This is a genomic window from Pontibacter mangrovi (assembly GCF_006385705.1).
Classification (GTDB): domain Bacteria; phylum Bacteroidota; class Bacteroidia; order Cytophagales; family Hymenobacteraceae; genus Pontibacter; species Pontibacter mangrovi.
Genome location: NZ_VFRQ01000003.1, coordinates 115,343 through 173,013, shown reverse-complemented (window position 1 = coordinate 173,013; position 57,671 = coordinate 115,343). Strand labels below are relative to the sequence as shown.

Here is a 57,671-nt window from a genome sequence, read left to right as displayed (position 1 = left end):
TCACCAACACCGACGACAAGGGTTTATACTTTTCTATTGGCGCCCATCCAGGCTTTAACGTGCCTCTCTACCCCAACGAGAAGTATGAGGATTACTTTATAGAATTTGAGAAAGAGGAAACACTGCACCGCTACCTGCTGAGCGAAGGCGGGCTGCAAAACGGCAACACCGAGGCCGTGATGGAGCAGGAACGTGTGCTGCCGCTAAAAAGCAGCTATTTTTACAAGGATGCCCTGGTGTTTAAGGAGGTACAGTCGGAGAGGGTGGTGCTGGGCAGCCATAAGAGTTCGCGCCGCGTAGAGATGGAGTTTGAGGGCTTTCCGTTCCTGGGTATCTGGGGCAAGCCGGAGCAAGCGCGCTATGTGTGCATCGAGCCGTGGTGCGGCATAGCCGGCAGGGTAGGCGAGAGCGGCGACATCACTGAGAAAGAAGGCATTAACCAACTGGCCCCGGAGCAGAGCTTTGCCCGCACCTATACTATCGCAGTGCTGTAAGTATAGTTTTTCGTTGGCGGTTAGTGGGTATTATTGTCACTTATTGATCTTACCTCCTAAACTCTCTAACTCTGCAATCAAAAAGCCCCGGTGTGTTTCTAACACACCGGGGCTTTTTGATTGCAGTTGGCTCAGTGGAGCGAAGGTTCCGGGAACTTCGGCACCTTTATGCTTCGGAAGTCATACTTCGGTTCAAAGTCGTTTACCGGAAGCGAAATGCCCGGCGGCAAGTCCAGGTCCGGCAGGTCGTCCCCAAGTGGCTCTCCTCCGTCATCGTCGTTGTCGGTAGATGGCGGGCGGTTAAACTTGGTGCGTGGGGCAAAGGCATAGTATGCCAGTATGGTTAACAATGCTGCGGTGTATAATATGCTGATCATCATCTCGGTTCTCTTTTATTTTTCAACTTCTGCTGATCTCTCTGCACGGCAACTAGCCTACGCCCGATAGGGTAAAAACTATAGTGCCTTCTTAAGCATTTCAACGTACTTTATGGCTAAGTGGTTATCTGTCAGAGCTAAAATTTAGTGGCTGTTTCTGCACCGGCCTCACACGCTGCCTAATATAATTAATCCTGTTCTTTTGATTAACACATAAAGCCCCTACCTTTGCCTGCACTAGGGGTGCCCAAACATTTCGGGCTGAGATCATACCCATTGAACCTGATCCGGGTAATGCCGGCGAAGGGAGCGGTACGGGAAACAATTGTAGCAGGCAGCCGGCCCCTGGCTTGTCTGTATGTTTCACCTTCTTTCTTTTTACAGTCTAATGAAAAACTTGTTAACGGCACTGGCAGCCATCATACTGCCAATGCAGCTGTTGGCGCAGCACACCCTGAGCGGGCGCGTGCTGAATGCGGCCACCAGCGAGGGCTTAGCCGGCGCCACCGTGGTGCTGGAAGGCGCTAACACAGGCACCGCCACCGGCAACGGTGGCACCTTCTCTTTTCCGGACCTTGCCACCGGCACTTATACTTTAAAAGTGAGCTACATCGGGTTTGCGCCGCAGCAGGTAAGTATAAACCTGCAGCAGGACGAGCAGGTACAGCTTGCGCTGCGCCCCCAGGCGCTGCAGACCGGCGAGGTGGTGGTGCAGGCTACCCGCGCCGACGAGAAAACGGGCACTACGTTCACCAACGTTACCCGCGAGCAGATAGCGGAGCGCAACTTCGGGCAGGACTTGCCATACTTGCTGGAGCAGGTGCCGTCGGTGGTGGTGAGCTCTGACGCCGGCGCCGGTGTGGGCTACACGGGCATCCGCATCCGTGGCTCCGACATCACGCGCATCAACGTCACGGTAAACGGCATTCCGGTAAACGACTCGGAGAGCCACGGGGTGTTTTTCGTGAACATGCCGGACTTTGCCTCCTCGGTGCAGGACATGCAGGTGCAGCGCGGGGTGGGCACCTCTACCAACGGCGCAGGCGCCTTTGGCGCAAGCATCAACATCCAGACCCAGCAGGTGCGCCGCGAGGCCTACGCCGAAACCGACAACAGCTACGGCTCTTTCAACACCTGGAAAAACAACGTGCGCTTCGGCACCGGCCTGATCAACGGCAAATTCGCTTTCGATGGCCGCCTGTCGCGCATCAAGTCGGATGGCTACATCGACCGTGCCTCCTCGGACCTGAAGTCGTTCTACTTCTCGGGCGGCTACTACGCCGACAAAACCTCGCTAAAATTCGTGACCTTCTCCGGAAAAGAGAAGACTTACCAGGCCTGGTACGGTACGCCGGAGGCGCTGGTGTACGGTAACGCGCAGGACCTGCAGGACTACATCGACCGCAACGGGATTGAGGGGAGCGACAAGGAGAATCTGCTTTCTTCTGGCCGCACCTACAACTACTACACCTACGACAACGAGACCGACAACTACCAGCAGGACCACTACCAGCTGCACCTCTCGCACGACTTTTTGCCGGGCCTGAGCTTTTCGGGGGCACTGCACTATACCTATGGCCGTGGCTACTACGAGCAGTTCAGGGCGGAGGATGACTTGGCCGACTACGGTTTGCCGAACGTGGAAATAGGCGGTGAGACCATAGAGACAACTGACCTTATCCGCCGCCGCTGGCTCGACAACGATTTTTACGGCGCCACCTATGCCTTGCAGTATAACCCGAAAAAGCGCCTGAACGCTACGCTGGGCGGAGCCTGGAACAAGTATGAGGGCAAGCACTATGGCGAGGTGATTTGGGCCCGCTACGCCTCCACCTCCAACATCGGCGATCGCTACTACGACAACGACGCTGAGAAGACTGATTTTAACGTGTTTGCCAAGGCCAGCTACAGCCTGACAGACAAGCTGAGCGTGTTCGGGGACCTGCAGCTGCGCCAGGTAAAGTATGATTTCCTGGGCTTCGACAATGACGGAGAGAACATCACCCAAAGCGCTGACTACACCTTTGTGAACCCCAAGGCAGGTATCACATACGAGCTGCAGCCGGAGCAGCAACTGTACGCCTCCTACGCCATTGGCAACCGTGAGCCGGTGCGCGACGATTTTACCGAATCTACCCCAAGCAGCCGCCCCAAGCACGAGACGCTGCGCAACGTAGAGGCCGGCTACCGTGGCTTGTTTAGTGCAGGCGAGCTGTTCGGCCAAAGCCTACAGGCAAACGTGGAGGCCAACGTCTACTACATGGACTACAAAAACCAACTGGTGCTGACCGGCCAGATAAACGATGTGGGCGCCTATACCCGCACCAACATCGATAAAAGCTACCGCCAGGGCGTGGAGCTAGCAGGTGCGCTCGGCCTGGGCACGCGCGCCACGCTAAGCAGCAACATCGCCTACAGCCAAAACGTCATCCGGGGCTTCAGCGAGTACCTGGATGACTACGAGAACGGCGGGCAGGTACGCAACGACTACGGCAAAACCGCCATCACCTTCTCGCCGGACCTGGTGACGAGCAGCCAGCTGGAGGTGGAGGTGCTGAAAGGCCTGCGCGCCGCCTTCGTGTACAAAACCGTGAGCAAGCAATACCTGGACAATACGCAGAACGAGGACCGCGTTATACCTGCCTACCAGGTGGGCGACCTGCGCCTGCGCTACAGCATCGGCTTTAAGGATGTGCTGAAGGAGCTGGAGCTGGGGCTGCTGGTAAACAACGTGTTCGGTGAGAAGTATGCGGCCAACGGCTATACGTACAGCTATCTCTACGGCACGCAGGTAACCGAGAACTTTTACTATCCGCAGGCTACCCGCAACTTCCTGCTGTCGGTGGGGCTGAAGTTTTAAGATTAGAAAGTATACTTTTGCGGAAGAAGCCCTGCCGTTGCGGCGGGGCTTTTTTTCTTTTCGTTAGCATGAGGATAAGCGAGATTACATGAGGATTACTACAGCTATATTTAAAATTCCCATTTTGGGAGGGGTGAGACTGAGTTAATCTCTATGAGGGAAACTTGTTCTAAACTGTACTACAAGTTTATGCTATTCTCAAAGTATATTATGGCAAGAATTTGAAGTTCAGTCCATCCTAAAATCCTGTAAATCCTGATGAAGACAATTCGTTTAAAATTTTAACTTTGCATATTACCCTTACTCTCATCAACCTTAAAACAAAACTATGGCTTACGAACCATCAGGAGCCCCTGACTACTATAACATCGACGACCTGCTGACGGAGGAGCACCTGCTGATCCGCCAGACCATGCGCGACTTCGTGAAGCGCGAGATCTCTCCTAAAATTGAGCAGTGGGCGCAGGACGCGCACTTTCCATCCGAAATCGTGAAGAAGTTCGGCGATGTGGGCGCTTTCGGCCCGACCATCCCGACCGAGTACGGCGGCGGTGGCCTCGACTACATTAGCTACGGCATCATTATGCAGGAGATTGAGCGCGGCGACTCAGGCATGCGTTCCACGGCCTCAGTGCAGGGCTCGCTGGTGATGTACCCGATCTACAAGTATGGCTCGGAGGAGCAGCGCAAAAAGTACCTGCCCAAGCTGGCCAGCGGCGAGTGGCTAGGCTGCTTCGGCCTGACGGAGCCGGACTTCGGCTCTAACCCGGGTGGCATGGTAACCAACATCAAGGACATGGGCGACCATTACCTGCTCAACGGATCTAAGATGTGGATCTCGAACTCGCCGGAGTGCCAGGTGGCCGTAGTGTGGGCCAAGAACGAGGAAGGCCGCATCAAAGGCCTGATCGTGGAGCGCGGCATGGAAGGCTTCTCGACGCCGGAGATACACAACAAGTGGAGCCTGCGCGCCAGCTGCACCGGTGAGCTGGTGTTTGATAACGTGAAGGTGCCGAAAGAGAACCTATTGCCAAACGTGGACGGCCTGCGCGGTCCGCTTGGCTGCCTCGACTCTGCCCGCTATGGCATCTCCTGGGGTGCTATCGGTGCCGCGATCGATTGCTACGAGTCGGCGCTGAAGTATAGCCTGGAGCGCGTCCAGTTCGACAAGCCGATCGGCGGGTTCCAACTGACGCAGAAAAAGCTGGCCGAGATGCTGACCGAGATCACCAAAGCACAGCTGCTGGCCTGGCGCCTGGGCACGCTGATGAACGAAGGCAAAGCCACGACGCAGCAGATCTCCATGGCCAAGCGCAACAACGTGGACATGGCCCTGCACATTGCCCGCGAGGCACGCCAGATCCACGGCGGCATGGGCATTACCGGCGAGTACCCGATCATGCGCCACATGATGAACCTGGAATCTGTGATCACCTACGAAGGAACCCACGATATTCACCTTCTGATCACGGGGGCGGATATTACGGGGATACAGGCGTTTAAGTAAGGCCCTCCCAACCTCTTTTTAGAAGAGGGCTATAAAGTATAGCAAAGGCAGCTGCGGGAGTGGCTGCCTTTTTAAATTCCCCTCCTCGGAGGGGTTAGGGGTGGGTTCTACTTTTGCTGGTTTGCCCTTACCCATGTTTCAATAGTTCGAATTACATTATTGAGACTATACTTTATCTGACCAGCTATAGTTTGGGCCTCCGGCCCAGCCGGATTGCAAATCCGACACCATAGAAAGGTACGGGTTACAAACCCGCACCAGCAAAAGGGGCTGCTACATCTGGCGCAAGCGTCCGCTAGTGCCTTGCGCAGGCAAAACAGTTATTACAGGCAATTTTTCTTGGAAGCTTTTAGTTTGTCTTTGGCACAAGCGGACGCTTCAGCCAGGTAATGAATCCTGTGAATCCTACACCTCCTCCTCCCGAAACGCCTCACGGCTTCTGCCACCCGGGTTATACTTCATCATACGTTCCCACAACCTGTCGAACTCGCGGCTGTAGTCCTGCACAATGCTGTGGTTATCGGTAATAAGTATGTTCTCGTGGTTGTATAGCGCGGCGCTGCGGGTCCAGTTGTAGCTGCCGGTCAGCACGCGCTCCTCATCAAAAATGGTGAACTTGTGGTGCATGTGGCTACGCGTTTTGTCGATCCGCACCTCCAGGCCGCGGGCAGCCAACTCCCTGATGTCCGAGCCGGTGTCGTGGAGTTTATCATTATCCGTGATGATTTTTATACTTAGTCCGCGTTTGTGAGCCCGGATGATGGCCTCTGTAATGCGATTGTCGCTGATCGTGAACACGCAGATTTTCATACTTCGCTCTGCCTCGTCTATACTTTCCACGATGGCGTTGAGGCAATCGTCGCCGGGGCTGAAGAAGGCGTGGCTCGTGTTTTTGTGCTGATGTGGTTGCATGGTGTAAGGTAATACGGCCACCTCAATTTTAATAAACTTTATTTTGGTTTTGCTAATATTATTAGATTTATGGTGAATATCTATAAAATCATTAGCAAAAATGCGTAAATTCGTCAACTGAAATGGAGCGAAAGCATAGCTGAAACTGTTACCTTTAGGAGCAGCGAAAGCTCAATTTTTGTAGAAGATTATACTTATGAGAGAAGATTATCTCACCGGCGATAACGATTACATGACGCCGGCCGAAAAGGACATAGACAAGGCCCTCCGCCCGCTCAGCTTCCGCGACTTTACCGGTCAGGACAAGGTGGTGGAGAACCTGAAGATATTTGTGCAGGCGGCCAAGCGCCGCGGCGAGGCTCTGGACCATGTGCTGCTGCACGGCCCTCCCGGCCTGGGCAAGACCACGCTCTCGCACATCATCGCCTCTGAGCTGGATGCAGGCATCAAGATGACCTCTGGCCCGGTGCTGGACAAGCCAAGCGACCTGGCCGGTTTGCTCACCAACCTGGAGGCGAACGACGTGCTGTTCATTGACGAGATCCACCGCCTCAACCCGATCGTGGAGGAGTACCTGTACTCGGCCATGGAGGATTATAAGATCGACATCATGCTCGACTCCGGCCCGAATGCGCGCTCGGTGCAGATCAGCCTGAACCCGTTTACGCTGATTGGGGCCACCACGCGCTCCGGTTTGCTCACGGCGCCGCTGCGTGCCCGCTTCAGCATTAACTCGCGCCTGGAGTACTATGATGCTGAGTTGCTGCGCTCTATCGTGAAGCGCTCTTCATTTTTGCTGGGTGCGCCTATCCACGAGGATGCTGCCTTCGAGATTGCCCGCCGTAGCCGCGGTACGCCGCGTATTGCTAACAACCTGCTGCGCCGCACCCGCGACTTCGCCCAGGTAAAAGGCGACGGCACGATAACGGTAGACATTGCCAAATTCGCCCTCAACGCGCTGGACGTGGACCACAACGGCCTCGACGACATGGACAACCGCATCCTGCTCACCATCATTGACAAGTTTAAAGGCGGTCCGGTGGGCATCACCACCATTGCTACGGCTTGTGGGGAGGAGTCGGAAACGATTGAGGAAGTATACGAGCCGTTCCTGATCCAGGAGGGTTACATCAAACGCACCGCCCGCGGCCGTGAGGCCACCGAGATGGCTTACCGCCACCTGGGCAAGATTCCGCCGCAGGAAATCGCTTCCGGAGGGCTTTTTAACCAACCGGAAGTATAAATTGCTGTTTGTGATGAAGTATAAAAGCAGATCGAAAGGTCTGCTTTTTTGTTAACTAACTTTAGCGCAAGCGTCCGCTAGTGCTATACATCTAGCGGGTAATACCAATAGCAGAACAAGCGGACGCTTGCGCTATAAAGGTTGATAGGCAAGTTTCAGGCAGCATCTGCATCATCATACAAATCATTAAAATCCCCATTAATCACTGGTTGGATTTATTTTGCCTTACTTTTGTTGTGCAAAGTATGGCCGGCAAGTATAAAGCGGCTACAAGTATAAATTGAGCAAAGAGAAGTATACATACCTGATCAAGCAGAAGGCGCAGGAGCTGGGCTTTATGTACTGCGGCATCTCCAAGGCAGATTTCCTGGAGGAGGAGGCGCCGCGGCTGGAGCGTTGGCTCAACCAGCACATGCACGGGCAGATGCGCTACATGGAGAACCACTTCGACAAGCGCCTGGACCCGCGCCTGCTCGTGGATGGGGCCAAGTCCGTGGTGTCACTGCTGCTTAATTACTATCCTGAAAAAGAGGAACAGCAGGAGGAGGATACGCTCAAAATCTCAAAATACGCTTACGGCACCGACTACCACTTCGTCATAAAGGACAAGCTGAAGACGCTGCTCAACTACATAAACGAGGAGATAGGGGAGGTGGGCGGCCGCTGCTTCGTGGACTCTGCGCCGGTGCTCGATAAGGCATGGGCCAAAAAGAGTGGCCTGGGCTGGGTTGGCAAAAACTCGAATCTCATCACGCCGCAGGTAGGCAGCTTTTACTTCATCGCCGAGCTGATCATAGATCTGGAGTTGGCGTATGATGGGCCGATAAAAGACTACTGCGGCTCCTGCACCAAGTGCCTGGACGCCTGCCCGACCAATGCCATCGTGGAACCTTACGTGGTGGACGGCAGCAAGTGCATTTCTTACTTTACCATAGAGCTGAAGGACCAGCTGCCGCAGGAAATGAACGGGAAGTTCGGGAACTGGGTCTTCGGCTGCGACATCTGCCAGGATGTGTGCCCGTGGAACCGCTTCAGCAAGCCGCACAACGAGCCAGCCTTTGCGCCGCACCCGCACCTGAAAGAGCTGAAGACCAGCGATTGGCAGGAACTGACGCACGAAGTGTTCTCGCAGCTGTTCAAAAAGTCAGCTGTGAAGCGCACCGGCTACAACGGCCTGATGCGCAACATCCGCTTTGTGCAGGGTAACCCGGAAGAAGAATAGTTTTTATACCTGGTGCTTCAGGAAAACACGGTTAAGGATGATCAGGTACATGCCTGAGAACTGGTCGTAGCACCATTGCTTTAGTTGCTCAATTTCCTCCTTCACGAGTACTCTAAAAGCCTTGCGCAGCTCCTTTTCAAACAACATCTTATCGAAGCTCACCTTCATTAAGATTGTTTTAACGTATTCCAGCATTTTGTAAAATAGTAAGCCTAATTGGTAGTCTGGTCATAATTACGAAAGGTTTGAGATTTGGTGGCCTTATCGCGTTATATTTATACTTATCATTTGGTAAAGGCAGTAATTTGTTTAGAAAGTATAACGTTTAAACAGGTAAAGGGCACAGGCTATAGCTGCATCCGCAGGTATAACACCTTGCAACCGCTGCGGCAAAAGCAGCTTTGCAGTGCCAAAAAAATATTACATTTGCTTTTGTACTTATAACGGACCCGACCCACTACCTTATTGTGTGGCCTAACCATGCGTGCTCTAACCTTTATACTGCTGCTTATACTGCTCCTGGCCAAACCCGGCCTGGCGCAGAAGATCGCTGTGGAACTGGGGCAAAGCCCGCTGCCTTTAAACCAGTACTTTACCGTATCAGTGAGGCTGCAAAACCAACAGTTAAAAGACTACACGCCGTTCCCGGACATTGAGGGCTTTAAGAAAAGCAACAAGTACTCCTCCACCAAAACCATTATTACAGGCGGTACCACCACTACCATCCTCACCATCACCCAAAACTATGCGGCCCTGCAGGAGGGCGCCTACACACTAAAGCCCTTCACGATGAAGATAAACGGGCAAACGCTGCAGTCGGAGGGGATGAAGATTGAGGTGACGGAGATGCAGGACGATGTGGCGCAGAACCCGAACCTGCCGCCGGGCCTGATGGTGCCTGAGGAGGAGCAGGTGCAGCCGGAAGCGCAGGAGGTAGAGTTTGTGGACACCGAGGACGATGCTTTCCTGACGCTTTACCTGGACAAGGAAGAAGTGTTTGTAGGCGAGGGCCTGAACGCCGCGCTATACTTTTACCTGCCCGAGAAAAACCAGCGCCTCCTCGACTTTTACGACTTTGCCGATCAGATAAACGGCATTATGCAGGATCTGAAACAGGCACATGCCTGGGAGGAGATGTTTGAGTACACTGAGATCACCCCGGAGAATGTAACGGTACAAGGGGAGCCCTACCTGCGCTTTAAGCTGTATGAGGCCGTGCTGTACCCCATCATGGCAAAGCCGCTCACCTTCCCGCAGTTGCATCTCCGCATGATCAAGTATAAAGTGGCTAAAAACCCCACCCTCCTGGCCGAGGACAGGCAGGAGGGCTACAAAACGTTTTACTCCAGGCCCCGCGAGGTAGCCGTAAAAGAGCTGCCCCCGCACCCGCTGCGCGATGTGGTGCCTGTGGGCGACTACCGCCTGCAGGAGTATTTATCCGAGGAAACGGTGCCGGTGAACAAGAGCTTCAGGTATGTGTTTGAGGTAGAGGGAGAGGGAAACCTGGCGGCCATTATGCAGCCAAAACCAACGGCGCCGGCAGGTCTGGAGCTATACCCGCCCGATGTGCAGCAGGACGTGACGAAGCGGGCAGGCACCGTAAGCGGCTCCAAAAGTTTTACCTTTGATGTGCTGCCCCGCGAGCCGGGCCACTACAGTATGGGCGAGGTGGTGCAGTGGGTGTTTTTTAACCCCGTAACCGCTGCCTACGACACGCTGCGGCCCTCGCTGCAGGTGCAGGTAACCGGCGCCCGCGACAGCGACGCTTTGGTTTTATCCCGGGATTTAGGATCTTTCTACAACATTATCAAAAACGAAGACAATACGCTGGTAAGCCTGCACCTCTTCGACCAGGTGAAGCGCTACACCAACATTGTGCTGCTGGTGCTGTTGGCAGTGGCAGCCTTTGTCTTCATAAAGAAATAACTATGAGCAATTCGTACGGAACGCTTTTTCGGATTACCACTTTCGGAGAGTCGCATGGCGCGGCTGTGGGAGTGATTGTGGATGGCTGCCCTGCCGGCCTGGAGATCAGCATGGAGGAGATACAGCACGCCCTGGACCGCCGCCGCCCCGGCCAGTCCGACATCACCACCCCGCGCAAGGAGGAGGACAAGGTAACGGTACTTTCAGGCATCTTTGAGGGCAAAACCACCGGCACGCCCATCGCCATGGTGGTGAACAACAAAGACCAGCACAGCCACGACTACAGCCACATTCAGCACGCGTTCCGCCCCTCGCACGCCGATTATACTTATACCGCCAAGTATGGCAACCGCGATTACCGCGGCGGCGGCCGCAGCTCCGCCCGCGAAACGGTGGCCCGTGTGGCCGCCGGCGCACTGGCGGCCAAGCTGCTGCAGCACCACGGCATCTCGGTGCAGAGCTACGTGTCGCAGGTGGGCAGCGTGAAGCTGCGCAAGCCATACAATAAGCTGGACCTGAGCCAGATAGACTCAAACAAAGTGCGCTGCCCCGACGGGAAAATAGCCGCCCGCATGATCGGGGTGGTAGAGGAAGCCCGCGACAGCCTGGATACGATCGGGGGAGTGGTGAGCTGTGTGATAAAAGGAGTGCCTGCTGGCCTCGGAGAGCCTGTATTTGATAAGCTGCACGCCGAGCTGGGCAAAGCCATGCTAAGTATAAATGCGGTGAAAGGCTTTGAGTATGGCAGTGGCTTTGAAGGCGTAAAGCTGCGCGGCTCGGAGCATAACGATCAGTTTTATACCGATGAAGAGGGCCACATCCGCACCCGCACCAACAACTCTGGCGGCATACAAGGCGGCATCAGCAACGGGCAGGATATATACTTTAATGTAGCCTTCAAACCGGTTGCTACCATCCTGCAGCCACAGACCACCATAAACGATGCCGGCGAGGAAATCACGCTAAAAGGCAAAGGCCGCCACGACCCCTGCGTGCTGCCCCGTGCCGTACCGATTGTGGATGCCATGGCCGCCCTGGTTATCGCCGACTTCCTGCTGCGCCAAAAAGTGAACAAAGTATAGCGGCTGGTTAATCTGAGCTTTTAGAAGCCTTTCGTGCCTTTTTACGGTCGCGGGAGGCTTTTTTATTTGTTCCGATGGAGATGCCGGTCAGTTTGATGTCGCTGGGCACCATGTAGCGCCGCTGCTGTTGCCGGCCGGTCTGCGCCAGCCCATACCTGGCATTTGTCTCCGCATCCATGGCCCGCATCTTGGTCAGGTCTTTCTGCTCCAGCGGCCCCAGGTTCACCTGCGGTTCCTGCTCCTCTACGATTTTCACTTTAGAAATGGCCTCGCGCAGCTCCCGCTCGGTGGCCCATGGCATTACGTCAACGGTGGGCAGCTCGGAGGGGCTCTCAAGTAGGTGCAGCAGCGTAGAGTAGCTGTCGCCTGTAAAGGTCTCCGGAATGAGGAGGTACTGTTTCTGGTAACCCAATGCTGCCACCACCACACTGTCGCCGGGCAGCACAGGCAGCGAGAAGAACCCGCTCCGGTTGGTTTGGGTGCCTCTGTTTGAGTTTGGGACAAAAATTGCCACGCCCACCATGCCCGCTGCGCTGTCGCCTGCCACCACCAAGCCCGAGAGTTGCACCACCTGCCGCTGCGCACTGGCCCGTTCTGGTATAAGTATGAGCAGGATGAGTAAAGCACAGCAACAGGCTACCGGGTACAGAAGGGTATTTTTCATAGCGGATAAGGTAAGTATAGAAGCATTTGAATATACCTATTATAACGCAACTTGCCTCTAACTATTGCCGGAAGAGTGCTAACCAGTAGCGAAAAAAGGAAAAGCTGAGCGATCGGCAGCAAAATGCCTAAGGGCTATAAAGCAAACCAGCCGCCCTTGCCTTGCAGGGGCGGCTGGTTTTATACTTTTTATACTTCTCTTAGAAAAGTCTGAGGTGCACCACCAGGTACCAGATAATCACCAGGATTGGCAACAGGAACGGGATAGAGTAGCGCAGCACATAGGCAAAGAATGTCGGCATTTTAATGCCGGCGCTCTCCGCGATGGCCTTCACCATAAAGTTAGGGCCATTGCCAATGTAGGTAAAGGCTCCGAAAAGCACGGCTGCGAGCGAGATAGCCTCGAGCTCTATCAAAGTATCCAGGCCTGCGGCCGAGGTACCCGCGGCAAAATGCCTCACGTCTTGCACGCTGTTCTGGGCCAGATCGAACTTAGCCATGGCCAGCGACAGGAAGTTGGCATAGGTCGGTGCGTTATCCAGGAAGCCGGAGAGCGAGCCTGTTGCCCAGTACAGAGAGTTTGGCGTGATCAGGTCTGAGAACGAAGGAGAAGAAGCGATAGCGGCTGAAAGCTGCAGTGCCGGCATCATGGTAAAGAAAATACCGAAGAACAGGAACACCACCTCCAGGATAGGGTGAAAATTGAAATGGTTACCTGCCAGCGCGGTTTTACTGGAGAAGCGGTAGCACATGAAGGCAGCGGTCAGTTGTATCACCTCGCGCAGGAAGGAGATCTTGGTGCCGTCGTAGTAGATGTGCGGCAGGCCGTCAACTACGTTCGGGTCCAGGAAAACGGCTCCGATGATGATGGCAAGCCAGAACAGGTTGCGCTTTCCGATGAAGTGGAACTCTGTTTTCTCTTCGTTTTTGGCCACTACCGCCGGGTCCGGAACAAAATCTGTCTCTTTGTTGCGGCGGTCAACCAGGTAAAACATCAGGCAAAGCAGCGAAATAGACAGTACCCAAGGTGTGAACAGGTGCTGCAGCGTCCAGAAGAACGGCACACCTTTGATGAAGCCGATAAACAGCGGCGGGTCGCCGAGCGGAGTTAACAGGCCACCGGCATTACTCACTATAAAAATAAAGAAAATGATCTGATAGGGCTTGATGCGGTGGATGTTAAGCCTGATGAACGGGCGGATAAGCAGCAGCGAGGCACCGGTGGTACCGATAATACTTGCCAGCACAGCGCCCACAGCCACTAAAACCACGTTCATGGCAGGGGTGGCGTTTGCGTTCACGTTCAGGTAAATCCCCCCCGCAGCTATGTACAGCGAGCTTAGCAGGGCTGCAAAGGTTATATATTCTGCCAGCGTATGAATGGGCATGTGGTAATCGCCGAGCGCGAACAGGTAATACAGAAGCACGGTAAGGCCAAGCACAACCGCAACGGTTTTATAGTTGTGCTCCCAAAAATGACCGAAGAAGATAGGGCCTGCAGCGATCATACCTATCAAAAGCAGGAAAGGTATGATCAGAAAAATGGGCAAGGCATGCTGCGCCTGCGCCAGTAGGATAAAGTTGTTAAGCATGATGTGGGTTAGTGCTGTGTTTGATTTAGGTTGTTGCACAAAGATACACCTTCTGAGGTAAATAGCTAAGATTTCGGGTGCCTGAAGCGAAAAATCGATGTTGGTACATGAAGCTGCAGCTGCACCTGAAGCTGCTCTATTACCGGCCGGATTTGGAGCTTCTTCTGGTGCAGCTTTCGTTAACTCGGGCTTTAGGAGCTAGGTGGCTAATTGTGTTTGGCAGGAGGGTAGGCTGTGTTGCCAAAGGTGTGTTTGAAGTGAAGGGGCAGAGCCGTGCACTTGTCGTAAATAATGCCTAATTTTGGAAACTTTAAGCAATAGCTACAGGTTTTAACCTTAAACAGCGATATACCATGACAGAAAATAAAGAAAAAATGGTGTCTGTGTACGCAGAGGCCAACCCCAACCCTGAGTCGATGAAGTTTGTGATGAACGTGCAGATGCTGCCTGACGGGCAGAGCGTGGATTATCCAAACCTGGAGAGCGCTATGGAGTCGCCGCTGGCGCAGGAACTGTTCAACTTCGACTACGTGACCCGCGTTTTTATTGCGAGCAACTTTGTTACCGTAACCAAGAGCAGCGATCTGGAGTGGGTGAAAATCATACCGGAGCTTCGCACTTTCCTTAAGTCCTATGTAGAGGCTGGCGGACCGATCTTTAACGAGGGCTTCTCGGCTGCCAAAAAGGAGACTGCCGCTCCTGCCGGTGAGACATCTGCTGAAGATGCCGAGATCTCTAAAAAGGTAATTGACCTGCTGGAGAACTATGTGCGCCCTGCAGTAGAGCAGGATGGCGGTAACATTACTTTCAAGTCTTACAACGATGGCGTGGTAACTGTACACTTGCAGGGTTCTTGCAGCGGCTGCCCATCTGCCACCGTTACTCTGAAGGCGGGTATTGAGAACCTCCTCAAGCGCATGGTACCGGAAGTAAAAGAAGTAGTTGCCGACGGCGTAACCATCTAAAGTTTAGCTTAAGTATAAAGCAACAACAGCCAGTCCTATTCAAGGGCTGGCTGTTGTTGCTTTATAGCCACAGGTACTCCTCTGATATTTTCTTTAGCTTGCTGGCGCAAGCGTCCGCCTTATCTTGTCCCATATCTTTTTCAATTTCGGCCCCTTTAGGACGAATAAGGGCAGGGTTTAGCTCTTTGAGGGACTATTAGGTTGTAAAAAAGCGGCAGAGTTAGCATCTACAGCCTTCTGAGCAGGTTTAAACACCCCTGTGGAGCCCGCCAAAAGGCTGATGCTATTCTTGCTGTAGAGCCCTAACCGCTAAAACTCCATTTCCAGAAAAGATATGGGACAAGATAAGGCGTCCGCTTGTGCCTTTATAGCGCCGCTTCCTGCAACTGAAATCAGGCAATCCTCTCTAGCTGCTCTAGCTGCCGCTTATCCTCAGCCTTACAAGCCTACAGTTGCATCTCATCCTTTGGTGCGCTCCAAGCCCGCGAGGGCTCCCCGAAATGCTTCGGAGTAAACTCTTTTGGGCATCGCGCTGTCTACATTTCCTTTGCTCCTGCGTCGCAATGCCTGCGGCACCGGAAATCTAGTAGGCGCTCTTGTCGAGGGGCCCTACCCACCCAAGGACTGGAATCAGTTCGATAGCTTCGGCATATTTGTCAGCTCCACCCTCTGGAGAGATCTCTTTTGAATTCCCCTCCTTAGCCAAGGAGGGGCAAGGGTGGTTGGAGAGGGCTGGGGTGGGTTTATACTTGTTGGGGCAGCAGCAAGAAGGATTAGACTCGTGAAACCGGCAACGATAGCATTCCTCCTTTAACTACAGCAAGAGCATGAAAAAAGCCCGGAGCAGACGCCCCGGGCTTTTCGGTATAGTTTAGCTAATGCTTAGCGCACTTTTTGTACTTGTGGGGCTGGCTTTGCCTTCTCCTTTGTTGTGTCTACTACAATCGGAGTAGCGATGAACAGGGAAGAGTAGGTACCGGCAACCACACCGATGATCATGGCCAGCGAGAAGCTGCGAAGCACCTCTCCGCCAAAGATAAACAGGATCACCACCACCAGGAACAGCGTCAGTGAGGTGATGATGGTACGGCTGAACGTGCTGATCAGCGCCGGGTTTACCACTTCGCGAATGCCCTGGCGTGGGTTGTCGTTCAGGTACTCCCGCACACGGTCAAAGATAACCACGGTGTCGTTGATAGAGAAACCGATGATGGTCAGTACCGCCGCGATGAACACCTGGTCCATCTCATAGGAAATGCCGAACAGGTTCAGGATAGCAAAGATCGCAATGATCATCAGCGCATCGTGCAGGAGGGCCACAACGCCACCCAGCGAGAACTGCCACTTGCTGAAACGCAGCATCACGTACAGGAAGATGCCCACCAGCGAAAGCAGGATGGCGATCATGGCCGTGTTTTGGATGTCGTCGGCCATGGTAGCGCCCACCTTAGAGGAGCTCAGGATCTGCGGGTTCAGGTTGCTGTACTGCTGGAGGCCCTGCTCCAGCGCCGTTTTCACCTGGTCGTCCGCCTCTGTGCTCTCATCGTCTGCCAGCCAGCTGGTAATGATCTTCAGTCGGTTGGAGGCGCCGAAGGTCTTCACCTCCGTACCCGCCTGCTGGAAGTCGTCCAACAGCTCAGAGCGCACATCAGAGGCAGGTATAGCCTGGTCGAACTCCACTACGTAGGAGCGGCCACCGGTAAAGTCAACGCCCAGGTTTGGCCCTTTAACAGCCATGGCCACAAAGCCCAGCACAATAATGGAAAGCGAGATGATATAAGCAGGCTTTCTCATCTTCATTACGTCAAACTTAATGTTGCGGAACATCTTGTCTGCCAGCGACGAGGAGAAGGACAGCTTGCCTGCTCTCTTGAAAGTAGCCTCGATAAACAGCCTGGAGATGTACACAGAGGTGAAGAAGGACGTTACGATACCGATCATCAGGGTGATGGCGAAGCCTTTTACCGGGCCGGAACCGAAGAAGTACAGGATAAAGCCTACCAGGAAAGTCGTTACGTTGGCGTCAAAAATAGAGCTGAACGCTTTGGCATAGCCAGCGTCGATCACGTCGCGCATGCTTCTGCCTTTGGCGGCCTCTTCGCGCATACGCTCAAAGATCAGCACGTTCGCGTCCACGGCCATACCCAGCGTCAGCACGATACCGGCAATACCAGGCAGCGTAAGCGCCGCGCCGAACTGCGCCAGCACGCCGATGATGAAGAACACGTTGAACAGCAGGGCAAGGTCGGCGATGAAGCCGCCACGGGCGTAGTAGGCGATCATGAACACCACCACGATCAGCAAGCCCGCTATTGTAGAAAGCAAGCCTTGGTTGATAGCCTCCTGGCCCAGTGACGGACCCACGATGGCCTCTTCCACGATACGGGTAGGAGCCGGCATCTTACCTGCCTTCAGGATGTTGGCAAGGTCTTGCGCCTCTTCAATGGTAAAGTTACCGGAAATAGAGGAGCTACCGCCCGAGATCTCGCCCTGCACTACTGGGGCAGAGTATACATAGTTGTCAAGCACGATGGCTACCTGGCGGCCGATGTTGTCGCCGGTTAGGCGGGCCCACTTGCGGGCGCCTGTAGAATTCATGGTCATGGAGATCTCCGGACGGCCCTGCTGGTCAAAGTCCTGGCGGGCGTCGTTGATCACTTCCCCGGTCAGCGGGGCCTTGCCGTTGCGGCCTTTCTTAATGGCATACATCTCCACGAACTCCTGGCCCTGGTCGCCCACGATTGGCTTCACGCTCCACAGGAACTTCATGTTAGAAGGCAGGATGGCGTGTACTTCAGGACGGCTAAACAGGTCGTTGATGGTGGCTGTGTCGCGCACGTTGGCGCCGATACCGCCTGGCATCTGGGTGAACAGCGAGGCAAGCACGCCGGTCTGTGGGGTAGTCAGGGAGTCTGCCTGGGCAGCGGCCGTGTCGGCCTGCGCGGCAGAGGCGATGGCTGCGGAGTCGGCGGAAGTGCCTGCGGCCTGGGCCAGTACGTCTTGTTCAGTGTCTTGTGCGGCTGGGGCAGCCTCAGCAGGGGCGGCCGCTTTGCCGATGTTCAGTTTGCCTACGCGCTGCAGCTCATCCAGCTGCTGGCCCACCTGCATAAAGTACGGTGTAAACTCCTGCGGCGTCCATACTTCCCAGAACTCCAGGTTCGCCATGCCCTGCAGCAGGTTGCGCACACGCTCCGGGTTGTCCACGCCAGGCAGCTCGATCTGGATGCGGCCGGTGCCCTTCAGGCGCTGGATGTTTGGCTGTGTCACGCCGAAACGGTCGATACGGGTACGCAGGATGTTGAAAGAGCGGTCGATGGCGTCGTCCACCTCGCCCTGGATCACGTCCACGACCTCCTCGTTGGTAGATTCGTAGCTGATCTTGCCGCGGTTGGCCGTGTTGGAGAAGATGCGGCTCAGGCGGCCGTTAGGCTCCACCTCGCGGTAAGCCTCTGCAAAAAGCGTGGTAAAGCGCTCCTGGCTGTTTTTCTGCAGCTGCTGCGCGCGCTCCAGCGCCTTCAGGAAGGCCGGGTCTTTGCTGTTGCCGGACATGGACTTGATGATCTCCACCGGGGAGACCTCCAGCACCACGTGCATGCCGCCCTTCAGGTCAAGGCCGAGCCCGAGCTCGTTTTCCTTTACCTCCTCATAGGTCATGCCCATGTACACGGTTTCCTTCGACATAGAGTCGAGGTAGGTTTGCTTTTTGGCTAGGTCAACGTTGCCTTGCGCATCCGTGGCGTATGCTTCCGCATCTTTCTGGATGTTGCCGGCAACGAACGAGAACGATAGATAGTACAGGCACAGGGCCGATACGATCAACGTCAGAACGATTATAAACGACTTGTTCCGCATTGTTTAAGTAAATAGTATGTGTAATTGAATATATTGGTTTCTTGTAAGTCTTTCTCTCTGAGTGCCTTTAAGATAACTGTAATGCAGCGGCGTGCGTTCCGTGGAGCAGCAGCAATAGGTGCGGCGGCGCCGGAAAATGCTCAGAAAGTAAAATAAGGAAGCGGGTACAGCCTACGGGGCGTTGGGCTGTATGGAGGAAGGCAATATACGGGTGATAAAGCCTGGTCCGGGGGGGACGGCGGTGTAGGCGGCAGGCAGCAGGTCGCTGGCCGCTTTGGCAAAAGCGGGCTCCTGCGGGAGCGGGGCAATATCCTGCTGCAGGTCCAGCGCCACAAAAGAGGTGGTGCCCTCCAGGGATATTTTCTGCTTTACAACCGCCTTTTTCTCAGAGCCCGAAGTATGGGGTAGCTCTGAATTGGTTTGTTGCGTGCCCGTAGCCGGGGCATAAGCCACTACCTCCTGCCCGTTGAGCATAAGCGCCCACAGCAGGGTTGCCGACATCAGCAGATGCCTGAACAGGAGGGATATGTTGGTGGCTTTTGGCATGTATAACCGCAAATATGAAATCTTTTCTGTTAAAAAAGAAATTTTAGCGGTTAACCTCTATAAATCGTTTTACATCCTGCTTTTTGCCTATAAGCAACAGAATGTCTGACGGGTAAATGATGGTGTCGGCTTTCGGCACGCCGATGATGTGCTCTACCTGCGTTGGCTTGCCGTCCTGGATCTCCTCAAAAAAGCGCTTGATCGTGATCAGGTTCAGGTTATACTTCTCGCGGAGCGATATTTTGGCCACGCTGCGGTTGGCAATGTTGCGCGGTGCATTTATCTCCACAATCTCGTAGTTGTCCGGCAGCGGTAAAAACGTGCGTATACTTGGCTGCAGCAGGCGCTCGGCCACAGTTTTGCCCACCTCGCCCTCCGGCGACAGGATCTCCTGCACACCCATTTTCTCGAGGATGCGGCGCTGCTGCTTGTTAGAGGCCCGCGTAATCACGCGCTTCACGTTCAGTTCCTGCAGGTTGGCGGTGGTGATAAGCAGGGCTTCAAAGTCTTCGCCGATGGCCACGATCACGGCGTCCATGTCCTGGATATTTTGTGCCTCCAGGGCGCGTATGTCGGTCGCATCCAGGGCAACGGCGTAGGCCACCTGGTCTTTCAGGGCCTCTACATGGTCTTCGTCGTTGTCGATGGCGATAACCTCGGCGCCGCGCTCTGCCAGCGTGGTGGCAATGGAGTGGCCGAAAACTCCCAGGCCTATAACCGCAAATTTGTGCCTCATGCTTTTATTTTAGCGTTTAGATAAGTGGTAAGCACCTCCAGCCCGCGCTCAAAGTTCTCGTTGTTCGGGATGATGATGTCTGCGTCGTTTTTGTACGGCTTTATGTACTTTTCGTATGTTGGAGCCACGTGGTTGGTGTAGCGGTACAGCACGTCGTCCAGGTCGTAGCCGCGCTCTACTTTGTCGCGCACGATGCGGCGCTGCAGCTTAATGTACTCTTTGGCGTCGATGTATACTTTCAGGTCCAGCAGGTTGGCTATCTCCTCAAAATAGAACACAAAGATGCCCTCTACCACTACGATGGGCGCAGGCCGGAACTCCAGCTGGCGCGGCACCACGTTGGGGTTGTTAAACGTATACTCCTGGCGGAAAACGGTTTCGCCCTGGCGCACTTTCAGGATGTCGTGGGCATAGGCCTCATCATCGATGCACGAGGGCAGGTCGAAATTGATGACGCCGTTCAGGTCGGCCGTCTGGTGCTCGCGGGGCTTGTAGTAATTGTCCTGAGAGATCAGGCAAACGTCTTCAGGGGCAAACGAGGTAAGCAGCTTGTTCAAAAAAGTGGTTTTTCCTGAAGCACTACCTCCTGTAATCCCGACGATGAATGGCTTTTGCATAGGAAGCTTGGTTTTCAGCCCACAAAATTAAGACTTTAGAAGCTACTTGGCTAATTCGGCGCGTTATTTTTATACTTCCAGGCTCTTCAGGAAGCGCACCAGCTCCTGGGTGGCGCGGCCGCGGTGGCTGATGGCGTTCTTCTCCTCGGCGCTCATCTGGGCAAAGGTGCGGTCGTGGCCCTCGGGAATAAACACCGGGTCGTAGCCGAAGCCTTTGTCGCCTTTCCAGTCGGTGGCTATACTTCCTGTTACGATGCCCTCGAACTGGTGCTGCTGCCCGTCCAGGATCAGCGTTATACTTGTGCGGAAGCGGGCGCGGCGGTTCTGCTGCCCCTGCAGGCTTTGCAGCAGCTTATTTATGTTATCGGCATCCGAGCGCTGCGGACCGGCATAGCGCGCAGAGTATACGCCCGGCTCGCCGTGCAGCGCCTCCACCTCCAGGCCGGTGTCGTCGGCAAAGCAGCTCACGTTATAGTTGTCCCATACATACTCCGCCTTTTGGAGCGAGTTGCCCTCCAGCGTGTCCTGCTCCTCGGCCAGTTCTTCGTTGCAGCCAATGTCCTGCAGGGTCAGCAGTTCATACTTGCCTTCCAGCATCTGGCTCACCTCAGCCAGCTTGTGTCGGTTGTTGGTTGCAAAGCAGAGTTGTTTCATGTGGTAAATTGTTGGATTGTTAAATTGTTGAAGGTGCTTTAATGTTTTACATAAAGCTAGCGATGCGAAGTTTGACTTATGTGCTGGGTTAGGCAAAGTGACTTTTTACTTTATCCTTGTTCAGGTACCTGATAAGCAGAATAAATGGTACAGACCAAAGTAATGCTCCTAGAACTTGATCTATACCTATTTCTCCCTTGTCAAAAGGATTGTATGGAGCAATGAAAATTGCTTGATACCAAAAGTTTATTAGGTAAAGCACAGCTAAAACTTGTGCTAAAACTCTCGCCCAGTTTTTATAGAGTGTGATAAAAATGCCTACAACTAAGAAACCTAAACCAAATGTTAAAGATATGACAGCGATAGGTTTTGCGAAGGAAAGCATATGGCTCTCATAGGGAACTTGATCAAAGTTACTTGCTTTCTCCGTAATAAAGTCAATCCAATACAACAAGCCAAAAAGGCTGGATATTATAGTAAGAGACGAGACTGCAATAAGCGCTATCCCTATTGATCTTATTGACTTCAACTTGTTTTTCATACTTTGCTTTTGCCTAATCTGTAACTAAAGAATACAGCATGTGTACAACCTGCCATTAAAGTTTAGGCAAAGTATAGCTGGCTAAGGAATCAAGTGAAGTAAACCAACCATTTAACCATGCAGCCATTTAACAATTTGCTTTTACAGCAAATACGCCGCTACTTCGTCTTCCTGCAGCACAACATGCACGCGCTCGCGCAGGGTGGTGGCCAGCGAGTAGCCGGTGTAGGTGGCCGCTATCGGGTAGAGCGGGTGGTGGCGGTCTACGAGGGTGGCTACCTCCAGCTTTTTCGGGTTCTGCGGCAGAAAGGCATTTAAAGTATAAGCCAGCGTCTTGCCGGTGTTCAGCACATCGTCTACCAGCACAGTAACCTTGCCCTCCAGGTTTATACTTTCGGGCTGCACCAGCACGGGCTCCTGCAGCGGCGTGGCCTTGTTCAGGGTTACCTGCACCAGCTGCACCTGTATAGCGGATATCTGCTGGAGCTGCTCGGCCAGGCGCTCGGCCAAGGTATAGCCGTTGGGGTGGATGCCGGCCAGCACCAGCTCCTGCTCCTCAAAGTTGCGCTCGTAAATCTCGTAGGCCATGCGCTTCAGTTTCTGCTCTATCTGGCCTCGGTCCAGTATCAGGTTCTGCTGCTTGTGTTCTGGTGTCATAGGTTTGTGGGACTGGCTTTTAGGGGCGGCACCGCCGTAGGCCGCTTGGGCAAATTTAAAAAGATAATTGCATTGGGCACGGCTTTTACCCGGCATCTAAAATAATTTGGCACATAGCGTTTTACTTTCAAATAATCTTATTAAATTTGCAGTCCGATTCAGAAATTAAGGTTAAATAACGTTACGATAATGAAAAAAGGCATTCACCCAGAGTACAGACAGGTGGTTTTCCAGGATATGACAAGTGATTTCAAATTCATCACGCGTTCTACAATGACGTCTGATGAAACAATTACTTGGGAGGATGGCAAAGAGTATCCTGTAATCAAAGTGGAAGTTTCTTCAGCTTCTCACCCGTTCTACACTGGTAAAAACATCTTCGTGGATACTGCTGGTCGTGTGGAGAAGTTCAACACACGTTACAAGAAAAAGTAAGCGGTTTATTCCGGTTAAAACGTTTCAAAAGAGAAGCCTTCCCGAGATATTCCGGGAAGGCTTTTTTTATGGCCCTGTGTGGCTGGCCTGGATTGATGCTCCTCCTGAGGCTGTTGTACGTGCACGCTTGGCACCAGCGGCCTCTGCTGACTCCCAATCCTGAAATATTACCGCTCATAACTGTTTATTTACACTGTTTTGGGGTAAATTTTATACTTTTGTAGTATGAATATCATCCTTTTTGATGACCCGGCTATCCGGCAAGATCTGCTGCCGCTGACCTTTACCAGGCCAGTGGCAGATATGCGCGTTGGCATCCTAACCATTGCCGAGAAGTGGAGCAAGTATATAAGCGCCGCTGTGTCGTACCTTACCCAGCCATACCTGCAGGCCAAGTATGGCGTTGCGTTTGGCATCAACAACCTCTACATAAACGGCGCGGTGTGCCCTAACCAGGAGTTGGTGGAGCAAGTGCAAGCGCTGAAGATGGGAGAGGCACTGTATTTTGACGACCTCCTGGTGGCCATCAACGGCGACAGCCTGGAACTGCATACCTTGGAAGAACTTATCGCCTATACCTCTCCGGTAAGGCGGGAGTGCGGCCCGTGCACCGTAATCCGTAATGTGTGGGATATATTCCTGGAGAACGGCAGCCAGATCCGCAGCGATTATACGTTGCTAACCGAAGGCCGCCAGAGCCAGCCCATCGGCGACAAGTATACCATAGTGTACAACGAGGAGGACATCTTTATTGAGGAAGGTGTGAAAATCAGGGCGGCCATACTTAATGCGGAGAACGGCCCGATTTACCTGGGCAAAAACGCACAGGTGCACGAGGGGGCGGTGATAAAAGGGCCTTTTGCCTTGGGCGAGGAGAGCAACGTGAACGTGGGCGGCAAGATGCGCGGCGACGTGAGCATCGGCCCGTTCTGCAAAATAGGCGGCGAGGTGGCAGCCTCGGTTATTTTCGGCTACACCAACAAAGGCCACGAAGGCTACCTGGGCAACTCGGTGCTGGGCGAGTGGATCAACATTGGCGCCGACACCAACACCTCTAACCTGAAGAACAACTACGCCGAGGTAAAGATCTGGAACTATGCTAAAGGCGGCTTCAAAAATACGGGCCAGCAGTTCTGTGGCCTCATTATGGGCGACCACAGCAAGTGCGGCATCAATACCATGTTTAACACCGGCACGGTGGTGGGCGTAAGCGCCAACATCTTCGGCCCGGGCTTCCCTCGTAACTTCATCCCTTCGTTCAGCTGGGGCGGCGCGGCCGGCTTCGAAACGTTTCAGATGCGCAAGGTGGTAGAGGTGGCCGAGAAAGTAATGGGCCGCCGCAACATGCTGCTGGATGAAGTGGAACGCGGCATCCTGAACCACATCTTTGAAGAAACCCAGCAGTACCGCGTCTGGGATAAGAAAGTATAATTCTTGATTGTTAATTGCCGATTGTTGTTCTTGTGAACGTAAGTTGTCGCTAGCTAATGAAGCGACTGCCACGCACGCTCCCAACAAGCAAATCAATCCAGAGCAATTAACAATCAGCAATCAACAATTTAGCCATTTACATCAGTGCAGTTCTCACAGATATTAGGACATCAGGAAACGAAGCAGCTGTTGCTGAAATCGGTGCAGCAGAACCATGTGGCGCATGCGCAGCTTTTTCTGGGGCAGGAGGGGAGCGCGAACCTGGCCTTGGCGCTGGCCTATGCCACCTACATCAACTGCGAGGACAAGCAGCCCGATGATTCATGTGGAACATGCGGCAGCTGCGTGAAAATGAACAAGCTGGTGCACCCCGACTTTAACTTCGTGATGCCGGTAACGGCCACAAAATCGGTAAGCAAGGATGCGCTGAGCAGCAAGTTCATGAACGAGTGGCGCGAGTTTATACTTGCCAGCCCCTACCAGGGCCTGAACGAGTGGATGCAGCACATCGGGGCAGAAAACAAGCAGGGCATTATCTCGAAAGACGAGAGTCGCCAACTGGTAAAGCTGGTATCGCTGAAGGCCTTTGAGGCGAGCTATAAGATCGTGGTGATCTGGCTGCCCGAGTTGATGCACCCTTCTGCGGCCAACGCCCTGCTGAAGCTGCTGGAGGAGCCGCCGGCCCAAACGGTGTTTCTGCTGGTGGCACAGTCGGCGGAGAAGCTGCTGGCCACCATTACCTCGCGCACGCAGATCATGCAGGTGCGCAACTTTACCGAGCAGGAGGTGGTGCAGTACGTGCAGCAGAAATATAACCTCGATAACGACCGCGCCCGGCAGGTGGCACAGCTGGCCGAGGGCAACCTGAACGCCGCCGCCAAGCTCACCAGCGAGATCAGCAGCGACTATTTCACCTTCTTCACTGCCTGGATGCGCCACTGCTACAGTCGAAAAGTGAGTAATTTAGTGGAGATGAGCGAGGAGTTTCAGAAGCTGGGCCGCGAGAACCAGAAGAACTTTTTGCTCTACGCGCTCAACCTGTTCCGGAAGGTGATGCTCTACGGCGTGGATGCCTCGCTGATCGCGTTCCTGCCGCCCGCCGAGCTGGATTTTGTGCAGAAATTCTCGAAGGTGATAACAGGCAACAACGCCGGCGAGCTGGCCGAGGAGCTGAACCAGGCCCATTACCATATCGAGCGCAACGCTAACCCTAAGATGGTTTTCGTGGACAGCTCGCTGCAGATTGCCGGTTACCTGCGTAAAGGGTAGGGGTAATTGTTAAATTGTTAATTGCTGATTGTTCGTCAGCACAAATTATTCCCCTCCTGGGAGGGGTAGGGGTGGGTTCTCAAACTGGCTTCACCCTCAATGAAAGTATAAACTGAGGTGCTGAGGAAGTATAAAGTATAAAGCAGCCTCACAAAAAGTATAACATGGCAGAAAACGTAAAGGATAAAACGATACGCATTGGTACGCGCGGCAGCAAGCTGGCCCTGTGGCAAGCCGAAAATGCCGCTGAGAAACTTCAGGCCGCCGGCTTTAAAACCGAGCTGGTGATCATCAGCACCAAAGGAGACCAGGTGCTGGATAAATCATTGGACAAGATCGGCTCGAAAGGCGTGTTTACCGAGGAGCTGGAAGTGGCGCTGCGCGAGGGGCAGGTGGAGATTGCCGTGCACAGCGCGAAGGACGTGCAGTCAAGTATACCTGCAGACCTGGAACTGGTGGCGTTTATGGAGCGCGAGCAGGTAAACGACGTGATCCTGAGCTTCGACCCAGACTTTAAGCTGGAGCGCGAGAGCAACGCTATTATCGGCACTTCCTCCACCCGCCGAAAGGCTCTTTTGAAGAAATATTACCCAAATATCGGCACCGCCGAATCAAGAGGGAACCTGCAGACGCGCCTGCGCAAGCTGGAGGAGCGGCAGTTTGACGCGCTGATGCTGGCCTATGCCGGGGTGTACCGCATGGGCTATGATAACCTGATCGTGCACACGTTTCCGGAGGATGAGTTTGTGCCGGCCGCCGGGCAGGGTAGTGTAGCGATTGAGTGCGCCAAAAACCTGGAGCCGGAGCTGAAGAAAGCCCTGAAGCAGGCGCTGAACCATACCGAAACGCATGTGTGCCTGCTGGCTGAGCGTGCTTTTCTGCGCACGATGGAGGGCGGATGCAGCATCCCATCCTTTGCGCTGGCAAGGCTAAACGGAGAGGGTGTAAGTATAACCGGCGGCATCGTGAGCCTGGACGGGCAGACGTTGCTGCAGGAGACGCTGCAGGGCCCAACTGTAACCGCCGAAGAACTGGGAGAGGAACTGGCAAACATCATCCTGAACCAGGGCGGCGATGAGATCCTGAAAAGTATCCGAACCGAGAGAGGGGAATAAGTTTAAGGCAAATACCTGCCGCAAATTACGCTATCGCTAACCTTGCGGCAGGACTCTAAAGTATAAAAAGAAGGGCCGCCTGCATCATGCAGGCGGCCCTTCTTTTTATACTTTAGAGTAGACTTTTTATACTTTAGCTGCCTCAGCCTGTACGGCCTCCTTGCTCAGCTCCTTGTTATCGGTAGAGCGGGCGTAGGCTAGGAAGTCCTGCATCTCGCGCTTCACGATTGGGGAGAGCAGGTATAAGCCGATCATGTTCGGGATACTCATGGCAAAGAGCATGGCATCGGAGAAAGCCACCACGCTTCCCAGTTGCATGGGGGCACCCAGCACCACAAAGGCACAGAACAGGAGCTTGAAGCTAATGTCGGCACCTTTGTTGTGCCCGAACAGGTATGTCCAGGATTTAAGGCCGTAGTAAGACCAGGTGATCATGGTGGAGAAGGCGAAAAGTATAACGGCGGCAGCCAGGATCATCGGGAACCAATCGATAACAGTGGCAAAGGCCGTGGAGGTAAGCGCGATGCCGTCGCCGGCAGCGTCCATCTCGTAAGCGCCCGTTACCACAATCACCAGGGCCGTCATGGTGCAAACCACTACCGTGTCGATAAACGGTTCCAGCGATGCCACAAAGCCTTCCGTTACGGGTACGTTGGTCTTCACGGCAGAGTGCGCGATAGAAGCCGAGCCAATGCCTGCCTCGTTGGAGAACATGCCGCGGCGCAGGCCCTGAATCATCACGCCTACCACACCGCCACCGATGGCAGAGGCCGTGAAGGCTCCCTCAAAAATAGCCTCGAAAGCGCCAGGGATGTGCGTGTAGTTGGTGGCCAGCACAATAAGGGCCGCCACAATGTAGATGCCGCACATCAGGGGCACTACTTTCTCGGTAACGCGGGCAATGCTCTTCATGCCGCCCAGTATCACCAGGCCTACCAGCACCGCCATGATCAACCCGAAGATCCAGGCATTGCCTTGCCCGAACCAGGAGCCGGCCTCGCCGCCGGTTACAGCTATAAACTGTTGCGTGGCCTGGTTTATCTGGAACATGTTGCCGGCCCCGATAGCCCCGCCAATGCACATAATGGCAAAGAATGCTGCCAGGAACTTACCTACACCAGCCATGCCGCGCTCTTTCAGGCCCTTGTTCAGGTAATGCATCGGCCCGCCCGAAACAGTGCCGTCTTCGTGGTTGTCGCGGTACTTTACGCCCAGCGTGCACGACACGAACTTAGACGACATGCCCAGCAGTCCGGCCAAAATCATCCAGAACGTGGCGCCCGGGCCACCCAGAGAAATGGCTATGGCCACACCGGCGATGTTTCCAAGCCCCACCGTGCCCGAAACGGCAGCTGTCAGGGCCTGAAAATGCGATACTTCGCCGGGGGCATCCTCCTGGTTATACTTGCCGCGCACAATATCCAGTGCATGCCTAAAGCCCCTGATGTTGATAAAGCCGAGGTACAGTGTAAAGAAAACAGCGCCTGCCAGCAGCCACACCAGGATGAGCGGAATGCCGTTGCCAGCTATATTCACCTCGTAAAAAATAATGTCGGAGATAAACTGGGCCGCTGGGCCAATAGTGGCGTCAATCTGTTCATCTACTGTTGTCTTGTGTGTCTGGGCAAGCAGCGGACTACAGGCCCCCAGACTGAGCGCTGCAGAAAGTAAGAATCTCTTCATCTATTATGGGTTAGTTGATTAGTCACTTTCCTTAAATTTAACCATTTCTGCCGCTAAAGTAAAGTTTGGAGCCAGATTGCCCCTGTCAGTTCATTTAAAAATAAGTATAATTCAATGTTTGGGGATACCTAAAGCTGGGGGAAAATAATAATACGGCTGTAGCCAACGCAACGGCTTATTAAAAAGCTGTAAAGTATAAAGAAGTGCGAAAAAGGCTTAAATTTGAAATCCTGCTGCCCGCAGTTGGAGCAAACACCTACTAAAACTATCTATACAGAAGCATGAAACTACTGAAGAGAACAGCGGCTGCCGCGCTGCTTGCCCTGGTGCTGCCGCTGGCGGTGCTGGCCCAAAAACCGAAGGGCAAAGACCAGCTCGTCACTATCTCCACGCCACAAGGCGACATTAAATTGGTGCTGTTCGACGATACGCCGCAGCACAAGGCCAACTTCCTGAAGCATACCAAGGAGGGCTTTTACGACGGCACCACCTTCCACAGAGTAATAGATGGCTTTATGATCCAGGGCGGCGACCCGAACTCCAAAGACGACAACCCGCGCAACGACGGCGCCGGCAGCCCCGGCTACACGGTGCCTGCCGAGATAAACCCGGCGCACAAGCATGTGCGCGGCGCCGTGGCCGCTGCCCGCCAGGGCGACTTCGTAAATCCGGAGCGGGCCAGCAGCGGATCGCAGTTCTATATTGTGGAGAACCACGACGGCGCCCCGATGCTGGACGAGGTATACACCGTGTTCGGGCAGGTGGTGGACGGCCTGGACGTGATAGACAAGATTGCCGAGCAGCCAACCGACGGCCGCGACCGCCCCATGACAGATATCAAAATGAAGGTGACGGTGGAGAGTGTGAAGAAGAAAAAGATCGCCAAGAAGTATGATTACAACTACAACACCCAAACCCTGGAAAAGAAATAACCTATGAAGCGCATACTCATAACCGGCTCCAATGGGCTGCTGGGCCAAAAGCTGGCCGAACTGCTGCTACCGAAGCAGGATATTGAAATACTGGCCACCAGCCGGGGCGAAAACAAACTGGCCGAGCTGTACCCTACGCTGCCGTTCCGAAGCATGGACGTGACTAACCCGCAGCAGGTGGAGCAGGTGGTAAGCGAGTTCCGCCCGACGCACATCATCCATACCGCCGCCATGACCAACGTGGACCAGTGCGAGAGCGACCGCGACGGCGCCCTGCTGCTGAACCGCGATGCCGTGCAGTACCTGGTAAATGCCTGCGAGAAGTATAACGTGCACCTCATCCACGTCAGCACCGACTTTATTTTTGACGGTGAGGCCGGCCCTTACGATGAGGAGGCAGAGGCCAAACCGGTGAACTTCTATGGCGAAACCAAGCTGATGGCAGAGGAGATCGTGAAGAAGGCCACATGCAAGTGGGCCATCCTGCGCACAGTGCTGGTGTTTGGCGTGGTGCACGACTACGGCCGCACGAACATTGTGCTGTGGGTGCGCGATAGCCTGCAGGCGGGCAAGGTGATAAAAGTGGTGACCGACCAGTACCGCACCCCCACGCTCGCCGAGGACCTGGCCATGGGCTGCTGGCTGGCCGCCGAAAAAGACGCCGAGGGCATCTACAACATCTCCGGCTCCGAAATGCTCACCCCTTACGACATGGCCATGCAGGTAGCCGATTACTTCTCCCTGGACAAGTCGCTGATCGATAAAGCGGACGCCAGCACCTTCTCGCAGCCGGCCAAACGACCGCCGCGCACGGGCTTTATCATCCGCAAAGCAGAGACTGACCTGGGCTACCGGCCGCATACTTTTGCAGAGGGCATCCGGGTGGTGGCAGAGCAGGCGGAGCAGCTGAGGTAATTTTATCGCCATAACATTAAAAATATCTGATTTTTAATGCAGCTATCCGAACCATTACCTATATTGTATCCTTAAATTTCAGCCGATTAAGACAAAATCACCAACCAACACCTAAACCAATCTAAACTAACTAAACACTTCTACCTTATTTATGAGTGCTAACAAAGAATCCTGGGGCTCACGCGTCGGGCTTATCCTGGCAATGGCCGGTAACGCCGTAGGTCTCGGTAACTTCCTGCGCTTCCCGGTGCAGGCAGTACAAAATGGCGGTGGCGCCTTTATCATTCCTTACCTTGTGTGTTTCCTGGTAATGGGTATTCCCCTGCTCTGGATAGAGTGGTCGATGGGCCGCTTCGGGGGCAAGTTCGGGCACCACTCCACGCCGTTTATTGTGGATACCATGCACAAAAACCGCCTCTGGAAGTACATTGGCGTGTTCGGCATCTGGACCAACATTGCCGTGGCCTCTTACTACTGCTACCTCGAGTCCTGGACCCTTTCTTACGTGATGCACTCGCTGGCCGGTACTTTCTCCGGGTTGGACCAGGACGGCGTGGCCGCCTTCTTCAACGAGTATGTTTCCATCGGCAAGTCTACGCTGGGCATCCCTTTTGAGCCGATCGTGTTCTTTGTGCTGTGCCTTCTGCTGAACACCTGGATTCTGTCGCAGGGGCTGGCTAAGGGCGTGGAGCGCGTGGCTAAGATCGGTATGCCGCTGCTGATCGTCTTCGGCGCTTTCCTGGCTTACAAAGGCTTTACCGTAGAGCAGGGCGTGGACGGTGCCATCAGCGATAGCGCAACCGGCCTCAACTTCCTCTGGACTCCGAATTTCGACGAACTTTGGTCGCCAACCGTGTGGCTTGCCGCTGCCGGGCAGATCTTCTTTACCCTGTCGGTAGGTATGGGTACGGTGCACTGCTACGCCTCTTACGTTCGCTCTAAAGACGATATTGCCCTCAACGCAATGTCGGCGGGCTGGATGAACGAGTTTGTGGAGGTTGTGCTGGGTAGCTCTATCCTTATTCCAATCTCTATCGGTTACCTCGGCATCGACCGCGTGGTGGAGCTGGTGCAGATGGGTGGCCTGGGCCTTGGCTTTAAAACGCTGCCTTACCTGTTCTTCCAGTGGGGCGACGTGCTGGGCGCAGTGGCTGGCTTCATGTGGTTCGGCCTCTTGTTCTTCGCCGGTATCACCTCCTCGCTGGCCATGGGTACGCCTTGGATCGGCTTCCTACAAGATGAGTTTAATTGGAGACGCAAGCCTGCTGCCTGGTCTTTCGGCCTGATCGTGCTCATCCTGGGCATGCCAACCGTACTGTTCTTTAAGTATGGCGTGTTTGATGAGTATGACTACTGGGCCGGTACCGTATCACTGGTAGTGTTTGCCTTGTTCGAGACCATCCTGTTTGCCTGGGTGTTCGGCATGAACAAAGGCTGGCGCGAGATTACCTCTGGTGCCGATATCCAGGTGCCGTACATCTACAAGTACATCATTAAATTCGTGACGCCGCTGTTGCTGCTGTGGGTGTTCGTGGGATCGCTGGTAACGCCAAAAGGCGGCGACTGGGCCAAGGCCTTTGCCGGCGACTGGGTGCTGGACGACAGCTCGATCATCAACAAGATCAAAAATGTGAGCCTGAAGCGCCAACTGGCCGAAGCCACCGACCCTGCCGTGATACAGCAGCTGCAGGACACGCTGTTCTTCGTGAATGCCTCGCGCATACTGTTGGTGGCCGTGTTCCTGAGCATTGCGGCGCTTGTTTATGTTGCGTATAAAAAAAGAGTTAGAGAAGGAAGAATTTAAGAAACTATGAATACATCTGCACTTGTTGTGATGCTCGGAACCATGTTACTGGTTACCGGCCTGATGATATACTTTTTCATGCGTGTGCTGAACACGCCACCGAAGCCGGAGCCCGACTCATACCTCGACAACGACGATGAGCCGGAGCGGCAGGTAAAACCGTAGAGCTTATACATGAATAAATTAAGGCACTGGATACGCAGAAACTTTGGCTTTTCGCAGCGCGAGGTAAATGCGTTTCTGGTGCTACTCACCTTACTGGTGCTGCTTTCGGCGGCACCTTTTCTTTTTGGCCTCTTTTATACTTCGGAGCCAGAGCTTACCAGCACCAAAGACCGTCAGCAGCTCGATAGCCTGGTAGCGCAGCTGGAGGAAAGGCAGCCAGAGCGAACCGCAAAGTATACAGTGCCCACGGTGGCGCTGCGGCCTTTTAACCCCAACCACCTGACGGTGGAGGAGTGGCAGGCCTTTGGCTTACCGAAATGGCTGGCGCAGCGCATCCTGAACTACCGCAGCAAAGTAGGAGACCTGACCTACAAAGCAGAGCTGGGGCGTATCTACGGACTGCCGGATTCTGTTTTTCAGCGGCTCTACCCCTACATCAATTTGCCGGAGGAGCGCCCATCAAAGTATAAACGCTCTGAAAGTATAGCCTCCCGCCCCACGCCACGGCCGGAATGGAATACCGGAAAACGCGAGAAGTTTATACTTGCCCCCTTCAACATCAACACCGCCGACACCACCCAGCTAAAGCAGATCAGGGGCATTGGCAGCAAGTTATCGGCACGGATTGTAAAGTATAGAAGTGGCTTGGGCGGCTTTTATAGTATGGAGCAGTTGCGGGAGGTGTACGGCCTTCAGCCGGAGGTGGTGGACAGCCTGCACAAGTATACCTTCGTGCCAAAGGCCAACATGGTGGAACAGCTAAGTATAAATACCGCCACTGCCGATGAGTTGCGGGCGCACCCCTACCTCTCGCCAAACGTGGCGCGGGCCATTGTGGCGTACCGCGAGCAGCACGGCAAGTATGAAAAGGTAGAGGATGTGCGGCAGGTGAAGCTGGTAACGGCGGAACTGTACGAGAAAATCAAGCCGTACCTGGCGCTGTAGGGGCTTTAATTAGTAAATCCTCTTAAAGCGCAAGCTGCAGCGGCTTGTTAGAATAAGGAACCTCCGCAGTGCTGGGCCCAAAGTATAAACCCACCCCTTAGAGCTACGCTCACTACCTTCGAACTCCCGTTCTCGATAGTATAAGGAGGGGAATTTCTGCGGACGATTCACCCACCCTAGCCCCTCCGAGGAGGGGAATTCACCTCACCCCAGCTCTCATCTTTGTCGAGGGCCCCCACCCCGGCAAGGAGGGAACGTAGCGCGATGCCCGAAAGAGGTTACCCTAAAGCATTTCGGAAAGGCCATCAAAGCCCGGCATCAGTGAAAGTATAATGATAGTTTTTACGGGACCGAAGATTTACTGCGGCGGGCTTGCCGGCTGTGGCTGCTTCTTCTGCTGGTCGTTTAGCCAGAGCAGAGTGGAGTTGTAGGCCATGTCGTGCACACCCACATACAGCACCAGCCGCACGTTATCGGATTTACGGCTGAAAACTACCTCCGGGTCACCTGGGCCGAAGTATGGGTCGGATGCCTCGCCCTGCAGGCTTTCCGGTATAGCCTGCTCCTTTACAATGTAATCCATCTGCTCCTGCGAGATAGTGTCTGCCGGGTTAGCCAGGATGTTGAAGGCGCGGATGGAGTGGCTTGGCGGCACCAGCAGGTCGTTAATGCCGTGGGCCAGGAAAATAGGAACCTCTTTGGCTTGCTGCAACTGCGTGCTGGGGCTGCGGCGCTTGCCTTCTTTTTCGGCAGGAGTCCCCTCCAGCGGCTCTCCGCCCAGCGCTGCCGTAATCTGGCTGTTGTAGTGGCGGTGCGGGTAATTCAGGTTAAACTGGAACCACTCCGGGATGTCGAACACGGGCACCCAGGCGGCCACGCCGGCCCAGATGTCGGGGTGGCGACTGGCTGTTACCAGCGCCGTCATAGCGCCGCCCGAAGAGCCCACCAGGTACACCCGCGACGAATCGACGTTGGCGTGCTGCATGGCATAATCCACGGCATCCATGATGTCCTGAATGGCTACGTCAGAGGCCATGGCCTCCGGCGTTTCGAACACGCCGCGGTAGTTGGGCTGTATAAAGGCCCAGTCATACTTCTCGGCCCAGAGCGCAAACGGAATAGAGGGCACCTGCAGGTATCCGCTGCTCCAGCTGTGCAGCAGCACCAGCAGCGGCTTCTTGCGGCTCGACTTGGACTCATAGAAAAGGGCCGGCTCGGTTTTACTGTCCAGCGTAGACTTTATCTGCACTACTTCAATACCTTTCAAGTGCTTTTTCCAGTCATCCAGGCTCTCGTCGCCCACTTTGCCGGGATATTGTTTGGTGGTAGTGTATTGGCTCATGCGCTCAATGGGCGGGATGGGCTTGTCCTGGTTGCAGCCAGGCAAGGCAACCCACAGCAGGAGCACGAGCAAAACAGAAAACGGGTGGTGGCAGAGCTTCATTCGCATTGTTTTAAGGGCATAAAAATACAGCTTGGGGCCGTTTCTAAAACAAACTGGTTCAAAAGAAAAAAGGTTATGCGTGCTGGCGCGGAACAAAGCATCGCGCTATTCTAAAGTTCAAGCTGTAGGGGCGTGAGGGTTATTGATGGGTGCTGGCGTTTCTACTGTTCCGTCAGCAGCTGTCCTAAACCTTCTTTCTCAAAAAGTATCTTGCCAATTTTCAGGTCAGACCAGCCTTCCTGTAGCCTGTAAGAAAAACGAGGGTAGCCATGCTCCAACTCGCAGGCTATGTTATACTTCCGGATGCCATCGGGGACCAGATTGTCCTTTAGCTGCAGCAGATGAGTGGAGATAAAGAAGTAGGAGTTGTGATACTTGGTAAGGCCGTTCACGGTGGTGCGGGTTATGTCCAGGGCATCATCAATGTTAGTGCCCCGGAAGATCTCGTCGAACACGGCAAAGCACTTTTTGCCCGCGTTAGCCTCCAGCACCACGGCCTTCAAGTTCTGGATTTCAGACATAAAATGGCTGTAGCCGCTGCGGAGGTTGTCGTTGGCGTTGATGATAATGGCGATGGTATCGAAGAACGGAAGCTCGCACCTGCTGGCCGGAACGCCCAGGCCTGTATGCGCCAGGTAAACGCATAGCCCGACAGACCTGAGCAGCGTAGACTTGCCCGACATGTTTGGACCCGTTAAAAGGACCACGTTCTCCTGCGGGTGCAGGTATAAGCTGTTTTTAACAGGGTTCTCCAGCACCGGGTGGTAAAAGTCTTCCATGGCAAAGTCTCCTTCGGAAAATACCGGGAAGCATAACTGGTGGCGTTCCACGCCTTTGGCCATGCTCCAGAAGGCCTCAAACAAAGAGAAACTCTCCCAGAAAGTATGGACCTCGGTAACACGGAGGCCAGCCAGAACCTTGCTGAACTTGACTAAAGCAGAGACAGAAAATTTATTCTCCCGAATAAGATAAGCATTGGCAGTAAGCTGTAGCTTCTGAAGGAAAGCGGAGATTGCCTTGACCTGCTGCTGAAACTTCTCCGGGAAGGCGCTCAAATCCAACCTCGAAAAGTAGTTTGTCTGCAGCCTGTGAAACAGCAGGACTGTTTGTACAGCTTTGGCTCTTAGCCTGTACCTTTCCTCCTCCGAAGTATAAAGTTTGAGAGTAGCCTTAAGCCGGTTCTGTTCCACCACAAGCCGCCGCGTGGCAACATCATCCAGGAAAGTATATACCTCCCGCACATCCAGTCGTTGGTAAGAAAAATCACCAATAGCAGCCCAGTTTGATATGAAACCTTGTAGAATACTTTGGCGGTAGTATACTTCCTCCAGGGTGTCCGGCACCTTCAGCATTGTCTGTCGCAAAACTTCTGCTGCATGATCGCTGATGGTGTAATCGAACAAGGGCAGTATATCCTTTTCGAGGCTAAGATCCTGTACCTGCAGCATATGATGTGTTTGTCTTCTTGCTTTAAAGTAGTGCTTTTTTATGAATATTGATAGATAAAGATGTAGGAGTATTATCCTTTATACTTTCGCTTCCCTTCCATCTCAACCTAAATCCTGCTAACTTGCTTAATGGCTTAGACTTTCCGGCCACTTCTTTCGTTAACGGGGCAGTACATCATGAAAGACATCCTCAAAAACTATAGACGCAGGCTTCTCAACCTTGGCTCCGGCAACAGAGCCCTGGTATTGCTGCGCCTGTACCGGGAGCTGCACCTGGATGTGGAGGCGCTGGATTTTGTGAACGGCAAGCCCGCCTTTGAGGTGCTGGAGAAGCTGCTGAGCGGTAAGAAAAAGATAACCCTGAGCCCTTACGCCGATAGCCGCCACGCGCCCGTAGCCACGGTGAGCCGCCGCCTGCGCTTTATCAAGCGCAAAGCCGAGATGATCTTTGAGGAGCGCGGCAGCCGGGAGTTATATTTAGGCTGGCCCTTTGTGCACGGCAAGTTCTCGGATGGCACGGCGGTGCGCAGCCCGTTGCTGTTTTTCCCGGTGAAGCTGCAGGTAAACGCGGCGCAGGAGTGGGAGCTGCAGCCCGACGAGGCGCAGCCGCCGCAGTTCAACCAGAGCTTTCTGCTGGCCTACGCGCATTACATGGGCACGCCGCTGGCCGAGGAGCTGCTGGAGCTGGACCTGAGCACACTGCCGCAGCACCCGCTGGAGTTCCGCACCAAAGTATACGAACTCTTAAAAGAGCAGCAGCTAAGTATAAACGCCGGCCGCGAGTTCTTCACCGATAAGCTCAAGCGCTTTACAGACTACAAAAAAGCCGAGTACGAGGCGGAGCAGAAGCCGGGGCAGCTGTACCTGGAGCAGGAGGCGGTGTTGGGCATCTTCCCGCAGGCCGCCTCTTATTTGCTTTCGGACTACGATGAACTGCTGGAGCAGGGCGATCTGCAGGAGATGGAAGGGTTGTTCGGCACGCCTGAGGTAAGTATAAACGGGAGCACGCAGGCGCAACATACCTTTACCGCTTTTGCTATGGATGCGGCGCAGGAGGCGGCACTGCAGGCGGTAAAGCAGGGGCAGTCGGTGGTAGTGCAGGGGCCGCCGGGCACAGGCAAATCGCAGCTTATCTGTAACCTGGTGTCGGATTTCACGGCCAGGGGCAAAAAGGTGCTGGTGGTGAGCCAGAAACGCGCCGCCCTGGATGTGGTGCACCAGCGGCTGTCGCGGCAGGGATTGGGCGCTTTCGCCGCCCTCGTGCACGACATCAACGCTGACCGCAAAGCTATCTTTAACCAGCTGCGCGAGCAGATAGAGCGGCTCGACGAGTATAAAAAGCAGAACCTGGCGCTCAACAGCATCTACACCGACCGCACCTTTTTGGAGGTGAGCCGCGGCATCAACAAAACCCTGGAGAAGCTGCAGAACTTCAAAGCTGCCCTCTTCGACATGAGCCGCTGCGGCTGGTCGCCGAAGGAGCTGTACCTGCGCAGCAGCCTGCAGCAGCCGCACATCCCGCTCAACTCCTACTTTAAAAACCTGATGGCCGAGACCGTGGCCGAGTTTCTGCCGCGCCTGCGCCAGTACTTGCTTAAAGCTATACCCTGGCAGAAGGAGGATTTTGCGTGGAAGGAGCGCCGCAGTATGGAAAATTATACTTTTCAGGAGCGGCAGGAGCTGGAGCAGGTGATCGAAAAGCTGCCGGAGGAGCACGCAAGGCTGCAGCAACGCATCGACGACCTGAGCGGCCATACTTTTGCGCTGGAGAAGCTGCCAGTTTATACTTCAGCGGTAGAAAAACTCGTGAAGCTGCAGGAGCTGCTGGCACAGGGGGAGGCGCTGCAGGCGCTACAGCCCTTGCTGCAGCGGCAGGCGGAGCCAAAGGAACTGCAGAAGCAGGTGCTGCGGCTAAAGGAATTATACTTGGTGTGTCCGGCCCCGGATGCGGCCATTGCCACCGAGGACCTGGTTTCGGTAAAAGCCGCCTTGGCAAAGTATGAGGAGCAGCAAAGGCAGCTGTTGGGGCGCCTCGGCTGGGTTTTTGCCCCCGAGAAGCAGTTGCTGAAAAAAGCGCTCGCCAAGTATAAACTGGAGTTGGATGAGGCGGGCGTAGGCGAGCTGCAGCGGCGCCTGGTGCTGCGGCGGCAGGCCGTAGAGCTCATGCAGGACATCAACCAAAGTATAAAACTTGGCCTGAAGATAACCCAACACCCGAGCGAGGTGCTGCAAAAGCTGAAAGCGGTGGAGGAGGCGATACAGGCTCAGAAACTGCTGCGCCAGCTGCACAAGGAAAAGGTGCTGCACGAGAAGCTGTTGAGCATCGTGCAGCTACCGGAGCACCTGCAGGCGCTGGTGCAAAGTATAAACGAGGCCGAAGGAAAGTATAACCAGTGGCTGAAGTGGCTCACGGAGGGGCAAATTACGCGGCTCACGCAGGACGAAACGTATAAACAGGCGCTGCTGCAGGAGCTGCCGGAGGTGTTTGAGCATTTGGTGGCCTTCGATGCGCTGCTGACTTCGTTTACCGGGCCCGAGCGCAAGGTGGCGGAGCTGCTGCAGGAGCAACACATAAAAACGGCGGAGGAAGGCGAGAAACTCCTGCTCAACAGCCTGTACCTGGCCTGGCTGCATGAGTTGGAGGGGCAGCACCCCGAGCTGCGCATGCCAAGCAACGGCGAGCTGGAGCGGCTGGAGGAAGAGTTGCAGCAACTGCTACAGCAAAAGCAGGAGCTGAGCCAGGAGATCGTGCTGTCGCGGTTGCGGGAGCAGGCTTACAAGGATATCGAAGTGAACCGCCTCGGCAACCCCGTCACGTATCGCCGCCTGCACGCGCAGGTCAGCAAAAAGCGCAGCCTTTACCCGCTCCGCAAGCTGTTCGCCATGTTCTCGGAGGAGATGCTGGACCTGATGCCCTGCTGGCTGGCCTCGCCCGAAACCGTATCGGCAGTGCTGCCGCTGGAGCGCTGCTTTGACCTAGTGATCTTTGACGAGGCCTCGCAGTGCTACGCTGAAACCGGAATACCGGCCATGTTGCGCGGCAAGCAGGTGGTGGTGGCCGGCGATGCGCAGCAGCTGAAGCCATCCGATATTTACCGCGCCCGCTGGAACGGTGCTGAGGGAGAAGACGAGGTGGAGGAGCTGTCGGCGGAATCCTTGCTGGAGCTGTGCGGGTTATACTTGCCGCAGACCATGCTCACGCAGCACTACCGCAGCCGCTACCCCGAGCTCATCGAGTTCTCGAACCGCTATTTCTACAAAAACAAGCTAGAGCTGATACCGGAGCTGCTGGACGCCAACGCGCGCCAGCCGGCTATCAGGTTTGTAAAAGTGCACGGGCTTTGGCAAGATAACCAGAACCTGCCGGAGGCGCAGCGGGTGGTGGAGCTGGTGCTACAATACCTGCAGGCAGGGCAGGAGGAGCTGGGGGTGATCACCTTCAACTATAACCAGCAGATGCTGGTGCAGGACCTGCTGGAGGAGGCGGCGCAGCAGCAGAACGTTACCATACCTGCCTCGGTGCTGGTGAAGAACATTGAGAACATCCAAGGCGATGAAAAAGAGGTGATCATACTTTCGGTGGGTTATGCGCCGGATGAACGAGGGAAGATGGCCATGCAGTTCGGCAGCCTGAACCAGAGCGGCGGCGAAAACCGACTAAACGTGGCCGTGACGCGCGCCAAACAGCAGGTGGTGGTGGTGAGCAGCATCCGGGCAGAGCAGCTGCAGGTGGAGCATACCACGCACGCCGGCCCGAAGCTGTTGAAAGATTACCTGCACTACGCCCAGCAGGTGAGTCGCCGCTATTTTGAGTATGAGCCCAAGCACGAACCTATGCCTGCCCAGGTGCCGCTGCTAAAAGAAATCCTGGCCCGGCAGGTGCCCAACCTGAAGCAGGAGCTGCCGTTTGCCGACTTGACAGTGGTGAAAGAAGCCGCCTACCAGGGCGTGGTGCTCACGGATGACGATTTATACTACAGCGCCCTCTCGGTGCGCCATACCCATGCCGACATCCCGCAGCTGCTGCGCCAGCGCCACTGGCCTTATAAGCTCATCTACAGCCGCCAGTTCTGGGAAAACCCTGAGAAAGCAGCATTGGAAGTTAAAAAGTTAAAAGGTTAGAAAGTTAAAATAGGAAACGTGTTCCTGGCGCAAGCGTCCGCTTGTGCCTTGCTTTGCAAAAGCAACTAATCGTGCCCGGAAGCTTTGGCAAGTATAGAGCGATATTTTTGGGCACAAGCGGACGCTTGCGGCAGAAGCTGCTTACTTTTATACTTTCCCTATCCAACTCCGTACAAACCTTCTAACTTTTTAACCTTCTAACTCAGATCAGTGCTTTACAAAATCTTCACCGTCTACGTCTATTTCCAAACGCTATTCTGCGGATGCGGGCCCGATAGGCGGCAGGGTGATTTTGAGCGGCCGGACTTTAAGTATAAGCTGGAGAAGGTGGCGCGGCTGGGTGAGCAGATACAGGAAAGCTCCGGCCTGGCGCATGCCCCCGACAGCACCTACTGGACCCACGGCGACGGCGGCACGCCAGCTGAGCTATACCGGTTTAACCTGGATGGGGAGCTGCTGCAAACCCTGCCCCTGGAGCTGCAGAACCATGATTGGGAAGAGCTGGCCGAGAGCAAGGCACAGCTGTACATCGGCGACTTCGGCAATAACCTGAACAACCGGCAGGACCTGCAGATCCACATCCTCAACAAGCAAAACCATACTTTATCAGGCACTTTATACTTCTCTTTCGAGGACCAGACAGCCTTTCCGCCGGACAAGCACAACCAGCGCTTCGACCTGGAGGCATTTTTCTACTACCAGGATTCGCTGTACCTGTTTACCAAGAGCCGCGGCAGAGAGAAGCAGCTGAAGCTGTATACTTTGCCGGCGCGACCGGGCACATACGTGGCGCGGCTACAGGAAAGCCTGCCGGTAAGCGCCATGGCCACGGCAGCGGCCCTCTCGCCAAACCAAAAGCGGTTTGCCATACTTGGCTATGGCAAGGTATACTTTTTTGAGGTGCAGAACGGCAGCATCAACCTGAGTGGAAAGCACTACTGCCTGCCGGTAGGCAAAACGGGACAAGCCGAAGCCATACTTTATACTTCCGACAACCAACTCCTCATCACCAACGAAAACGGCAAGCTGTTCCGGCTGACGCTAAACCGGTAGCAGGAGGCCAATTCTCCTGCATCGGCAACAAATAACAATCTACTATATTAAAACCGCCGTACTAAGGGTATAAACTCATCAAAATAAAACTATGCATACAACGATATTAGTTACCGGGGCCACGGGCACGGTAGGCAGAGAGGTGGTGAAGCAGCTGTCGATGGTGGAGGGCGACCTGCGGGTGCGGGCAGGCGTGCACTCGCTGATTAAAGGAGAGAACCTGAAGCGGTTGCCGGGAGTGGAGATTGTGGAGATGGACTTTGAGGATCCGGACTCGCTGCACGCCGCCTTTACGCACGTAGATAAGGTTTTCCTGATCACGCCCTTTGCCGCAGACCAGATACAGATGGCCAAAACGCTGGTAGATGAAGCCAAAAAAGCGGGTGTGAAGCATATTGTAAAGCTGTCGGTGCTGGGGGCTGATGCCGGGAACGGACTGGAGCTGGGGCGCTGGCACCGCGAAATTGAGAATTACATTGAGGACAGCGGCATAGCGTATACTTTCCTGCGGCCCACCTCTTTTATGCAGAACTACATCAACTACAACGCAGACAGCATTAAGAAAGAAGGTAAGTTTTACGGCGCCACCGGCGACGGGAAGGTAAGCTATGTGGATGCCCGGGATATAGCCGCCGTTGGCGTAGAAGCGCTGATGGGAGAGGAGCACATCGGCAAGGCTTACGACATTACCGGCGGCGAGGCGCTGTCTAATTACGAGGTGGCGCAGCTGATGGGCGAGGCAACAGGCAAGCAGGTAGACTATATGGATGTGCCGGACGCGGCAGCTAAAAAGGGAATGACCGACCACGGGGTGCCGGACTTTATGGCGGATGCCATGGTGGAGCTGTACAGAGAGTACCGGGAAGGCAAAGGCGAGCCCACTACCGACACCGTAGAAAAAGTAACAGGCCAAAAGCCTCACACCATGCGCCAGTTTCTGCAAGACCACCGCGACTGCTTTGTGTAAAGGTGATTCCTAAATCAGCATAAAGTATACCTTAGGTAAACAAAAACCCCTCCTGCATAAACAGGAGGGGTTTTTTATGGATCTAGCTTTAAGAGCTATACTTAATCTATGTTACGGTAACGGTCGCTGCGGCGTGTCTGGTAGCCGCCTTGTCCTCTGTCTTTGTCAGAGTCAGATTCGCCGTAGCCGCGGTAGTTCTCGCGTGAGCTGGAGCCACGGTTATCGCTGTAGTAGGATGTGCGGCTGTCCATGGAGCCGTAACGGCTTTCGTCGCCGCCGTAACCGCCTTGGTTGTAGCCTCCGGACGAGTAGCCGCCTTGGCCGTAACGGCCAGAATAGTCGCTCTGGCCTGATCTGCCATAGCCGCCTTCCTGCATGCCGCTGCCGGAACCGTAGCCATAGCCGCCGCTCATGCCACGGTTATAGTTGCTGTCGCCGTAGCCGCCTCTGTCTGATGATCTGCCATAAGAAGAGGAAGAGCCGTATCCGCCTGAGCTTCTGCCGTAGTCCTGGCCATAGTCGCTGCCCTGTGAGCCGTAGCGCCCTGAGCGGTACTCATCGTTATAAGATCCGCCTCTTGAGCCATAGCCACCCTGGCTGCCGTAGCCGCCCTGCATAGAGCTTTGGGAGTCCCAGCCACGCTGTGAACCGCGGTTGTCGCGGTCATACTCACTCATGCCTCTGCTGGAGCCATAGCCCATAGAGCCGTAGCGGTCTCTGTCGCCGTAGCCACCTTGCTGCATGCCTCTGCCAGAGCTAGAGTCAGAGCCATGGTGCTGCTGCTGCCCGTAGCCCATGCGCTGGCCATAGTCGCCCTGGCCATAGTTCTGCTGATAGCCCTGGCCTCTGCCGCCCATGCCTTGCGATGAGCCATAGCCACCCTGGCTGCCATACTCTTGCGAGGCAGAGCCATAGTTAGACTGAGAGCCGTAGCGGCCCTGGCTGCCGTAGCCGCCCATGCTGCCTTGCTGGTTGTAGCGGCCCATGCCGCCCTGGTCGTTCATGACGCCATAGCCGCCCTGCATGTCGCCTTCTCGGTCTTGGTAGCCGCCTTGCATGCCGCCGCGGTTGCCGTACATATCGCTGGAGTACTGGTCCTGCGAGCGCATGCGGTTGCCTTCCATGCCGCCCTGGTTGCCATAGTTATAGCCGCCCTGCGAGTCCAAGTTGCCCCGCTGCGACGATCCATAGCCGCCTTGGGAGCCTTGGCTACCGTAGTTGCTCTGCGAACCGTAATCGCTTTGATAGCCATAGCCGCTCTGGCCGCCGTAGTTGCCGTGCTGCGAGCCATAGCCATAACCGCCCTGGCTGCCGTAGCCCTGCTGGTTTTGGCTGTCCCAGTTCTGGTCCTGGTTTCTGTTTTGGCTGTTCCAGTCCTGGTTTTGGTCACCCTGGAAGTTCTGTGAAGAGCCGCTCGTCATGGAGCCATAGTTGCCATACTCAGATAGGTTTCTGTTGCGGTCAGACGAGGTATCGGAGGAGCTGCTGCCAGTGGCCGTGCTGCCGGCTTTTGCCGACGAGCTACCAGTAGACTTGCTATCTTTTTTAGATGCGGAAGTTGAGCCGGCTTTTGCTTTTGTAGTAGACGACTTGCCGGAAGAAGCCGTTGTTTTGCTGCCAGTGGTACTGCTCTTAGGAGTTGAGCTGGTGCTGCCAGTAGTAGCAGAGCTTCCGCTGGATTTATTTGATGTAGTAGTGCCTGATGACGAAGTAGAAGAGCTCGGGTTCATGCTGCTGGACGAGCTGCCCGACATATTTGAATTCTGGTCCGTGCTCTGGTTTTTCTCAGTCTCTTTCATAGTTCTGATCTCCTTAGTTTATGGTTGACGTTTATTAAGTTTGTTGTTCCCTTCTTGTCTGGTCCGGCAGTGGCGGGAGCAAAATTCCGAGCCGGATTTATGTTGCCGTTACCTCTAAAGTTTACGTGATAATAGCGGTTTTTAGGTGTAACAGAACGTTTTAGCTATACGAACCACAGGGCACATGGTTATTGCTATATTGCACTATGGGCCTTTCAAACTGCTAGGGCTCTGGCTTGGCTGGCAAGGCAGGCAGAGGGTAGGGGGCGAGGAGGGGTTGGTGTGCAGCTCCTGCCGCAGCTGGGCATTCCATAGCCAGGCACCAGCCGCCGCTAAATGCCTGACGATGTTTTTGTTATTTATTTATCAGGATGTTTGCTACTTATCCGGAAGTTATACTTACCTTTGCTCTCAGTATTAATTATTTTCACAATGAAGACAGGTAAAGTAAAATTCTTTAACGAATCAAAAGGTTTCGGTTTTATCGTAGATGACGAGACTAATCAGGACATCTTCGTGCACCAGACTGGTCTGACGCACGAAATCCGCGAGAACGACCGTGTATCTTACGAGGTTAAAGACGGTAAAAAAGGTTTGAACGCTATCAACGTAGAGAGAATCTAAGTTATAAGCTGCCAATAGCCGCAAGGCATTGAAAAGTCTTTTACCCGCTCAGTTACCTGAGCGGGTTTTTTTGTGCTTAGCTGTCGCTGTTCTGCTTTTCCTGGCTGCGCTCCTCGCCTTTTTCCAGCCCCTCCTGTATCAGCTCGTTTGCCTCCTGCTTCTCTTCTTTGTCTGCCGTTGGGTGCTCCTGCTCCTGCTCCCGGTGCGGCTCATAGTTCAACGTGATCAGGATAGGGAAGTGGTCAGAGCCGAACTTATCGAGGCGGCGCAAATTCACCAGCCTGAACTGCGGGTCGTAAAACACGTGGTCCAGCGGGTAACGAAAGATCGGGACAAAGGCATTGTAGGTGTTGTAAAAGCCGCGGCCCACGCGTGGGTCAATCAGGCCGCTGATCTGCTTAAACAGTTTCGTGGTTCTGGACCAGGCCACATCGTTTAGGTCGCCGGCTACCACGGCCGGGTACGGGGTCTTTTTAGCCTGCTTGGCTACCAGCAGCAGCTCTGCCTCCCTTGGCTCGGTGTTCAGCATGAGGCGGGGCGGCTGCGGGTGCACGGTAAACAGGCAAAACTTGTCGCCGCTGGGCAACTCCACTACCGTGTAAAACGACGGGATGCCATCCTCTACCAGGTACCTTACCTCGCTGTCGTGCAGCTTGTTCTTGCTCCAGAGCAGCATGCCGTAGGTATTGTCCAGTGGCTTCTTGATGGAGTAGGGGTACTCCTTATCCAGCACTTTGCAAACATGGTCATGCCACTCATGGCCCGGCTCATTCATGATCAGCATATCCGGGCGGGCCTCCTGCACACGCTCCAGAAACTTATCATACTTTTGGTTCACCATCCGCACGTTAGAGATCATGAGCGTGAAGGAGTTGGCAGGGTGCTTCTGTTCTGTGCGCAGCGCCTCAATTTTCATGAGCGGCGTAAAGTTGATGATGTAGCGTAGCTCGTTCAGTATGGCCAGCCCCCAAACCGCTATCATGGCTATTTCCTGAGTGGATTCTATCCCAAAATAAACAACGTAGGCGGCCAGAATAATGCTCAGAAACATGGCCACGTGCAGCCGCGGAAAATCCAGGACCCTTATCCACCACAGAGGCGATGGGATTAGTGGCAGAAAAGAAAAAAGAGTGAATACAAAGCCAAGTATGATAAGTGATAGTTGCATGAAATAAGGGCGCTTTTATAGAGTATATCTGCATACTCTAATACATAGGCATTAGTTGCCTGCGCTACTTTGTACGTGGTTTATGCCAAGCCGATAAGGTATAAGCGGGAATAAAAAAACAGGGCTCCGGCAGTTGTTGCCGGAGCCCTGTTTTTATTGTAGGCTAAGCCTTTTACTTGGCCTCACTATCGGTTGCCACGCGCACGCCAACTGCCAAAATGTGCGGCAAAGGATCGCGGCGCATGTACTGCGTTAGTTTGAGCCTGTAGGTGCCTTTTTTCCTGAACTTCACATTGTCCAGGGCAAGCGCCTGTAGGTCGTAGATGTCGCTGGAGCCTTTACCGAGGGGCTTGCCCGTCTTAGCGTCCATCAGCAGGAGCTCGTGCAGTTTAGACGAAATCACGCTGCTGTCGGGGGCAACGAGCTGGTGCCGCAGGTACAGGTTATAGTAATCATACTTCAGGCTGTAGCGCACATTAAAGTATACATCGTATACTTTGGTCGTGTCTTGAATCTCAAACTCGAACACGGGCGCATTGTCTATTTGCCAGTTGCCCTCCGGCAGGTCTAGGTTTTGCTCGTATATCCGGGCCGGGTCGCAGGCAGAGAGCAGCAGCACGAATGCCACTGCCCATTTCCATCCAAGTCTACGCATCGGCTTGTGGCGGTTTACTGCCTTGGTCAGGCTTCTTTCCTCTAAACGGTTTTCGCGAGCGCTTCTTAGGCCGCTGGTCGCCGCCTTGTGGCTGTGTGCCTGCCTCCGGCGCATTGCCAGGCGCCTGTGCCTCTGGCCTTGGCCCTGCCGGTTCCCGCCTTTCGCGGCGCTCCCTTGGCTCACGACGTTCTCTTGGTCCGCGGCTCTCGCGTGGCTCGGTGCCCTCCTGGCGTTCTTTGTTTCTATTTTTGTTGCGGGGCGGGCGCTGGCGGCGTGGCCGCTGCTCCTGCTGCTCCGCGTTATCCTGCGGCTGTGCCTGCTGGCGCTCCTGCCTCTCCCGCCTTGGCTGTGCGGCCTCTGCCGTTTTTTCCGGCTGTTGCTGCTCTGCGGTGGCGCCGCCGGCTGGTTTTTTCTTCTTCTTTTTCTTCTTCTTTTTATTCTTGAACTTATCGTCGAGGCGCTCCAGGCTACCTTCCACCTGTGCCACAAACTCGTTCTGCTTCGGCTCCTCCACGGGCTCGGTCAGCAGCGCCTCCACGGCAACGCCTTTCGCATTCAGCTCCAGAATCTCCTGCACGCGCTCCACCGGCACCGGATACCAGTTGTTGTCGCCTTTGTAGCCGAACCACATCATGCGCTTAAAGATGTCGGTCTTCTGAAGGATGGCATCGCCCTGCTGCGTCTGCAGCGGCCGGTTCACCGTCGGAATGTCCTTCAGGGCATCCATGTACGTCTCCAGCTCATAGTTGAGGCAGCACTTCAGGCGCCCGCACTGGCCGCTCAGTTTGCTCGGGTTCAGCGAGAGGTTCTGGTAACGCGCCGCCGTAGTGGAAACGCTCTTGAAATCGGTGAGCCAGGTAGAGCAGCACAGCTCGCGTCCGCACGATCCGATGCCACCCAGGCGGCCGGCCTCGTGGCGCAGGCTTATCTGGCGCATCTCCACACGTATCTTAAACTCCTCGGCCAGCTTCTTGATCAGGTCCCGGAAGTCCACACGGTCGTCGGCGGAGTAGTAGAACGTGGCTTTGCTTCTGTCAGCCTGGTACTCCACGTCCGACAGCTTCATCCTGAGCCCGAGCTGCTGAATGATCTCGCGGCTACGGTACATGGTGGTGCCTTCCTGGTCGCGGGCCTCGTTAAACTTCTCCATATCGCGCTCGGTGGCGATGCGGTAGATGCTGCGGATCTCTTCGTTGTTATCCACTTTCTTCTTGAGCATCTGCAGGCGCACGAGCTCACCCTTCAGCGACACGAAGCCGATGTGGTGGCCATTGGGCACATCCACTACCACGGCGTCGCCGGTGGTTAGGTCCAGCCGGTTTATATTTCGGAAGAAATCCTTGCGGCCTCCCTTAAATCGTATCTCCACAATGTCAAACTCCTCAAACGACGTCGGTATTTCCATGTCGCTGAGCCAGTCGAACACATTTAAACGGTTGCAGCCTCCCGTGCTGCACCCGCCGTTGCTTTTGCAGCCACCCGGTTTGGTGCCAGTGCTGCATCCGCCACTAGAACATGAACTACATCCCACAATTGTATCTCCTTATATAGCCAGTATATAGCTGGGCTAATTCTTGTTTTCTAAGTCTGTTAAGTAACAAATATACTAATTTTTTGCGCTTTTGCTTTGGGGGCTCTCAAAAGTACAAGTATGGCAACAAACCCTTGCCGCCATTGGTGCCATTCGTCTTACTGGTTGGCTTGTTTACGAAAACAGGGCGGCATTGCTGCGTGCTGGGAAATAAAGTATAATTTTAAGCGATGCTTCGGAAGTTACTGTCTCATGCGGCAATTTACGGACTGGCTGCGCAGTTGCCGCGCATAGCCGGGGTTTTGGCGCTGCCCATCATCACGCCCCATCTCACCACCACCGACTACGGCGTGGCCGGCGTGGTAACCGCCTACGTGACGGCGCTGGGTATGGTGCAGTCGCTGGGCCTGAGTGTGGTGATGGTGAATACCTTTGTAAAGCACCCGACACGGTTTAAGTGGGTGTGGCGGCAGGTGCACGGGTTTGTCAGCTTATGGTCGGTGGTGTATACTATGGTTATAGTTGGCGTACTGTATTTTGGCATTCCTGAGGCAGCTGTAGAAAACCGAAGTTTGCTTATAGCTCTTAATTGTCTGCCGCTGCTCCTGTTTGCCACTACAGAGCATCAGGCTAATTTATTTTTTCAGTTATCGCAGCGCCCGGTTTTCATCGCGCTGCGCTCGCTGGCAATAGGAGGTGTTGTAGTCGGGCTCAACATTTTCACAATTGCCTATCTCAAGTTAGGATACCTAGGGTGGTTTTACGCTAGCTTTGCGGGGGCAGGTGTTGGGTTTGTACTTAACTTTCACAGCATTTACGTTAAGGAGCAACTATGGCCAATTTTTAGGTTGAGGTTGAAACGGGTGAGAAGCTGGCTCCGTGTTTCTTTACCAGTTGTCCCGCATCAAGTGTCCTTTTTCATACTCGATATTTCGGATAAGTTGATCTTAAGTTGGCTACGCGTGCCACTGAGGCAGATTGGTGTCTACAACGTCGCTTCGAATTTTGGCTCATACTTTATGGCCGCCAGTGGGGCAGTTGTGCAGGCTTCCTCCCCGTTTTACATGCGCCTACTTGCCCAGCAAGACTCTGCCTCTGCGACACAACAGGTTCGGCGGCTTACTTTCTCTCTGCAGGCAATGTATTTGGTAGCAACTACCCTTGTATGTTTATGGATGAGGGAGATTTTCGGGGTTTTGATCAGAAATGCCGATCTGCAGCAAGCATACCAGTTAGCTATTGTGATCGTGATGGCGCAAAATTTTCGCCCCATGTACCTGGCTGTTGTAAATTTGCTGACCTACCGCGAACTGACGGGCAGGCTGTGGCGCATCTCGCTTGTAGCGGCGCTCTCCAACATACTTCTGAACTTCCTGCTAATCCCCGTGCTCGGTTACAAGGTAGCGGCCTTTACAACCTTTGCAGCTTTTATGTGTATGGGATACGCAGGCTATTTCCTTAAAGAGTACAGAACTCAAATGGCGCTCAGGTACTACCCTGGATTTTGGTTTATACTTACAATTGCAGCCTTATCCTTCGTGTATAGCTTTTCAGGCGTAAGTGTGGAGTTAAAGACCATGTTAACTGCAGTTCTGTTTGGCGTATCCATACTTGGCGCCGCACTGCTCCAGAAAAAGTTGAAGTTAACCTCATGAAGCACCTCTTCTACATACACAGCCATATAACCTTTATTGTAAGCCTTCAGGTAATTAAGTATAAGAAGCTGAAGCACGAAGACTGCGTGTTCATGTATGGCAGAAAGTTTGTGCCTGAATCAGACAGCCTTGGCATAAAGCACATAACTGTTCCCTATGTACAACAGCCTGTAAACTCATTTGCGGTGGAGAAACGGTTCTGGAAAGGCTGGGCTAAGCTTCACGGTTTTAATAAGCTAATTGAACAACTGATAGGGAAAAGTGAATACCATGTCTACACACACCAGACCGGCATGGACTTTATCAGAATGTTTATGTCGCATAAGCAGTGCTCTGGCTTTAGCCTTATAGAAGAGGGTGTTGTATCTTACCTTACCCTCGATAAAGTAAACAAAGAGCTACGTCCTGTAGGGAAAGCTACCTGGCGGTATGAAGCCTTGAAATGGGTGAATTACTGGGGGAGGCTTAGTTTTACCATCCGCTTTTTTGACCCCGGCTACGCCCATGCCTTCGGCCTTTCACCCTCCTCGTTCCCTGGGTTCCCTAGAAAGAAATTGCTGCCCCTGGCGATAGAGAATGCGGCCGATGAATTACCGTATAAACATGTGCTAGTGTTGGATGCCAGTGTGGAGAATAAGCTGACGACAGCAGAAAGCATGCAAATGGCCTTAAAGAAAACGTTGGACTGGCTGGAGAAAAACGGTGTGCGCGAGCTTTGGGTAAAATATCATCCGGAGCAAGTGGAGAAGCCGGCTTCTTCCGTTCTTTATAAAGATATTTTTGCGTCTTATGAATCCCGTATCACGATAAGGGAAATACCACAGCAAGTATGCCTGGAGCTATTGGCCGGAAGCCAGGAGTTAAAGGAATTGACGTTTTATGTGTTTGTTAGCTCTGTGGGTATTTATGCTGCCATGTGTGGTAGAAAGGTCTACTCATTCGCCAATTTTATCGCTGAAGCCGATGAAAATTACCATAAAATAATAGGCAACTTACCCGGTTTGTTTAGTGAAAGCGTCACTTTCGTTTAGTCCAGTGTCAGAAAAGTCTTTCTTCCCTCAAGCTCAGTAACCATACCTACTTCCTTCGTACACGCTCTTGAACCATACTACCTTTCCGTGCCCAACTTTCGATTCTCCTTCCTCTCAGCCAAAGACCTGCCGCAGGTGCGCGAGACTTTCCTGAAAGCCTTTGCCGACTATGTGGTGCCGGTGCAGCTGACGGAGGAGCAGCTCAGGGATAAAGTGGAGCGGGAAGGGATTGTGGCGGAGTTTTGTGTGGCAGCCTTTGTGGGCGATGAAATGGTGGGGTTTATACTGACAGCGCTGGGAGAGTGGCAGGGCAAGCCAACCGCTTACAACGCTGGCACAGGGGTGGTGCCGCAGCACAGGGGCCATGGCCTAACCCAGAAAATGTACGCCTTTCTACTGCCAAAACTGCGGGCAAGCAGCGTGGAATTAGCTCTTTTGGAAGTAATACACAACAACCTGCCCGCCCTGCACTCCTATGAGCGCCTTGGGTTCCGGGTAACGCGGACGCTGAACTGCTACAGGGCGATAAATGAAGACATACTGCTTCCGGCGGAGGCACCCGCTGGGATAGCCATAGCGCCCCTGGCACAGGCTGAAGTAGAGAAGTATACTATATTCCGGGATGTGCGGCCTAGTTGGCAAAACGCGACAGCCGCTTTGCTGCGTGCCCAGGAGCAATGCCATACTTTCGCGGCCCGAAACCAAGGGCAAGAGGTGATAGGATACGTTTCTGTTTTTACAAAAAACGGAGCCGTGGCGCAACTGGCAGTGGCAGAGAACTGGCGCGGCAAAGGCGTGGGCTCGGCATTGCTGCGAAAAGCAATAGCCCATACCACCGCTCCGGCACTTATGTTCCTCAACATAGAAGACACGGCCCAAAGTATGATTTCTTTCCTGCAGCGGCGCCACTTTAGGCTTTTGCTAAAGCAGTATGAAATGCAACGGGCAGTGGTTGCTTAAAGGTAGAAACGGCAGCAGTTTATTTGCGTACCTTTGGGCTTCGGAAATCTAAACAAACGGCTTATGAATATGGCGTGGGTATACCTTGTTTTGGCAGGTATCTGTGAAATTGGCTGGGCCTTTGGGCTGAAGTATAGCGAGGGCTTCTCAAAGCCGCTGGTGAGTATCGTAACGGTGGTGGTGATGATCCTGAGTTTCGTGCTGCTATCGCAGGCAATGAAAACGCTGCCGCTAGGCACGGCTTACGCCATCTGGACGGGGATCGGTGCTGCCGGAACCGCCATACTTGGCATCGTGTTCCTCAACGAGCCCCGCGACCTGATCCGCATCCTCTGCATCTTGATGATTGTGGCCGGCGTGGTGGGGCTGAAGGTGTTCTCAGGGGCAAAGTAAGCTACTCTACCAAGTATACCTCCAGCGTATTTTTGCTGAAGAGATACAGCTGTTTATCGCCCACCAGTGCCGAAACATACTTTTGCACGGCCGGCAGTTGCTGTACCCGTTCTTGCTGCGTGTAAAGATCTACAAAGTATAATTTGCCATCCTTCACAAAGTATAGCTCATTACCCCGGAAGCCAAGGTAGTGCAGGCCGGCGTAAGGCAGTCTTGTTTTGTAGTTGCCCAGGTTGTCGAACACCAGGATGCCGCTGTTGTAGTCCAGGAGGTAAACCAGGTTCTGGTACTCTTGCAGCTGGCGCACGTCAAACTCCTCACGGTTTAGCAGCAGGTTCAGCGGGGTTTGTACCGTCATCTGGCGCGTGTTCGGGTTAAGCTTGCTTAGCGTGAGGCTGGTTTCATCAAAGAGCCAATAACCTTGGTCTGTGGCCGGGGCTGCCACTTTGGCTGTACCCTCATACTGCAGGTCCAGGAGGTTAAGCGAGGTGATGGGGCGTAGAAAGCGGTCTAGCAGCACCAGTTCCTGACTGCCTTCGTAAAACAGCACGATCTTCATGGGGTTCCAGGCGTGGATGCTGCTGATGCGGCCGCGGGCCGGGGGGGAGTACGTATCAAGAGGCTGGCCCTGCGGGTTTAGGCGCAGCAGGTTCAGGCGCTCGTCCAGCAAGTATACATAGCCGTTGCGGTCCTGGGAGATAGTGGAGGGGGAGCTGCTGTGGATACTATGGCTGTAGGGAAGCACCGGCGCCTGCAGCGTGTCCTGCGCCTGCGCCAGCAGCGGGGCCAGCAGTGCCAGCCAAAGTATAAGTATGGTTTTGCTAGCCTTCAAAGGTCTTAAGCTCCATTTTTTCGCCATCGTACACGCCGTAGGTGCAAAAGTTAACCCATTCTCCCAGGTTTACATACTGCGCCTTTTCGCCAATGGGCATCTCCAGGGGCAGGTGGCGGTGCCCAAAAATATAGTAGTCGTGATGTTGCTGCTGCTCAACCTCCTGGCTATACTGCACCAGCCACTCCCGCTCACCAAAAAACTCCTCATCCTTTTTCACGTTGCTGATGCGGCTCTTCCGGGACCACATATTAGCAATGCCGATGCCGGTGTTAGGGTGTATGCGGGCAAACAGCCACTGGCACAGTCTGTTATCAAACACCTTCTTTAGCACCTTATAGGTATGGTCGCCGGGGCCCAGGCCGTCGCCGTGGCCGATGTAAAAGGTTTTAGGGCCGATTTTGGTAGAGATGGGCTCCCGGATGATGGGGATGTTCAGCTCTTGCGGGAAGTAATCGAACATCCACATGTCGTGGTTCCCCGTGAAAAAAAGCACCGGCAGGCCAGCGTCCGTCAGTTCGGCTAGTTTGCCCTGCAGGCGTATGTAGCCTTTGGGAATGGCATGTTTATACTCAAACCAGAAGTCAAAGATATCGCCTAGCAGAAGTATGGCTGCCGCATCCTGCTGCGCCATCTCCAGCCACCGTACAATCTTCTTTTCGCGTGCAAGGCTGCTCTCGGCATCAGGCACGCCCAGGTGAAAGTCGGAAGCGAAGTATACTTTTTTGCCTGGCGCTAACTCGTCAATGCGGAAGGTCATCAATCAGGAATAATACTAGCTGCTTGGGGCCGTGGGCGCCCATCACAAGGGTTTTCTCAATGTCGGCGGTGCGGCTCGGGCCACTCACCAGCGAGATCATCGAAGGTATGTTCTCTTTATACTTGTCGCGGATGCGCTGCAGTCCGTCTTTTACGTCTTGCACCAGTTGGCTGGCTTTGGCCACTACCATGTGCGTCGCCGGGTAAATGCTCAGGCGTCGGCCTCCGGCGTTGGCAGAGCTCACCATAATACTGCCTGTGCGGGTTATCAGGGCTTCGCAGGTGGTTAGCCCCGCCTCAGCGCTCTGTATAAAATCCTCCTCACCAGCCAGAAAATCGATGCCGGCCTGGTGGATGGCGCTTTGCAGGTTTGGCTCCCAGATGTACAGGTGCTGCAGGTTCTGCTCTTTTTTGTAAACATATAGCTGGTCGAAGAAATCCTCCTCGTGCTCGCAGTATACAAACACGCCTGCGTTTTTGATGAAGTTCTCTGCAAACACCACCGACATGTCCTCCAGCGGCACTTTTTGGTGCAGCGGCGAGGCGAAATCAGGGGTAGGAGGCAGAAAAGGCGCCGACTTAGCCAGCGCCTCTCTTACTCTTCTTAATACTATTTCTTTCGATTTTGCTTCGTACATGCTGAATTTTTAGATCAAGCAGTTCTCGAATTCACGTTGTTCTGGTCTGTGCCAGAGCCGCCATTGTTGCTAAGCGGTGTGCCGGGCACACTACCCTGCTCCTGCTCCGGGTGCTTTGTCTGGCCCAGTTCTACCGGGTGCTGCTGCTCCACTTCGCTCTTGGTCTGGCTGCGGTCGGTGCCAGAGGTATGCGCCTGGTACGTTGTAAGGGCGTCAAACGGACGCGGACCTACCAAACGCTCCAGGTCGTTCTGGAACAGGATCTCCTTCTCCAGAAGCTCCTGCGCCACTACTTCCAGCTCGTTACGCTTATCGCTCAGCAAAGATTTGGTGCGGTCGTAGGCTGCGTTGATGATGCTGCGCACTTCCTCGTCAATGGTTTCGGCGGTAGCCTCAGAGTATGGCTTGTTAAACGACATCTCCGACTGCTTGGAGTCGTAGAACGACACGTTGCCGATCTTCGAGTTCATGCCATACATGGTGACGATGCTGTAAGCCATTTTCGTGATACGCTCCAGGTCGCTCAGGGCGCCGGTTGATATCTTGCCAAACACGATCTCCTCGGCGGCGCGGCCACCCAGTGCCATGCACATTTCGTCGATCAGCTGCTCAGTGGTATACAGGAACTGCTCTTTTGGCAGGTACTGCGCATAGCCCAGCGCGGCCACGCCACGCGGAACGATGCTTACCTTCACCAACGGGTCGGCATGTTCCAGGAACCAGCCAGCAATGGCGTGGCCAGCCTCGTGGTAAGCCACAATTTTCTTCTCTTCCGGAGAGATGATCTTGTTCTTCTTCTCCAAACCTCCGATTACACGGTCCACCGCATCGTTAAAGTCCTGCTGGTCTACCGCTTTCTTGTTGCGGCGGGCAGCAATCAGGGCAGCCTCGTTACACACGTTAGCGATCTCGGCACCGGCAAAGCCAGGCGTCTGAGCGGCCAGTTTCTTCGCGTCCACGTCTGGTGCCAGGGTAAGCGGACCCAGGTGTACTTTAAAGATCTCGGTACGGCCGTTGATGTCCGGCTTGTCGATGCTGATCTGGCGGTCGAAACGGCCAGGGCGCAGCAACGCAGAGTCCAGCGTATCGGGTCGGTTGGTGGCGGCAAGTATGATTACGCCGGAGTCGGTCGCAAAACCGTCCATCTCTACCAACAGGGAGTTCAGGGTGTTCTCGCGCTCGTCGTTGCCGCCTGGCGTGGCACCGCGGCTACGGTGGCGGCCAATTGCGTCAATCTCGTCGATAAAGATGATACAAGGCGCTTTGGCTTTGGCCTGCTTAAACAGGTCGCGCACACGCGCTGCACCCACACCCACAAACATCTCCACAAAGTCGGAGCCGGATAGCGAGAAGAACGGTACGTCGGCCTCGCCGGCCACGGCTTTCGCCAAAAGGGTTTTACCGGTTCCCGGAGGGCCTACCAGCAAGGCGCCTTTCGGTATCTTACCGCCAAGTATGGTAAACTTGCTAGGGTTCTTCAGGAACTCTACGATCTCCTGCACCTCTTCTTTCGCCTCCTCCAGGCCAGCCACGTCCTTAAACGTGATCTTTACCTTGTTCTCGGCGTCAAACAGAGCGGCTTTAGACTTGCCGATGTTGAAGATCTGGCCGCCCGTGCCGCCGGATGTTACGCGGCGCATCAGGAACCAGAAACCAAACAGCAGCAGGATCAGGAAGCCCCACTGGAAGAAGAAATCGGCAAAACCGGTGCGGGTCTCCGGCGTGAGCGGCACCCGCTGTTCGCGCGGCACATCTGCTTGCAGTTTGTCCAGGTCTTCTTTGAAGGACTCCGCCGAAATCACCTGGAAATGATAGTGCGGCCCGGTGTTTTCCATGTTCAACACGCCCCGGTCGCCCAGTTCTGTTTTATACTTCTCGTTCTGGAGTGCCTCTTTTTTGAGGTAGACCTCCACCGTTTTGCCATTAATGAGGGTGAGTTTGTCTACGTCACCGCTCAGCAGCATCTCTTCAAAATCCTGTTGGGATGTCTCTACAGAGGAGTTGCTGTTGTTCAGGTAGGTCAATCCGAAAATAAGCAGGATCAGCACGGCCAGCATCCACAGCTGCATGGTAGGGCGCGGTGGCGTGTTCGGGATAATCGGCTTCTTCTTCTTGTTGTTGCCTTTATTGTTTTTTTCTGCCATTGATAGTTAAATGTCAATTGTATGGGAAACAGGGGGCTGGGCTAAAGGTTTAGATTTGCCCCCATGGGTGTTAGACAGATGCTACGTGCTCAATCTTGGCGTCGCCCCAAAGCTCCTCCAAGGCGTAGAACTCGCGCTTGTCTTTCAAAAATACGTGCGCCACTACATCTACATAATCCAGCAGCACCCACTCTTTGTTAATGCGTCCCTCGGTTTGCCAGGGGTTCTGCCCGGTTGCCTTGTGCACTTCCTCCTCAATAGAGGTTGCGATTGCGTCAAGCTGCGTATCGGAGCTTGCGGATGCTATTACGAAGTAATCTGATACAGCGTTTTTAAGTGATTTAAGGTTCATCACAACAATATCGGAAGCTTTCTTCTCCTGCATGCCCTTCACTACCAAGTCTGCCAATATGTCGGAGGTAGCCTCAACCTTAGTTTCTTTCATTTGTGCTCTTTAAATTTGATCTACAAAAGTATAAAATTCTGCGCTATTAAATATGTTGCCTAATACGCTGTTTATGGGCCAACAGCTGCTTTTTATCCAAAGCTGTGCCTCTACCAACACCGAGGCCCAACAGCTTCTTATCAAAAATGAAGCCACAGAGGGGTGTACTGTGGTTACCCACTGCCAAACCCAGGGGCGCGGCCAACGCGGCAATTCCTGGGAAGCGGCGCCGGGGCAGAACATCACGCTGTCTGTAATTCTGTCGCCAACGTTTTTGGCCGTGCGCCAGCAGTTTTACCTCAACATGGCCGTGTCGCTGGCCGTGCTCGACCTGCTGCGCGAGCAGGGGCTTGAGCAGGCGCAGGTAAAGTGGCCCAACGATTTATTCTTTGAAGATAAGAAACTTGGCGGGATTCTGATAGAAAACACCATTAATAGTCTGTCTCTACAACACAGCATTGTGGGTATTGGTTTAAACGTGAACCAGTTACGGTTCGGAACTTCTACGGCAAGCTCTTTGGCCTGCGCGCTGGGGTATACCCTGGATTTGGAGAAACTGACGGTGCGGCTGCTGGAGCTGCTGGAAAAGCGCTACCTGCAGCTGCGCAACGGCCACCTGGCCCGCCTCAAGTATGAGTACCTGCAGGGCCTGTACCGCTACCAGGAAAAGCACCTTTTCCGAATTGGGCAGCAGGAGGTGCAGGGGCAGATTATGGGGGTGGATGAGGCTGGCCGGTTGGCCGTGGAGATAGAGAACGAGCTGCGCTACTTCGATTTTAAGGAAATAGCCCATGTGCTATAAGCTGCCGCAGCTGTAGGGTATAAGTATAAACCTCGCCCGGTCGGTTACGCTGGCCGGGCGA

At 54.2% G+C, this 57,671-nt stretch carries 50 protein-coding genes and 1 riboswitch (1 of these 51 cut by a window edge); of the genes, 26 read left to right on the top strand and 24 right to left on the bottom strand.

What is annotated here, in order from left to right; translation table 11 throughout:
* A protein-coding gene (locus tag FJM65_RS06885; protein ID WP_140620779.1) for an aldose 1-epimerase family protein crosses the window boundary here: on the top strand, positions 1 to 494 show its 3' portion. Its footprint begins 382 nt before the window's first position; the window shows 494 of its 876 coding nt (coding positions 383-876); its start codon lies off the left edge, out of view; it ends in the stop codon at positions 492 to 494.
* Positions 495 to 625: 131 nt separating this feature from the next.
* Here FJM65_RS06885 and FJM65_RS06880 read toward each other — a convergent pair whose 3' ends face one another.
* Positions 626 to 874 carry a hypothetical protein gene (locus FJM65_RS06880; RefSeq protein WP_140620778.1) on the bottom strand — a complete coding sequence of 83 codons (249 nt, stop codon included), beginning with the start codon at positions 872 to 874 and terminating at the stop codon, positions 626 to 628.
* Positions 875 to 1,100: 226 nt separating this feature from the next.
* A riboswitch (TPP riboswitch) is annotated at positions 1,101 to 1,199 on the top strand.
* A 60-nt stretch (positions 1,200 to 1,259) separates the two neighbouring features.
* Between FJM65_RS06880 and FJM65_RS06875 the strand changes: the two genes are divergently transcribed.
* Both FJM65_RS06875 and FJM65_RS06870 read left to right on the top strand, forming a co-directional pair.
* On the top strand, positions 1,260 to 3,731 hold the full coding sequence (locus tag FJM65_RS06875) for a TonB-dependent receptor (protein WP_140620777.1): 2,472 nt from the start codon (positions 1,260 to 1,262) through the stop codon (positions 3,729 to 3,731).
* A gap of 328 nt (positions 3,732 to 4,059) precedes the next feature.
* On the top strand, positions 4,060 to 5,238 hold the full coding sequence (locus FJM65_RS06870; protein ID WP_140620776.1) for an acyl-CoA dehydrogenase family protein: 1,179 nt from the start codon (positions 4,060 to 4,062) through the stop codon (positions 5,236 to 5,238).
* 405 nt (positions 5,239 to 5,643) lie between these two features.
* Here the strand turns inward: FJM65_RS06870 and FJM65_RS06865 are convergent, their stop codons facing one another.
* The gene (locus tag FJM65_RS06865; protein ID WP_140620775.1) at positions 5,644 to 6,150 is read right to left on the bottom strand and encodes a phospholipase D-like domain-containing protein; all 507 of its coding nucleotides are present in this window, start codon (positions 6,148 to 6,150) and stop codon (positions 5,644 to 5,646) included.
* A 196-nt stretch (positions 6,151 to 6,346) separates the two neighbouring features.
* Between FJM65_RS06865 and ruvB the strand changes: the two genes are divergently transcribed.
* On the top strand, positions 6,347 to 7,393 hold the full coding sequence (gene ruvB / locus FJM65_RS06860; protein WP_140620774.1) for a Holliday junction branch migration DNA helicase RuvB: 1,047 nt from the start codon (positions 6,347 to 6,349) through the stop codon (positions 7,391 to 7,393).
* A 280-nt stretch (positions 7,394 to 7,673) separates the two neighbouring features.
* On the top strand, positions 7,674 to 8,615 hold the full coding sequence (queG, locus tag FJM65_RS06855; RefSeq protein WP_140620773.1) for a tRNA epoxyqueuosine(34) reductase QueG: 942 nt from the start codon (positions 7,674 to 7,676) through the stop codon (positions 8,613 to 8,615).
* Positions 8,616 to 8,618: 3 nt separating this feature from the next.
* Here the strand turns inward: queG and FJM65_RS06850 are convergent, their stop codons facing one another.
* Complete coding sequence (locus tag FJM65_RS06850; protein WP_140620772.1) at positions 8,619 to 8,810, bottom strand: hypothetical protein; 192 nt, start codon at positions 8,808 to 8,810, stop codon at positions 8,619 to 8,621.
* 285 nt (positions 8,811 to 9,095) lie between these two features.
* Here FJM65_RS06850 and FJM65_RS06845 point away from each other — a divergent pair, with 285 nt between their 5' ends.
* A complete protein-coding gene (locus FJM65_RS06845) occupies positions 9,096 to 10,541 on the top strand; it encodes a BatD family protein (RefSeq protein WP_140620771.1) in 1,446 nt (481 codons plus the stop codon).
* Between the two features lie 2 nt (positions 10,542 to 10,543).
* Complete coding sequence (aroC, locus tag FJM65_RS06840; RefSeq protein ID WP_140620770.1) at positions 10,544 to 11,623, top strand: chorismate synthase; 1,080 nt, start codon at positions 10,544 to 10,546, stop codon at positions 11,621 to 11,623.
* 7 nt (positions 11,624 to 11,630) lie between these two features.
* Here aroC and FJM65_RS06835 read toward each other — a convergent pair whose 3' ends face one another.
* Entirely contained in the window at positions 11,631 to 12,287 is a 657-nt protein-coding gene (locus tag FJM65_RS06835; protein ID WP_140620769.1) for a peptidase associated/transthyretin-like domain-containing protein, read from the bottom strand.
* Between the two features lie 199 nt (positions 12,288 to 12,486).
* Positions 12,487 to 13,878 (bottom strand): sodium:proton antiporter, encoded by a 1,392-nt coding sequence (locus FJM65_RS06830; protein WP_140620768.1) that lies wholly within the window; start codon positions 13,876 to 13,878, stop codon positions 12,487 to 12,489.
* A gap of 353 nt (positions 13,879 to 14,231) precedes the next feature.
* Here FJM65_RS06830 and FJM65_RS06825 point away from each other — a divergent pair, with 353 nt between their 5' ends.
* Positions 14,232 to 14,843: a NifU family protein gene (locus tag FJM65_RS06825; RefSeq protein ID WP_140620767.1), complete on the top strand. Its 612-nt coding sequence runs from the start codon at positions 14,232 to 14,234 to the stop codon at positions 14,841 to 14,843.
* 882 nt (positions 14,844 to 15,725) lie between these two features.
* Here FJM65_RS06825 and secDF read toward each other — a convergent pair.
* The 7 genes from secDF to FJM65_RS06790 form a co-directional block, all read right to left on the bottom strand.
* On the bottom strand, positions 15,726 to 18,695 hold the full coding sequence (secDF, locus tag FJM65_RS06820; protein WP_140620766.1) for a protein translocase subunit SecDF: 2,970 nt from the start codon (positions 18,693 to 18,695) through the stop codon (positions 15,726 to 15,728).
* A gap of 171 nt (positions 18,696 to 18,866) precedes the next feature.
* The gene (locus FJM65_RS06815) at positions 18,867 to 19,241 is read right to left on the bottom strand and encodes an RNA methyltransferase (protein WP_239022862.1); all 375 of its coding nucleotides are present in this window, start codon (positions 19,239 to 19,241) and stop codon (positions 18,867 to 18,869) included.
* Positions 19,242 to 19,284: 43 nt separating this feature from the next.
* Complete coding sequence (locus tag FJM65_RS06810; protein WP_140620765.1) at positions 19,285 to 19,977, bottom strand: potassium channel family protein; 693 nt, start codon at positions 19,975 to 19,977, stop codon at positions 19,285 to 19,287.
* Positions 19,974 to 20,594: a uridine kinase family protein gene (locus tag FJM65_RS06805; RefSeq protein WP_140620764.1), complete on the bottom strand. Its 621-nt coding sequence runs from the start codon at positions 20,592 to 20,594 to the stop codon at positions 19,974 to 19,976. Before FJM65_RS06805 ends, FJM65_RS06810 begins: the two co-directional genes overlap by 4 nt.
* Before the next feature lie 69 nt (positions 20,595 to 20,663).
* Entirely contained in the window at positions 20,664 to 21,248 is a 585-nt protein-coding gene (locus FJM65_RS06800; protein WP_140620763.1) for a non-canonical purine NTP diphosphatase, read from the bottom strand.
* A gap of 88 nt (positions 21,249 to 21,336) precedes the next feature.
* Entirely contained in the window at positions 21,337 to 21,789 is a 453-nt protein-coding gene (locus FJM65_RS06795) for a hypothetical protein (RefSeq protein ID WP_140620762.1), read from the bottom strand.
* Positions 21,790 to 21,930: 141 nt separating this feature from the next.
* Positions 21,931 to 22,446 (bottom strand): phosphoribosyltransferase family protein, encoded by a 516-nt coding sequence (locus FJM65_RS06790; protein WP_140620761.1) that lies wholly within the window; start codon positions 22,444 to 22,446, stop codon positions 21,931 to 21,933.
* A 189-nt stretch (positions 22,447 to 22,635) separates the two neighbouring features.
* Here FJM65_RS06790 and FJM65_RS06785 point away from each other — a divergent pair, with 189 nt between their 5' ends.
* From FJM65_RS06785 to hemC, 4 genes are all read left to right on the top strand, one after another.
* Positions 22,636 to 22,881, top strand: coding sequence for a type B 50S ribosomal protein L31 (locus FJM65_RS06785; RefSeq protein WP_140620760.1), 246 nt, complete (start codon positions 22,636 to 22,638; stop codon positions 22,879 to 22,881).
* 225 nt (positions 22,882 to 23,106) lie between these two features.
* Positions 23,107 to 24,312, top strand: coding sequence for a GlmU family protein (locus tag FJM65_RS06780; protein ID WP_140620759.1), 1,206 nt, complete (start codon positions 23,107 to 23,109; stop codon positions 24,310 to 24,312).
* A 144-nt stretch (positions 24,313 to 24,456) separates the two neighbouring features.
* Positions 24,457 to 25,581: a DNA polymerase III subunit gene (locus FJM65_RS06775; protein ID WP_140620758.1), complete on the top strand. Its 1,125-nt coding sequence runs from the start codon at positions 24,457 to 24,459 to the stop codon at positions 25,579 to 25,581.
* 164 nt (positions 25,582 to 25,745) lie between these two features.
* Entirely contained in the window at positions 25,746 to 26,696 is a 951-nt protein-coding gene (gene hemC, locus FJM65_RS06770) for a hydroxymethylbilane synthase (RefSeq protein ID WP_140620757.1), read from the top strand.
* A 126-nt stretch (positions 26,697 to 26,822) separates the two neighbouring features.
* Here hemC and FJM65_RS06765 read toward each other — a convergent pair whose 3' ends face one another.
* Positions 26,823 to 28,379: an alanine/glycine:cation symporter family protein gene (locus FJM65_RS06765; RefSeq protein WP_140620756.1), complete on the bottom strand. Its 1,557-nt coding sequence runs from the start codon at positions 28,377 to 28,379 to the stop codon at positions 26,823 to 26,825.
* A 281-nt stretch (positions 28,380 to 28,660) separates the two neighbouring features.
* On the opposite strand from FJM65_RS06765, the gene FJM65_RS06760 reads away from it, so the two are divergent.
* The 5 genes from FJM65_RS06760 to FJM65_RS06745 all read left to right on the top strand — a co-directional run bounded on the left by FJM65_RS06760 (position 28,661) and on the right by FJM65_RS06745 (position 33,140).
* Positions 28,661 to 29,311 (top strand): peptidylprolyl isomerase, encoded by a 651-nt coding sequence (locus FJM65_RS06760; protein ID WP_140620755.1) that lies wholly within the window; start codon positions 28,661 to 28,663, stop codon positions 29,309 to 29,311.
* A 3-nt stretch (positions 29,312 to 29,314) separates the two neighbouring features.
* On the top strand, positions 29,315 to 30,226 hold the full coding sequence (locus FJM65_RS06755) for an SDR family oxidoreductase (RefSeq protein ID WP_140620754.1): 912 nt from the start codon (positions 29,315 to 29,317) through the stop codon (positions 30,224 to 30,226).
* 151 nt (positions 30,227 to 30,377) lie between these two features.
* The gene (locus tag FJM65_RS06750; RefSeq protein WP_140620753.1) at positions 30,378 to 32,030 is read left to right on the top strand and encodes a sodium-dependent transporter; all 1,653 of its coding nucleotides are present in this window, start codon (positions 30,378 to 30,380) and stop codon (positions 32,028 to 32,030) included.
* Positions 32,031 to 32,036: 6 nt separating this feature from the next.
* The gene (locus tag FJM65_RS21185) at positions 32,037 to 32,195 is read left to right on the top strand and encodes a hypothetical protein (protein WP_181163658.1); all 159 of its coding nucleotides are present in this window, start codon (positions 32,037 to 32,039) and stop codon (positions 32,193 to 32,195) included.
* Positions 32,196 to 32,204: 9 nt separating this feature from the next.
* Positions 32,205 to 33,140, top strand: coding sequence for a ComEA family DNA-binding protein (locus tag FJM65_RS06745; protein WP_140620752.1), 936 nt, complete (start codon positions 32,205 to 32,207; stop codon positions 33,138 to 33,140).
* Positions 33,141 to 33,498: 358 nt separating this feature from the next.
* On the opposite strand, the gene FJM65_RS06740 is transcribed toward FJM65_RS06745, so the two are convergent.
* On the bottom strand, positions 33,499 to 34,590 hold the full coding sequence (locus tag FJM65_RS06740) for an alpha/beta hydrolase family protein (protein WP_239022861.1): 1,092 nt from the start codon (positions 34,588 to 34,590) through the stop codon (positions 33,499 to 33,501).
* Positions 34,591 to 34,745: 155 nt separating this feature from the next.
* A complete protein-coding gene (locus FJM65_RS06735) occupies positions 34,746 to 36,032 on the bottom strand; it encodes a MutS-related protein (protein ID WP_140620751.1) in 1,287 nt (428 codons plus the stop codon).
* A 177-nt stretch (positions 36,033 to 36,209) separates the two neighbouring features.
* Between FJM65_RS06735 and FJM65_RS06730 the strand changes: the two genes are divergently transcribed.
* From FJM65_RS06730 to FJM65_RS06720, 3 genes are all read left to right on the top strand, one after another.
* Positions 36,210 to 40,154, top strand: a complete 3,945-nt coding sequence (locus FJM65_RS06730) for an AAA domain-containing protein (RefSeq protein ID WP_140620750.1) — start codon at positions 36,210 to 36,212, stop codon at positions 40,152 to 40,154.
* Between the two features lie 210 nt (positions 40,155 to 40,364).
* Positions 40,365 to 41,207, top strand: a complete 843-nt coding sequence (locus FJM65_RS06725; RefSeq protein WP_140620749.1) for an SdiA-regulated/phytase-like domain-containing protein — start codon at positions 40,365 to 40,367, stop codon at positions 41,205 to 41,207.
* A 91-nt stretch (positions 41,208 to 41,298) separates the two neighbouring features.
* Entirely contained in the window at positions 41,299 to 42,174 is an 876-nt protein-coding gene (locus FJM65_RS06720; RefSeq protein WP_140620748.1) for an SDR family oxidoreductase, read from the top strand.
* Positions 42,175 to 42,275: 101 nt separating this feature from the next.
* Here FJM65_RS06720 and FJM65_RS06715 read toward each other — a convergent pair whose 3' ends face one another.
* Positions 42,276 to 43,973, bottom strand: a complete 1,698-nt coding sequence (locus tag FJM65_RS06715) for a hypothetical protein (protein ID WP_239022860.1) — start codon at positions 43,971 to 43,973, stop codon at positions 42,276 to 42,278.
* 432 nt (positions 43,974 to 44,405) lie between these two features.
* Between FJM65_RS06715 and FJM65_RS06710 the strand changes: the two genes are divergently transcribed.
* Positions 44,406 to 44,597, top strand: coding sequence for a cold-shock protein (locus tag FJM65_RS06710; RefSeq protein WP_140620747.1), 192 nt, complete (start codon positions 44,406 to 44,408; stop codon positions 44,595 to 44,597).
* A gap of 76 nt (positions 44,598 to 44,673) precedes the next feature.
* Here the strand turns inward: FJM65_RS06710 and FJM65_RS06705 are convergent, their stop codons facing one another.
* The 3 genes from FJM65_RS06705 to ricT all read right to left on the bottom strand — a co-directional run bounded on the left by FJM65_RS06705 (position 44,674) and on the right by ricT (position 47,846).
* Positions 44,674 to 45,765, bottom strand: a complete 1,092-nt coding sequence (locus FJM65_RS06705) for an endonuclease/exonuclease/phosphatase family protein (RefSeq protein ID WP_140620746.1) — start codon at positions 45,763 to 45,765, stop codon at positions 44,674 to 44,676.
* Between the two features lie 172 nt (positions 45,766 to 45,937).
* A complete protein-coding gene (locus FJM65_RS06700) occupies positions 45,938 to 46,420 on the bottom strand; it encodes a gliding motility lipoprotein GldH (protein WP_140620745.1) in 483 nt (160 codons plus the stop codon).
* Positions 46,413 to 47,846, bottom strand: a complete 1,434-nt coding sequence (gene ricT / locus FJM65_RS06695) for a PSP1 domain-containing protein (protein WP_219855956.1) — start codon at positions 47,844 to 47,846, stop codon at positions 46,413 to 46,415. The genes FJM65_RS06700 and ricT overlap by 8 nt, the downstream gene beginning before the upstream one ends.
* 407 nt (positions 47,847 to 48,253) lie before the next feature.
* On the opposite strand from ricT, the gene FJM65_RS06690 reads away from it, so the two are divergent.
* The 4 genes from FJM65_RS06690 (at position 48,254) to FJM65_RS06675 (ending at position 51,990) form a co-directional block, all read left to right on the top strand.
* Entirely contained in the window at positions 48,254 to 49,606 is a 1,353-nt protein-coding gene (locus FJM65_RS06690; protein WP_140620744.1) for a lipopolysaccharide biosynthesis protein, read from the top strand.
* Positions 49,603 to 50,637, top strand: a complete 1,035-nt coding sequence (locus FJM65_RS06685) for a hypothetical protein (RefSeq protein ID WP_140620743.1) — start codon at positions 49,603 to 49,605, stop codon at positions 50,635 to 50,637. The genes FJM65_RS06690 and FJM65_RS06685 overlap by 4 nt, the downstream gene beginning before the upstream one ends.
* A gap of 87 nt (positions 50,638 to 50,724) precedes the next feature.
* Positions 50,725 to 51,597 (top strand): GNAT family N-acetyltransferase, encoded by an 873-nt coding sequence (locus FJM65_RS06680; protein ID WP_140620742.1) that lies wholly within the window; start codon positions 50,725 to 50,727, stop codon positions 51,595 to 51,597.
* A gap of 63 nt (positions 51,598 to 51,660) precedes the next feature.
* Positions 51,661 to 51,990, top strand: coding sequence for a DMT family transporter (locus tag FJM65_RS06675; RefSeq protein ID WP_140620741.1), 330 nt, complete (start codon positions 51,661 to 51,663; stop codon positions 51,988 to 51,990).
* A gap of 1 nt (position 51,991) precedes the next feature.
* On the opposite strand, the gene FJM65_RS06670 is transcribed toward FJM65_RS06675, so the two are convergent.
* The 5 genes from FJM65_RS06670 to rsfS all read right to left on the bottom strand — a co-directional run bounded on the left by FJM65_RS06670 (position 51,992) and on the right by rsfS (position 56,808).
* Positions 51,992 to 52,822 carry a hypothetical protein gene (locus FJM65_RS06670; protein ID WP_239022859.1) on the bottom strand — a complete coding sequence of 277 codons (831 nt, stop codon included), beginning with the start codon at positions 52,820 to 52,822 and terminating at the stop codon, positions 51,992 to 51,994.
* The gene (locus tag FJM65_RS06665) at positions 52,812 to 53,582 is read right to left on the bottom strand and encodes a UDP-2,3-diacylglucosamine diphosphatase (RefSeq protein ID WP_140620740.1); all 771 of its coding nucleotides are present in this window, start codon (positions 53,580 to 53,582) and stop codon (positions 52,812 to 52,814) included. The genes FJM65_RS06670 and FJM65_RS06665 overlap by 11 nt, the downstream gene beginning before the upstream one ends.
* Positions 53,566 to 54,219 carry a LutC/YkgG family protein gene (locus FJM65_RS06660; RefSeq protein ID WP_140620739.1) on the bottom strand — a complete coding sequence of 218 codons (654 nt, stop codon included), beginning with the start codon at positions 54,217 to 54,219 and terminating at the stop codon, positions 53,566 to 53,568. Before FJM65_RS06660 ends, FJM65_RS06665 begins: the two co-directional genes overlap by 17 nt.
* A 14-nt stretch (positions 54,220 to 54,233) precedes the next feature.
* Entirely contained in the window at positions 54,234 to 56,363 is a 2,130-nt protein-coding gene (gene ftsH / locus FJM65_RS06655; RefSeq protein ID WP_140620738.1) for an ATP-dependent zinc metalloprotease FtsH, read from the bottom strand.
* A gap of 70 nt (positions 56,364 to 56,433) precedes the next feature.
* A complete protein-coding gene (gene rsfS, locus FJM65_RS06650) occupies positions 56,434 to 56,808 on the bottom strand; it encodes a ribosome silencing factor (protein ID WP_140620737.1) in 375 nt (124 codons plus the stop codon).
* Between the two features lie 52 nt (positions 56,809 to 56,860).
* On the opposite strand from rsfS, the gene FJM65_RS06645 reads away from it, so the two are divergent.
* Positions 56,861 to 57,610, top strand: a complete 750-nt coding sequence (locus FJM65_RS06645) for a biotin--[acetyl-CoA-carboxylase] ligase (protein ID WP_140620736.1) — start codon at positions 56,861 to 56,863, stop codon at positions 57,608 to 57,610.
* Positions 57,611 to 57,671 lie beyond the last annotated feature (61 nt).

Coding starts and splice junctions, on each gene's coding strand:
- FJM65_RS06795 (WP_140620762.1), bottom strand. CDS start 21,789: ATGAAAAACAAGTTGAAGTCAATAAGATCAATAGGGATAGCGCTTATT.
- FJM65_RS06735 (WP_140620751.1), bottom strand. CDS start 36,032: ATGCTGCAGGTACAGGATCTTAGCCTCGAAAAGGATATACTGCCCTTG.
- FJM65_RS06660 (WP_140620739.1), bottom strand. CDS start 54,219: ATGTACGAAGCAAAATCGAAAGAAATAGTATTAAGAAGAGTAAGAGAG.
- FJM65_RS06645 (WP_140620736.1), top strand. CDS start 56,861: ATGTTGCCTAATACGCTGTTTATGGGCCAACAGCTGCTTTTTATCCAA.
- FJM65_RS06785 (WP_140620760.1), top strand. CDS start 22,636: ATGAAAAAAGGCATTCACCCAGAGTACAGACAGGTGGTTTTCCAGGAT.
- secDF (WP_140620766.1), bottom strand. CDS start 18,695: ATGCGGAACAAGTCGTTTATAATCGTTCTGACGTTGATCGTATCGGCC.
- FJM65_RS06825 (WP_140620767.1), top strand. CDS start 14,232: ATGACAGAAAATAAAGAAAAAATGGTGTCTGTGTACGCAGAGGCCAAC.
- FJM65_RS06845 (WP_140620771.1), top strand. CDS start 9,096: ATGCGTGCTCTAACCTTTATACTGCTGCTTATACTGCTCCTGGCCAAA.
- ruvB (WP_140620774.1), top strand. CDS start 6,347: ATGAGAGAAGATTATCTCACCGGCGATAACGATTACATGACGCCGGCC.
- FJM65_RS06720 (WP_140620748.1), top strand. CDS start 41,299: ATGCATACAACGATATTAGTTACCGGGGCCACGGGCACGGTAGGCAGA.
- FJM65_RS06665 (WP_140620740.1), bottom strand. CDS start 53,582: ATGACCTTCCGCATTGACGAGTTAGCGCCAGGCAAAAAAGTATACTTC.
- FJM65_RS06740 (WP_239022861.1), bottom strand. CDS start 34,590: ATGCGAATGAAGCTCTGCCACCACCCGTTTTCTGTTTTGCTCGTGCTC.
- hemC (WP_140620757.1), top strand. CDS start 25,746: ATGGCAGAAAACGTAAAGGATAAAACGATACGCATTGGTACGCGCGGC.
- FJM65_RS06870 (WP_140620776.1), top strand. CDS start 4,060: ATGGCTTACGAACCATCAGGAGCCCCTGACTACTATAACATCGACGAC.
- FJM65_RS06810 (WP_140620765.1), bottom strand. CDS start 19,977: ATGAGGCACAAATTTGCGGTTATAGGCCTGGGAGTTTTCGGCCACTCC.
- FJM65_RS06705 (WP_140620746.1), bottom strand. CDS start 45,765: ATGCAACTATCACTTATCATACTTGGCTTTGTATTCACTCTTTTTTCT.
- FJM65_RS06880 (WP_140620778.1), bottom strand. CDS start 874: ATGATGATCAGCATATTATACACCGCAGCATTGTTAACCATACTGGCA.
- FJM65_RS21185 (WP_181163658.1), top strand. CDS start 32,037: ATGAATACATCTGCACTTGTTGTGATGCTCGGAACCATGTTACTGGTT.
- rsfS (WP_140620737.1), bottom strand. CDS start 56,808: ATGAAAGAAACTAAGGTTGAGGCTACCTCCGACATATTGGCAGACTTG.
- FJM65_RS06805 (WP_140620764.1), bottom strand. CDS start 20,594: ATGCAAAAGCCATTCATCGTCGGGATTACAGGAGGTAGTGCTTCAGGA.
- FJM65_RS06865 (WP_140620775.1), bottom strand. CDS start 6,150: ATGCAACCACATCAGCACAAAAACACGAGCCACGCCTTCTTCAGCCCC.
- FJM65_RS06835 (WP_140620769.1), bottom strand. CDS start 12,287: ATGAAAAATACCCTTCTGTACCCGGTAGCCTGTTGCTGTGCTTTACTC.
- FJM65_RS06750 (WP_140620753.1), top strand. CDS start 30,378: ATGAGTGCTAACAAAGAATCCTGGGGCTCACGCGTCGGGCTTATCCTG.
- FJM65_RS06710 (WP_140620747.1), top strand. CDS start 44,406: ATGAAGACAGGTAAAGTAAAATTCTTTAACGAATCAAAAGGTTTCGGT.
- FJM65_RS06765 (WP_140620756.1), bottom strand. CDS start 28,379: ATGAAGAGATTCTTACTTTCTGCAGCGCTCAGTCTGGGGGCCTGTAGT.
- FJM65_RS06830 (WP_140620768.1), bottom strand. CDS start 13,878: ATGCTTAACAACTTTATCCTACTGGCGCAGGCGCAGCATGCCTTGCCC.
- FJM65_RS06800 (WP_140620763.1), bottom strand. CDS start 21,248: ATGAAACAACTCTGCTTTGCAACCAACAACCGACACAAGCTGGCTGAG.
- FJM65_RS06715 (WP_239022860.1), bottom strand. CDS start 43,973: ATGAAAGAGACTGAGAAAAACCAGAGCACGGACCAGAATTCAAATATG.
- FJM65_RS06755 (WP_140620754.1), top strand. CDS start 29,315: ATGAAGCGCATACTCATAACCGGCTCCAATGGGCTGCTGGGCCAAAAG.
- FJM65_RS06760 (WP_140620755.1), top strand. CDS start 28,661: ATGAAACTACTGAAGAGAACAGCGGCTGCCGCGCTGCTTGCCCTGGTG.
- FJM65_RS06745 (WP_140620752.1), top strand. CDS start 32,205: ATGAATAAATTAAGGCACTGGATACGCAGAAACTTTGGCTTTTCGCAG.
- ftsH (WP_140620738.1), bottom strand. CDS start 56,363: ATGGCAGAAAAAAACAATAAAGGCAACAACAAGAAGAAGAAGCCGATT.
- FJM65_RS06730 (WP_140620750.1), top strand. CDS start 36,210: ATGAAAGACATCCTCAAAAACTATAGACGCAGGCTTCTCAACCTTGGC.
- FJM65_RS06780 (WP_140620759.1), top strand. CDS start 23,107: ATGAATATCATCCTTTTTGATGACCCGGCTATCCGGCAAGATCTGCTG.
- FJM65_RS06675 (WP_140620741.1), top strand. CDS start 51,661: ATGAATATGGCGTGGGTATACCTTGTTTTGGCAGGTATCTGTGAAATT.
- FJM65_RS06815 (WP_239022862.1), bottom strand. CDS start 19,241: ATGCCAAAAGCCACCAACATATCCCTCCTGTTCAGGCATCTGCTGATG.
- FJM65_RS06875 (WP_140620777.1), top strand. CDS start 1,260: ATGAAAAACTTGTTAACGGCACTGGCAGCCATCATACTGCCAATGCAG.
- FJM65_RS06850 (WP_140620772.1), bottom strand. CDS start 8,810: ATGCTGGAATACGTTAAAACAATCTTAATGAAGGTGAGCTTCGATAAG.
- FJM65_RS06700 (WP_140620745.1), bottom strand. CDS start 46,420: ATGCGTAGACTTGGATGGAAATGGGCAGTGGCATTCGTGCTGCTGCTC.
- aroC (WP_140620770.1), top strand. CDS start 10,544: ATGAGCAATTCGTACGGAACGCTTTTTCGGATTACCACTTTCGGAGAG.
- FJM65_RS06790 (WP_140620761.1), bottom strand. CDS start 22,446: ATGACACCAGAACACAAGCAGCAGAACCTGATACTGGACCGAGGCCAG.
- FJM65_RS06685 (WP_140620743.1), top strand. CDS start 49,603: ATGAAGCACCTCTTCTACATACACAGCCATATAACCTTTATTGTAAGC.